Origin of the sequence: Teichococcus aerophilus, assembly GCF_014490485.1 — a bacterium.
In the GTDB taxonomy this organism is placed as follows: domain Bacteria; phylum Pseudomonadota; class Alphaproteobacteria; order Acetobacterales; family Acetobacteraceae; genus Pseudoroseomonas; species Pseudoroseomonas aerophila.
On the sequence record NZ_JACTVA010000026.1, the window covers coordinates 1 to 56720 of the forward strand.

Genomic DNA, 56720 nt, shown 5'->3' on the forward strand with positions numbered 1-56720 from the left:
GCCGGGGCGCGGCTGCGGCAGGCGGGCGAGGGGCGGGAGGTCGCCATTGCCGCCTGGGCCCGCGCCGTGCCGCCCGGCTACCGCGAGGCCTGCGCCGCCGCCGGGCTGCGGCTGCTGACGGTGGAGGATGGCTTCGTCCGTTCCCGCGGCCTGGGCGCCCGCTTCCTGCCCGGTGCGTCCTACGCGGTGGATGGGGAGGGCATCTATTACGACCCCGCCACCCCCAGCGCGCTGGAGCGCATCCTGGCCGAGGCAGAGTTCCCGCCGGCTCTGCTGGCGCGCGCGGCGGCGCTGCGGCAGGCGATCGTCGGCCGGGGGGTGACCAAGTACAATTTGTCGGGCACCGCGCCGGTGATCCCTCCCACGCCGGGCCGGGCGCGGCTGCTGGTGCCGGGGCAGGTGGAGGACGATGCCTCCGTCCGGCTGGGCGGCGGCGCCATCCAGGGCAACCTGGCGCTGCTGCGCGCTGTGCGGGCGGCGCATCCCGACGCCTATATCCTCTACAAGCCGCACCCGGATCTGGAGGCGGGCTTCCGCAAGGGGCACGTGGCCGCCAGCGCCCTGGCGTCGGTGGCGGACCAGGTGGTGGCGCAGGCGCCGATCGCCGGGCTGCTGGGGCAGGTGGATGCGGTGCATACCCTGACCTCGCTGAGCGGCTTCGAGGCGTTGCTGCGCGGCATTCCGGTGGTGACCTGGGGCCGGCCCTTCTACGCCGGCTGGGGTCTGACGGAGGACCGCAACCCGCCGCCGCGCCGGGGCCGGCGGCTGGAGCTGGATGCGCTGGTGGCCGCCACGCTGATCCTGTTCCCCCGCCAGGTGGACCCGGTGACCGGGCTGCCCTGCCCGCCGGAGGTGATCCTGGAACGGCTGGGCGACCCGGCGGCCTGGCGGACGCCGCGCCGGTCGCTCTACCGGGGCGCGGAGGGGTGGGTGCGCAGCCAGGTGGCGCGGGTGCGGGACTGGGTGGGCTGAACGGGCGTGGCAGGGAGGCCGGGGGCGGAATGTCCCGGGCTTCCTGCTCTGTCTTTGCGGGTTCGGCGCGGCGAGCCGCGAGGGCTTTATGAGGCGATGGGAAGGGGGCCGGATGATCCTTTCCGGCGGATATCTTTTTCTCCAGGTGGCGCTTTCACGCTCCGGAAGAGGGCCCGGAACGGCGAAACGCCGCCCGGGGTCTCCCCCGGACGGCGTCTCCTTCCCGTACAGGAGGAAGGTCGCTTACTTCTTCACGGCGTCGCGCACGTCGTCCTTGGCCTTGCCGACGGCGCTCTGCGCCTTGCCGGCATTCTTCTCCGCCATGCCTTCGGCCTGGGTGGAGGTGCTGCCGGTCACCTTGCCGGCCACTTCCTTCACCGCGCCCTTGACCTGCTTGGCGGCGCCTTCGATGCGATCTTTGTCCATAAGGGTATCCTCCATATTGTGCGTGAGCGGCCAGGCCGATCACGGCCGGTGGCGGATGCCCCGGTCTGCCGATAAAACGACCAGCCTTAGCCAGGGTTGCGGGCACCGGCCGGCTTTTCCTTGACCCTTTCCCCCCGTCTGGGCTAAACGCTGCGGCCTTATCCGGACTCGTCCGGGTTGGCTTGTTGGTTGGTGTGGTCCATGAGACGCCCGGCTCCGTCGCTCCGCGAAGACTCGCGCAGCGGCGCGTTTTGTTTTGGGCGGATGCCATCGCATCCGCGGCATGAGGGGTAACGGCGTCCGTGTTCGAGGCTTTGTCGGGCAAGCTGAACGGGGTTTTTGATCGGCTGCGCCGCCGTGGCGCGCTGACCGAAGCCGACGTGGCCGAGGCGTCGCGGGAAGTCCGCATCGCCCTGCTCGAAGCCGACGTGGCGCTGCCGGTGGTCAAGGACATCGTCTCCAAGGTGCGCGAGCGCGCCGTGGGGGCCAATGTCATCAAGTCGGTCTCGCCGGCCCAGCAGGTCATCAAGATCGTCAATGACTGCCTGGTGGAAGCACTGGGCGGTGGCGAGGGCGTGGAGCAGGCGCCGCCGGGCATCAGCCTGCAGGCCGCCTCGCCCGTGCCGATCCTGATGATCGGCCTGCAGGGCTCGGGCAAGACCACCACCTCCGGCAAGATCGCGCTGCGGCTGCGCACGCGCGACAAGAAGAAGGTGCTGCTGGCGTCGCTGGACGTGCACCGCCCGGCGGCCCAGCTTCAGCTGGAGACCCTCGCAAAGCAGGCGGGCGTCGCCAGCCTGCCGATCGTCGCCGGCCAGACGCCGCTGCAGATCGCGGCGCGCGCCATGGAAGTGGCGCGGGGCGAGCTTTACGACGTCGTCATCCTCGATACCGCCGGCCGCCTGTCGATCGACGAGGCGCTGATGGACGAGGTCGCCGCCGTGAAGGCCGCGACCCGCCCGCATGAAAGCCTGCTGGTCGTCGATGCGATGACCGGCCAGGACGCGGTGCAGACCGCGCGGGCCTTCAACGAGCGGGTCGGCATTACCGGCATCGTCATGACGCGCGTCGATGGCGATGCGCGCGGCGGTGCGGCGCTCTCGATGCGGGCCGTGACCGGCGCGCCGATCAAGCTGCTGGGCGCGGGCGAGAAGCTCGAGGCCCTGGAAGACTTCCACCCGGACCGGATCGCCAGCCGTATTCTCGGCATGGGCGATATCGTCTCCCTGGTGGAGAAGGCGGCGGAGACCATCGACCGCGCCGAGGCCGAGAAGATGGCCGCGAAGATGCAGAAGGGTCAGTTCGACCTGGAAGACTATGCTTCGCAGCTCAAGCAGATCGGCAAGATGGGTTCTCTCTCCGGCATCCTCGGCATGCTGCCCGGCATCGGCAAGATGAAGGCGCAGCTGGAGAACGCCAATCTCGACAACACGCTGCTCAAGCGCCAGGCCGCCATCATCGGCAGCATGACGCCCAAGGAGCGGCGGAACCCCGACATCCTGAAGGCCTCCCGCAAGAAGCGCATCGCCGCTGGCGCGGGGGCGACCGTTCAGGACGTGAACCGGCTGCTGAAGCAGTTCGACGATATGTCCGCGATGATGAAGCGGATGAGCAAGCTCGGCCAGAAAGGGCTGATGCGCGGCGGTTTGGGCGCGCTTCTTCCCGGGGCCGGGGGCAAGCGCCCCTTCTAGTTTTCATAGACCAACACAGGAACTGATCCTTATGGGCCTGAAGATCCGCCTCGCGCGCGCCGGTGCCAAGAAGCGCCCCTACTACCACATCGTGGTGGCCGACAGCCGTTCGCCCCGCGACGGCCGCTTCATTGAGAAGGTTGGCAGCTACAACCCGATGCTGCCGGCCGACCATGCCGAGCGCATCCGCCTGTTCGACGAGCGCATCAAGCACTGGCTGCAGCACGGCGCCGTTGCCACCGACCGCGTCGCCAAGTTCCTCGGCAAGGCCGAGCTGGCGCCGATGCCGGTGTTCCGCGAGCAGCCGAAGCAGTCGCTGCCGAAGAAGAAGGCGCAGGAGCGCGCCGCCGCCGCCGCCGCGGCCGGCTGAAGACAGACGGACGCAGGGTAGCAGCCAGACGCCATGGCCACGCAACGCATCCTGGTGGGGGAGATCGGACGGCCGCACGGTGTGCGGGGGCTCGTCCGTGTCCAGTCCTTCACCGCGCAGCCGGCGGATATCGCCGGCTATGGCCCGCTCTCGGATGAGAGCGGGGGGACGGTGTTCGTGCTGCACTGGCTGGCCGATGGCCTGGCCCGCATCGATGGCGTCGCCGACCGCGACGCCGCCGCGAAGCTGACCGGGACCCGCCTGTATGTGGACCGCGACAGCCTGCCGCCGCCGGATGACGACGAGTTCTACCTCTCCGACCTGATCGGCCTGGCCGCCCGCGATGCGGACGGGCAGGAGATCGGCCAGGTGCGGGCGGTGGAGGATTTCGGCGCCGGTGCCTTCCTCACCATCCTCAACGAGGCTGGCAAGGAAGTGCTGCTTCCCTTCACCAAGGCCGCCGTGCCCGAGGTGAAGGTGGCGGAAGGCTGGCTGGTGGTGCTGCTGCCGGTGGATGGCGCGCTGCCCGAGGGTGCGACGCAGGAAGACCCGGGGCCGCAGGGCGCCATGTCGTCCGGGGAGGCGCCGAACGCGCTGCCCCGCCGGCAGGACGTCGCGCGCCGGGGCAACCCGCGGCCGCCACGCGGGGGCGTCGTCGGATGAGCTGGCACGCCACGGCGCTGACGCTGTTTCCAGAGATGTTCCCGGGCACGCTCGGGCACTCGCTGGCCGGCCGCGCGCTGCGCGAGGAGAAGTGGAGGCTGGACACGCTCCAGATCCGCGACTTCGCGACGGACAAGCACCGCACCGTGGACGATACCCCCTGTGGGGGTGGCGCCGGCATGGTGATGCGGCCGGACGTGGTGGATGCGGCCTGTACCGCCGCGCAACAGATGTCCGCCCTGGCCGATGGCCAGGAGCGCCCGCTGGTCTACCTGACCCCCCGTGGCCGCCTGCTGGACCAGCAGGTGGTGCGGGAGCTGGTGGCCGGCCCGGGCGTCATCCTGGTCTGCGGCCGCTATGAGGGGCTGGACCAGCGGGTGATCGAGAAGCGCGGCATGCGCGAGATCTCGGTCGGAGACTATGTGCTGAGCGGAGGCGAGCCTGCGGCCCTGGTGCTGCTGGATGCCTGCGTGAGGCTGCTGCCGGGTGTCATGGGCGGGGCGACGAGCGCGGAGGAGGAGAGCTTCTCCGAAGCCGGGGCGCCGCTGCTGGAATATCCGCATTATACGCGGCCGGTGGAATGGGAAGGTCGGGTCGTGCCCGATGTCCTGCTCTCCGGCCACCACGCCGAGGTGGCGCGCTGGCGCCGTGGCATGGCGGAGGCGGCGACGCGCGAGCGGCGGCCGGATCTCTGGTCGCGCCGCACCCCGGCGGGGGCTTTTTCACATTGAACGCCTTTATTTTCGAAGGACTGAACCGATGAACCTGCTGCAGCAGTTCGACGCCGAGCAGAAGGACCGTCTGCTCTCCGCCCGCGCCGTGCCGGAATTCGCCGCTGGCGACACCGTCCGCGTGATGGTGAAGGTCGTGGAAGGTGAGCGCACCCGCACCCAGGCTTACGAGGGCGTCGTGATCGCGCGCTCCAACAAGGGCCTGCACAGCAACTTCACCGTCCGCAAGCTGTCCTACGGCGAGGGCGTGGAGCGCGTGTTCCCGCTGTACTCCCCGAACATCGCCGAGATCGCCGTGCTGCGCCGCGGTAAGGTTCGCCGCGCGAAGCTGTACTACCTGCGTGGCCGTACGGGTAAGTCCGCCCGCATCGCCGAGAAGGCCGCGCCGCGCGGTGAGAAGGCCGGCGCCTGATTGCGGCACCGCCCGGGGTTTCCCGGGTGGCCGTCCTTCGGGATTGAGAAGCAGACGCCGCCCCATTGTGGGCGGCGTTTGTCGTTTGGGGGGAAGGCCGGGGAAGGAATTCCCCAGACCCCTTCTTTTCTTTTTCGAGTTTGGCGTGGTGCTTCAGGGCTGAGAGCGGACGCTGCTGGATGATTCTAATCATGGGCCACAAGGGCTGAACCGTCAGTCGCCGGAGGTCTAAGACCTCCGGCGCACCCAGCCGTCTCTTAGGCTCAACCCATCAACAGCCACGCCCAAAACTTGAAGAAAGAAAAGAAGGGGTCTGGGGAATTCATTCCCCAGCCTTCCCCTCCCCGTCTCGATTCGCCGTAAGCTGCCGGCGGCAGGGAGAGGGAGCGGCGAGGCGATGGCGCAGAACATCTATGATGAGCCCGGGTTCTTTGCCGGCTACAGCCAGCTTGGCCGTTCCGTGCAGGGGCTGGAGGGGGCGGCGGAGTGGCCGGCGGTGCGGGCGATGTTGCCGGACATGCACGGGCTGCGGGTGGTGGATCTGGGCTGTGGCTTCGGCTGGTTCTGCCGGTGGGCGGCGGGGCAGGGTGCGGCGTCCGTGCTGGGGCTGGACCTGTCCGAGAAGATGCTGGCACGGGCGCGGGCGAGCACTACCGAGGCGGGCGTGGCCTATGAGCGGGCGGACCTGGAGCAGCTGGAGCTGCAGGAGGGTGCGTACGACCTCGCCTATAGTTCGCTGGCTTTGCACTATGTGGAGGATGCGGGGCGGTTGTTCGGCACGGTGCACCGGGCGTTGGCGCCGGGTGGGCGGTTCGTGTTCTCGACCGAGCATCCGATCTACATGGCGCCGGACCGGCCGGGCTGGGAACTGGATGGGGAGGGCCGCAAGGTCTGGCCGCTGAACCGGTATCTGGTGGAGGGGCAGCGGCGGACGGACTGGCTGGCGCCAGGGGTGGTGAAGTACCACCGGATGCTGGGCACGACGCTGAACCTGCTGATCGAGGCCGGCTTCGGGCTGCGGCGGGTGGAGGAATTCTGCCCCAGCCCGGCCCAGCTGGAGGCCCACCCGGAATGGGCGGAGGAGCTGGAGCGGCCGATGTTCCTGCTGGTTTCGGCGACGCGTGGCTGAGGCGGGGTGTTCTTTCGGCTCCTTGCCTCGAAGGGCTGATCCACGAAAGATTAAGACCCTTTTCAGCCGCGTTCGCGACAGTTATGTGCTGGGAAGGGGGGAGGATCGCGTCTGCCACGGTGGCGGGCGGCCTGACCCGGTGCTTCAATAGGGCAGGTGGTGGCGCCATATGTGTCGCTTCTGCCCCCGCGCCACCTGCCCGTGGCGTCCTGTTGTGTCTTTTGCCCTGAGGTAAACGCCGATGTCGGCCACGAAGCCGCGTACGCTCTACGACAAGATCTTCGACGCCCACCTGGTCGAGACCCTTCCGGACGGCACCGCGCTTCTCTACATCGACCGCCACCTCGTGCATGAGGTGACCAGCCCGCAGGCCTTCGAGGGGCTGCGCATGGCGGGCCGCCCGGTGCGCCGGCGCGAGGGCACGATGGCGGTGATCGACCACAACATCGCCACCGATGAGAGCCGCTACACCGGCCGCATCGAGGACCCCGAGAGCCGCCTGCAGGTCGAGACGCTGGAGAAGAACGTCGCCGAGTTCGACGTGCCCTATATCCCGCTGACCGACGCCCGCCAGGGCATCGTGCACGTGGTGGGGCCGGAGCAGGGGCTTTCCCTGCCGGGCATGACCATCGTCTGCGGCGACAGCCATACCTCTACCCACGGCGCCATGGGCGCGCTGGCTTTCGGCATCGGTACCTCCGAGGTCGAGCACGTGCTGGCGACGCAGACGCTGCTGCAGAAGCGCGCCAAGAACATGCGCGTGACGGTGGATGGCGTGCTGCCGAAGGGCTGCACGGCGAAGGACATCGTGCTGGCCATCATCGGCAAGATCGGCACGGCCGGTGGCACTGGGCATGTGATCGAGTTCGCCGGTTCCGCCATCCGGGCGCTGGACATGGCCGGGCGCTTCACGGTCTGCAACATGTCGATCGAGGGCGGGGCGCGCGCCGGCATGATCGCGCCGGACGAGACCACCTTCGAGTATGTGAAGGGGCGGCCCTTCGCGCCGCAGGGCGAGGCGCTGGAGCGGGCGATCGCGTGGTGGAAGTCGCTGCCTTCGGATGAAGGTGCGCATTTCGATACCGAGGTGGTGCTGGACGCCGCCGAGATCGTGCCGATGGTGAGCTGGGGCACCAGCCCCGAGGACGTGCTGCCGATCACCGCCGTGGTGCCGGACCCGGCCAGCGCCAAGGACGAGGCGCGGCGGGACCAGCTGCAGCGCATGGTCGAGTATATGGGCCTGACGCCGGGTCAGAAGCTCTCCGACCTTAAGGTGGATGTCGTGTTCATCGGCAGCTGCACCAACAGCCGGATCGAGGACATCCGGGCGGCCGCGGATATCGTGCGCGGCAAGGCGGTGGCGCCGGGCGTGCGCGCCATGGTGGTGCCGGGCTCCGGCCTGGTGAAGAAGGCGGCGGAGGCCGAGGGGCTGGACGCGGTGTTCAAGAATGCCGGCTTCGAGTGGCGGGAGGCCGGGTGCAGCATGTGCCTGGGCATGAACCCGGACAAGCTGACGCCGGGCCAGCGCTGCGCCAGCACCAGCAACCGCAATTTCGAGGGCCGCCAGGGCCCCGGCGGCCGCACCCACCTGCTGAGCCCCGCGATGGCGGCCGCCGCCGCCATCACCGGGCACCTGACCGACGTGCGGGAGATGGCCTGAACCATGGACGCCTTCACCACCCTGACGGGCATCGCCGCGCCGCTGCCGATGGCCAATGTCGATACCGACAAGATCATCCCGGCGCGCTTCCTCAAGACCATCCAGCGCACCGGCCTGGGCAAGGCCGCCTTCGCCAACCTGCGCTACAACGAGGATGGCAGCGAGAACCCGGATTTCGTGCTGAACAAGGAGCCGTACCGGAAGGCGGAGATCCTGATCGCGCATGAGAATTTCGGCTGCGGTTCCTCCCGCGAGCATGCGCCGTGGGCGTTGCTGGATTTCGGCATACGCTGCGTCATCGCGCCGGACTTCGCCGACATCTTCCACAACAACAGCTTCAAGAACGGCATCCTGCCGATCAAGCTGCCGCGCGAGATCTGCGACCAGCTGATGGAGGATGCGCGCATGGGCGAGAATGCGCGCATCAGCATCGACCTGGAGCGCCAGGTGGTGGTGCGGCCGAACGGGGACGAGATTCCGTTCGAGATCGACCCGCTGCGTCGGCACCTGCTGCTCAATGGCCTGGACGATATCGGGCAGACGATGCAGCGCGGTACTGCGATCGACAGCTTCGAGGCCAGGCAGCAGGCGGCGCAGCCCTGGCTTTATGGGTGAGGGATGAGGCAGGCTGGGGGAAGGAATTCCCCCAGACCCCCATCTTTTTTCTGCGGGTTTTTGGTTGCGGCTCAAGGCCTGTGGCTGGGGCCTGGTGGCGAAGGCTGATTGAATAAAAGGCCGCGCGGGCTGAGGCGTCAGTCTCCAGAGACGGGGATTCTGTTGCGGCAAGACGGGAGACTTCTGCGGCTTCAGCGCCCGCGAAGACCCGCAAAAAGAAAAGAAGGGGTCCGGGGAATTCTTTCCCCGGGCTTTTTTGCAAGCACCTTGACCCAATCCGGTGATTCCGCCTGATTGGGGCTGTTCCACACGTCAGGAAAGAGACACCCACAAGCATGTCCGCGAACAAGAAGCTGCTGGTCCTCCCCGGCGACGGCATTGGCCCTGAGGTGATGCACGAGGTCCGCCGCGTCATCGACTGGATGGACCGCCGGCGGCATGTGAGCTTCGGCATCGAGGAAGGCCTGGTGGGCGGCGCGGCGCTGGAGGCCGAGGGTTCCCCGTGCCCCGACCGCACCGTGGAGCGGGCGCTGGCGGCCGATGCGGTGCTGTTCGGCTCCGTCGGCGGGCCGCGCTGGGACAGCCTGCCCTTCGACAAGCGGCCGGAGCTGGGCATCCTGCGCCTGCGCAAGGAGTTGGGGCTGTTCGCCAACCTGCGCCCCGCCATCGTGCTGGACCCGTTGGTCGATGCCTCCAGCCTCAAGCCTGACATCGTGCGCGGGCTGGACCTGATGATCGTGCGCGAGACGACGGGCGGCATCTATTTCGGCGAGCCGCGCGGCGTGGAGACCATGGCCAATGGCAAGCGCCGCGGCGTCGACACCGAGGTGTACACCGAGGACGAGATTGCCCGCGTGGCGCGCGTGGCCTTCGATCTGGCGGGCAAGCGCACGGGCCGCCTGACCAGCGTCGAGAAGGCGAATGTCATGCAGTCCGGCCGCCTGTGGCGCGCCGTGGTCAGCGAGATCGGCCGCGACGAGTTCCCGAATGTCGAGCTGAGCCACATGTATGCCGACAACTGCGCCATGCAGCTGGCCAACCGGCCGAAGCAGTTCGACGTGATCCTGGCCGGCAACCTGTTCGGCGACGTGCTGTCCGACCTGGCGGCGGCGCTGACCGGTTCGCTCGGCATGCTGCCCTCGGCGACGCTGGGAGCGCCGGATTCCTCCGGCCGCCGCAATGCGCTGTATGAGCCGATCCATGGCTCGGCGCCGGACATCGCGGGCAAGGGCATCGCCAATCCCTGCGCGCAGATGCTCTCCTTCGCCATGCTGCTGCGCTGGTCCTTCGGCATGGAGGAAGACGCGAAGATGATCGAGACGGCGGTGGAGAAGGTGCTGGCGGGTGGCCTGCGCACGGCCGACATCATGGGGCCGGGCACCGCGCGCGTCGGCACCAGCGTGATGGGCGATGCGGTGCTGCGGGAGTTGGACAAGCTCTCCGCCTGACGCATTGGTCTGACGGCCGCATGCGTGGCGCGAAACCCGGCCTGGTGCCGGGTTTCGTCGTTTTTGTGCCCTTGGTGGCGTGGGAGGGCAAAAAAAGATGCCGAACCCTGTTGCGCTCGGCGCCGCCGATGGGTATTCCCCGCCCACTGGTCGGCGCCCGTAGCTCAGCTGGATAGAGCACCAGACTACGAATCTGGGGGTCAGGAGTTCGAATCTCTTCGGGCGCGCCAGTCTTTCCTGAAAGTCATCAGGACGCGATCGAAAAGCCCGGCACGTGTGCCGGGCTTTTCGCGTTCCTGGGCATGGAGCCGGGTCAGCAAGGTCTCCTGGTCCGGTTGCCGCATCGGCGCGATCTTGCGCTGGCATGGGGCGAGGCGCCGGCATGCCTGAAGTGGTGTTGTGCCCGTGCGATGGGCTGGCTTCCGCGCGTGTCACTCGATGCCGTGCAGCGGTCATGCTACCGCCCGATCTCCTCGGCTGGCAGGCCGAATGCCGCGACGCCCTCTGCCAGGTAGTCGCCGAACAGTTCCATGTCGCCCAGATAGGTGGCGGCGGAGGCGTCCTGGTTGCGCTCCCTCGCCAGGCGCAGGGCCTCGTCCCATTGCGACACGTCGTAGTCGCCGCGGCCGATCCAGGTCAGGGCGATCAACGCCGCCTGCTCGTCCTCGTTCAGCTCGTTGATCAGGCCCTTCAGCGAGCCGGCCAGGGCGTCCGGGTCGTTCTCGTCGGGCACCTCCTCATCCTGCACGTCCTCGTTCGCCGCTTCCTCCTGCAACTCACCGGACGCGCGCGCGGCGTCGATGATGCTGGCGATGGTGGCGAGGCTGACGATCAGGTCCGTGTCGTCGTCCGGATCGGTGCGGTCGCTCATGCCTGTCCCCTGTCTTCCTGGTGCTATCGGCCCCTTGTCAGGGCCGTTCGTTCATCCGGCGGCCGCGGATCGGCGATATGTCGACCGGTCCGCCCAGCGCCTGGGCCAGTTCCGACGGGTCGCCGGCCTGGAACTCACCGGGAGCCACCGGCTCGGCGGCGGTTCCGGCGGCCGGGTCGTCGCCCCGCTCGCCCGCCATCTGCCCATGCGCCTGGCGCCGGGCCTGGGGATTGTCCTGAATGGGGTTCGCATCCGGTGCCGGTGCATCGTCCGGCCTGTCGTCATTCATGGTCCATTCTCCATGGCCTGAGGAAAACACAGGGTGCTTCCGGCGGCCGTCGCCGGCCGCCGGGCGCGGTCAGCGCCCGGGTTGCTCCGGGCCCTCCGTCTCGGCCTGCCCCTGCGGCTCGGCCGGCCGGGGGTGGCTGCCGGGAAGCTGCTCCAGCCGCTGCTTGACCGCCTTGTCCTCCGGCGTCAGCGGCGCCGGTCGCTGCACGGCCACGCCAGGGGGCACGGCGTCGCCGGGGTCTCGCTCGCCAGTTTCGGGAACCATGCTGCTCTCCATTGCACCGGCCGATCGGCCAGGGGTCATGAGGACTTGGCGGCCGCCACGCGGACCTTGGTGGCCGTCGGCCCGGCGCTGCCTTCTTCCTCCACGTAGTGCACCAGGTCGCCCTGCCGCAGGCTCGCGAAGTCGCCATCGGTGACGCTGTCGCGGTGGAAGTAGAGCTGCGTCCCGGTGTTGGTCAGCAGGAAGCCGTGGTCCTGGCCGGGCTCGATCAGCGCGATTTGCCCGGCCACGGCGGAGGCGCCGGGCTTCGAGGTATCCTGGCGCTGCTTGCCCTTATGCGCCTCCAGCTGCCGTTCCGCGGCCTTGAAGGCGTCGCGTACCGAGGTGCGGATATCCGGCCTGGCGTAGCGCTCCTTCGCCTTCTGCGGCTCACGCGAGACGGCGAGGTCGCGCCCGGGGACCGATAGCGTCACATGCACCTCGGGGACATTGCCGGTCTGGTGCTGCTGGTGCAGCGCCTCGACCGATACGCGGCAGGCGATGAGTTCGCTGTGGCGCGCGGCCAGCTTGTCGACATGCTGGCGGATCAGCGCCTCGATGTCGGCGGATGGCGGCAGGTTGTGGAATGCGATGTCGAGGGGGCGATCCATGTCTGCTCCTCAGTAACGGAGGGTGGCGGCGGCCGGCGAGGCGCGGGGGATGCGGGCACGCGGCACGGCATAGGCGCGGCCGCCATTGCGCAGCGTGACCGCGGCAACCTGGTTTAGCAGGTCCTCGTCCCGGCTATTCGGCCGGCCATGCGCGACCAGCGTGCTGCCCGGTTCGAACCGGCCCCACAGCGCCTCGTCGCCGGCGACGAGCAGGGCATCCACGCGGCCTTCCTCGGCGGCGGCCAGGATTTCCTCCAGCCGGATGGCGACGTTCGACGCGGCGTCGCCCAGCCGGGCCTCGACCTGCTGCAGCACGTCATCGACCGAGGCGTCCAGCGCCGGCTGCATCAGGTCCAGCGCCCGGCGCTGCAGCTCGGCCGGATGGAAGGCGTGCGGGTTCAGGATCAGGGATTCTTCGAGCAATTGCGGCAGGTTGGCCGCCTTGCGGAAATGCCCGCCGATCTTCGGCTCGGCGGCCAGGACGATCGGTGCCGTGTCGCTGCCGAGCCTGGTTTCCAGTGCGTGCAGCAGGTCCTTGAGGTCCATGGAAAGCGTGTCCGCGGTCTGCTGCGCGACGCCGTCTTCAGCGCCATGTTCCGCCGGTGGCATCGCGTCGGCGGCCGGGGGCGCGAGGTTCAGGTCCACCTCCTCGCTCTGGAAGGGCGTCATGCTGAACAGGCGGGCGCGGCCTTCCGAGAGGGCCAGCAGCCAGAAGCGGTGATTGCGGGCCACCAGCGGCAGTATCGGCTTGATGTTGAAATAGTGCCCGACGGTCAGGCTGCGCGGCATCTCCTCCGGCAGCGAGACCACCTCCCGCACATCGGTGCCGACGAAGAAGGCCAGGCAGGGGCTGCGGTGGGTGGCGAGGTCGAGGCCCTCCAGCTTCTCCCGCAGGAAGCCTGACACTGCCGATTGCGCCTCGGCGTCGAGGCCATGTTGCCCGAGCTTCTGCTCCAGCTCATCCAGCGTTTGGCGGATCTCGGCGGATTGCTGCCGGATGTCGCGCTGTGCAGGGCTCAACGGCAGATAGAGCGAGACGGCGGTGTCATGCCGCCCCGAGAGGCTGGTGATGGCGTTTTTGCCGAGCATGATCGCTCCTGCGTTGTGGCAAAAATTATGAAATCATACGAAAGTACTTATTGAATATTCTATGGATTAATTGGGGGTGTGGTGGAATTTCAGGATGAAAATAGAGTAAAATGGCGCTCGGAGGGATCCATGAGGGCCGGTGATAGAGTCGATGTCGATGCCAGAGCTGTGCTTTATCGGTCTTGAACCGTACATAAGGCCATCTCCTCTACAGATAGATCATCACACCAACCAGAAATACTCCAATGGGTTGCGTGGCCTGACGATCGAAACGCCGCGCCTGCGCGCGTTCGCATGGGCCGCGCTCGTGAGCCAGGCGGTGTTTCGGTTTGGGGCACAAGGAAGGCCGAGGAAGGAATTCCCCGGACCCCATCTTTTTTCTGCGAGTCTTTGGGGTGGATGACGGCGTCAGCTTTTCCGGGGCCAGCCCAGGGTGACGCCAGAAGCTGCCGGTTCAGTCCAGACGGCCTGTGACCTTTGTCGGGGCCGCACCTGCCGGTCCTGAGTCCAACGTGAACTGACAGGAAAAGATGGCGTAAACGTATACATCTACGCAGGGGAATTCCTTCCCCTGACCTTTCCTTCCACACTGAACCGAATGTCGATCAGCCCTAACGGTCTAGGAGGTCAGGAAGTCGGACCGTCTCGGCGGGCCAGCCTTCCTGACAGGGATCAGGAAGCTTTCGCAAAGCCTGGCGCCCATGCAGGGCTTTTCGCGTTTGGCGCGTCGCGCTTGGTTGTGGATCCGTGGTGGTGGGCGTGCGCTGGCTCACCGGCTTCCGTTTGCCCGGCCTGCCGCCACGTATGCGGCTGGGGTTTTTCCGGAGCTTCCTGTCAGAGGCGGGCGCGGGCCGGGGCGGTTGGGGCGCATGGCGACCTCCCGCGATGCCGCTGCTTGGCATCGCGGGAGGCCGGCCGCCTGCGCGGGATGAAGCCGGGCGCTCAGGCGGCTGCGGTGAGCGCCTTCAGCAGCAGCTCGGCCGCCGCCTGCGACGAACCGGGGTTCTGGCCGGTGATGAGCAGGCCGTCCTGGACCACGTAGGAGCCCCAGTCCGGGCCGCGCGAGAAGTGGCCGCCCTTGGCCACCAGTTCGTCCTCGACCAGGAACGGCACCACGTCGCTCAGCCCGACGGCGGCTTCCTCCGTGTTGGTGAAGCCGGTGACCTTCTTGCCCTCGACGAGCGGCCGGCCCTCGGGGGTCTGCACATGGCGCAGGACGCCGGGGGCGTGGCAGACCAGTGCGACGGGCTTGCCGGCACGCAGGAAGCTCTCGATCAGCCCGATGGAGGTCCGATCCTCCGCCAGGTCCCACAGGGGGCCGTGGCCGCCCGGGTAGAAGACCGTGTCGAACTGATCGTCCGAGACGTCCGATAGCGTCACGGTGTTGGCCAGTGCCGCCATGGCCGTGGCGTCCGCCTCGAAGCGGCGGGTGGCGTCGGTCTGGAAGTCGGGTTCGTTGCTCTTGGGGTCGAGCGGCGGACGGCCGCCCTTTGGCGAGGCGAGGGTGATCTCGGCGCCCGCTTTCAGGAGGGTGTAGTAGGGGGCAGCGAGTTCCTCGATCCAGAAGCCGGTCTTGCGGCCGGTGTCGCCAAGCTGGTCGTGCGATGTGAGGACGATCAGGGCCTTCATCGTAAATTCCTTCCATGTGCGGCGGGACCGGAGAGGCCCGCCAGGTGATGTGCCGCCAATTAAGTAGACCGGTCGTCTTGATAGCGAGCGCGGATGCGCTTCCTGGCTGGCTGGTCCAAAGCCCTGGCTGAGCTGATGGGACGGACAGTAAAGCCGATTAGACCGGTCGTCTAGTGGTTTTTGTGGCTAGCTTCGCGTTTGGATGGGGCGGCTGCCTGTCTGTCGAGGATGCGCCTGGCCTTGCTGTCCCGCCGGGAATGCGTATCAAGGCAATAGACGACTGGTCTAATCTATTGCAGAATGGCGTCATGTCACTCGCCACCCAAGAACACGGCGCCCGGACCACGATCCTCGGCACGGGCCAGAAGCTCATGGGCCGGAAGGGCTTCTCCGCCGTCGGCCTGACTGAGATCCTGAAGGATGCGGGCGTGCCCAAGGGCTCGTTTTACCATTACTTCGCCTCCAAGGACGCCTTTGGCGAGGCGATGCTCGTAGCCTATTTCGAAGCCTACCACGCGGAGATGGACGAGGTGCTCTCCCGCCCCGGCCTGACCGTGGCCGAGCGGCTGATGACGTATTGGGCCAACTGGCGCGAGAACCAGGGCGCCGATGACTGCCAGGGGCGCTGCCTCGCGGTGAAGCTCGGCGCCGAGGTGGCGGATCTCTCGGAGCCGATGCGCCTGGCCTTGAAGGCGGGGACGGACGGCATCATCGCGCGCCTGACGCGGGCGATCGGGGCCGGCGTCGAGGAAGGCTCGCTGGCGGTGAGGGAGCCCGCGGCGGATATCGCTGCCTCGCTCTACTCGCTCTGGCTGGGCGCCAGCGTCATGGCCAAGATCAGCCGCGTGCCCACGCCGTTCGACACGGCCCTGCGGACGACGCGGCGCGTGCTGGGTATCGGCGGCCGCTGAGCGTTCCGCTGTCCAGGCGCCGCCGCCGGTTCCAGGGCGAGGCCTTTCGACGCGGGGTGTTCAAGCCGCGCCGGAGGCAAGGACTGACCTGTCGGGCGGTGGCCGATGCGGGACCGGCGCGGCGTGAACCACAGGGCTGCATCTTGCCGGATCTTTGCGCCCTCAGGGCGGATGCGTCCGGGCTGCGGGTCGGCTAGGCTGCCGGCATGGCGGATATGAATCAGGCGTCGGACGGGGCCGCGGTCATCCTCGCCGTGGCGGCGGGGGAGGAGGGTGCGCTGCACCAGCTCTACCAGGCCCAGGCATCCCGTCTGTTCGGCATCGCCATGGGCATCCTGCGCGACCGCGATGCGGCGGCGGATGCGTTGCACGATACCATGCTCAAGGTCTCCGCCCGCGCTGCCCAGTTCGACCCGACGCGCGGCGAGGCCGGGGCCTGGCTGACCGGCATCATCCGCCATGCGGCGCTGGACCTGGCCCGGGCGCGCGGGCGGGAGGTACCGACCGACAACCCGATGCTGGGCGACAGCCTGGTCCACCCCGAGGCCCTGGAGCGGATCGCGGCCGCCCAGCAATCCGCCCGCCTGCGGGACTGCCTGGCGGCGCTGGAGACGCGCAACCGGGAGGGCATCGTGCTGGCCTTCGTGCACGGCTTCTCCCACGCGCAGATCGCCGCGCGGCTGGAATTGCCGCTCGGCACCGTCAAGGCATGGATCCGTCGTGGCCTGATCCGCTTGAAGGGATGCCTGTCATGATCCCGTCCGATCCCGAGGAGCTGGACCTGCTGGCGGCCGAGCATGTGCTCGGCACGCTGGATGCGCGCCAGACCGAGGAGGTGCGGCGGGCGCTGCCGGTCAACGCGGTTCTCCGCGCGGCGGTCGAGGCGTGGGAGGCCCGGCTGGTGCCCATGGCGGGGCTGGCGCTGCCCGAGGCGCCGCCGCCGGAGCTTTGGGGGCGGATCGAGACCTCGCTGGCGGCACGCGTGCCGGCCGCCGTCCGGCCGCTGCGCCGGGAGCGTTTCTGGAAGATCTGGTCGGTCGGCGCGACGGTGGTGGCGGCCGGGCTGGCGGCCTTCCTGGTGTTCCGGCCGGCCGAGCCGCCCCGCATGATGACGGTGCTGCTGACGGGCAGCGAGCAGCCGGCCTGGCTGGTGGAGGCGGAGGGCGGCGGGCTGCGCCTGGCGAGCCTGAATGCCCGCCCCGTCGAGGCCGGGAGGGTGCAGCAACTCTGGGCGCTGCCGCCGGGGGCGACGGCGCCGGTCTCGCTCGGGCTGATTCCGGCCGGGGCCAGCCGCGCCAACGTGGCGCCAGGGCTGGTGCAGCCGCAGGCGGGCATGCTGATCGAGATCACGCTGGAGCCGCCCGGCGGCTCGCCCACCGGGCGGCCGACCGGCCCGATCCTGTTCATCGGCCGGCTGGCGCGGGCCGGGCAGTCCTGACGGCCGCGCGGCGAATCTTTTTTCCTCCGGGCTGCATCCAGCGGGCGTCGCGCCCCGTAGCACTGGGCGGGGCATGAGGCGTCCCGCGATTTCGGAGAGCCCCTCATGACCCGTTCCATCCGCCGCCTGGCCCTGGCCGGCGCCGCGCTTATCGGCTTCACCGGCATGGCCCAGGCCGCCACCCTGGTGGGCCTGACCGCCGAGGGGCAGCTGGTCCGCATCGATACGGAGACGCGCCGCGCCATGGCGCCGGTGCGCGTGCAGGGTGCCACGGGCCGCCTGCTGGGCATCGATGTCCGCCCGGCCGACAACAAGCTGTATGGCGTGACCGAGAGCGGGGAGATCGTGACGATCGACCCGATGACGGGCGCTGCCACGAAGGTCATCCAGCTCAACGAACGTTTCGAATCCGGCGGCCGCGCCGTGGTCGACTTCAACCCGGTGGCGGACCGCCTGCGCCTGATGGGCATGGGAGGCGTGAACTTCCGCGTGAATGTCGAGACCGGCCAGGTGGTGCGGGATGGTGAGCTGAAGTACCAGCCGGGCACGCCGCTGGCCGGGACCATGCCGCGCATCACCGCCGGCGCCTACACGAACAGCATGCAGGGCGCGACAGCGACGATGCTGCTGACGATCGACGGCGTGCTGTCCCAGCTGAACCTGCAGGCGCCGCCGAATGACGGCGTGCAGCAGGTGCGGGGCGCCATCGGCCACGGCGTCGGCGCCAGTGCCGCTTTCGATATCCTGTCGGTGGGCACGACGAACACCGCCTACCTGCTGTCGGGCGGCGTGCTGCATACCGTGAACCTGGAGAATGGCACGCCGGCGGTGCTGGGGCCGGTTGCGGGGTCCACGGATGTCATCGACATCGCTGTCATGCCGTAAGGCGGGCCGGCGCGGCGGCGTCCTTCCGCGAACGGATGCGGTGGCGCCGGATTCTTTGGCGTAGGGCGCCCCCGGTTTGTGATCCCTGCTGCTGTGCAGAGGATGATCCACCGGGGCGCGCTGCCCCTGCCAGGATCGGCGGGCTTCGGATCACGCCTGGCGCGCCGATGCCGGGCGGTGGCGCGACGGCGGTCGGGTAGCGGTGACGTGGGCGGGTAAGGGAGAGCGGGCCGGTGCCTTACGCCCGCTCGGCCACCTTCAGCGCTTCCAGCGATGCGGCGAGGCCGCGGAGCGAGATGGGGATGGAGAGGGCAGTGCCGTCGGCGGCGCGGTAGTCGAGGCGCGCGGCCTCGGCGCGCTGGGCGAAGCCGATGGCGTTGCTGTCCGGCACTTGCAGCTCGGCGAAGCAGCCGCGTGGCAGGCAGCGCCGGAAGGCCAGGTTCAGCGCGGCCTGTTCGTCGGCGATGATGCGGATGGGTTCCGGGATGGCGATGTTGGTGCCGACCTGCACGGTGAGCAGCAGCGGCCCGCCCGGCGCGGCGCGGCGCGCGGTGACCTGGGCCAGCACGGCGCCCTGGGTGTCCTGGATGGTCTGCGCCACTTCGCAGAAACGTTCGCCCCCGGCTTTCAGGTCGCAGCGCAGCACCCAGTCGCCGTAGGAGGCCGTGGTGCGGTCCGGCTGCGGCAGCGTGGTGGCTGGCGCGGCTTGGGCGGCGGCGGGGCCGGTGGCATGCAGGGTGGCGAGCAGGACGAGGAAGAAGGCGGGAAGCAGCTTCGCGGGCATCGTATGGTGCGCTCCTGCGCTACAGCGGATCTGCATCAGGTGGAGTCACCTGGTGGGGTGAAGATGCTCTTCAAACAACAAGCCAGAGCATCTGAAGTGGGCCTGCACGAACGGACCATGCTGCGGGCGGACTGGAAGCCTGGCGGGTAACGCCGGGCTGTTCGCGCCGGCTGGGCCGGTGGCGCGCGGAGGCCCGGCCGCAGCCATTGCCACCGGAGTGTGCCGGCAGCCTGTCAGAACCGGTAGGCCAGCCGGCCGATCCCGGCGTGGGAGACATAGCCGTCGCCGGCATCCAGCCTGTACTGGACACCGAAATCCCAGTTGGCGCCACTCAGCAGGTCCGCGCCCAGGGTGAAGCGGGCGAGCACGTCCGGGATGGGCGTGGTGGCGCGGAAGCCGCTGCTGCCCGGCTGGCCGGCGAAGCGCGCCCGGGTGGCCCAGTCGTCATGCGCCATGGCGGCCACGCCGGCGCTGACATAGGGACGCAGCACCGCCGCCTCGTTCCGGCGGATGCGGCCGCCGAGCTCGATGGCCGGCACGGCGGAGAACAGGGTCGAGCCCTCGGCATCGACCGAGAGATTAAAGGGCGCGGCACCGGTTTCCGTGTAGCTGCCGCTGCGCACATAGGTCAGGTGCAGGTCCAGGCGCGGCTGCAGGTACCAGCCGTCGAACGGGATCTGGTAGGCGATGCGGGAATGCGCGCCGGCATGCCAGGCGGTGGGCGAGGCCTGCGCGGTGGCGGCGAAGCTGCCGGCGGCGATCATGCGCTTGCTGTCGTACCAGCCATAGCCGAGATCGACGCCGCCGGAGAGCTGCCACGGCCCCCGCTGGAAGCGGAGCGAAGCGCCGGCGAGCAGGCTCTCGCCCGAGACCCGGGAGCTGCCTTCGTCGCCACGGAACTGGCTGCTCTCATAGGCCAGGGAGGCGCCGACGAACCAGTCCTGCGCCACCCGCCGCTGCGCGCCGGTCTGGAAGGTCCAGCTACGGGCCTGGTAGCCCAGGCTGTCCCCGGTGCCGTCCTGGTTGGTGTAGCTGCCGAAGGCGCGGCCCCAGACGCAATGGTCCTGCTGCGGCAGGGAAGCGTCCTCGAAGGTCGGGCATTCGTTCAGCATGTTGGCGACGAAGCCGTGGCTGGTGCTGTAGCGGAAGGCGGCGATGGCGCCGACCGTCTGGCCGGAGAGGCTGTTCAGCGCGCGGTTGTAGGCGTTGCCGTCCGGCGTGGCGGCCAGGGCGGTGAAGCCGGCATCCAGGCTGGCGCCGCTATCCCACAATTCCTGCAGGTGGGCCGCCACGCGTTGCTGGTTGGCGCCGAGCGAGGCCGCCGCGAGGGTGAATTCCGCGACCGGCTGGATCTGCAGGCTGTTGCCGCCGCTTTGCGCGGCATCGAAGCGGAACAGGTGGGTGCGGGTGGTGGCGAGGCCGGGGTCGGTCGTCAGCCCGTCCGTGGCGCTGAGGATTGTCACGGCGCGGTTGGCCAGCACGACCGGATGCACCTCCACCGTGCCGGCGAGGGTGGCGCGGCCGGCGACCAGCAACTGGTCCGTCGCGCCGCCGCTGTGGTTGGTCTCCACCACCAGGCGGCCGGAGGCGCCCTGGACCAGCTGGCCGGTGAGGAGGGTGCGGCCGGCTGTGCCGGCACCGCCGACGAACAGCGTGCCGTCGTTGCGCAGGGTGCCGCCGCCGAGCTGGATGGCGCCGGGTGCCGAGAGGGCGCCGCCTGGGCGGTTGTCGAAGGTGCCGCCGGCGCCGCCGCTGAGGATGACGTCGCCCAGGACCCGGCCGGTATTGGTGACGGTGGTGTTGCCGGACGGGGTGTTGGCCAGGATGGCGATGCCGGTGGAATCGGCGCGGCCGATCACGCCGGCATTGTCGATGCGGTTGGCCACGCCGCCGAGCAGCCGCACCGCCGCCGCGTCCTGCAGGCTGGGGTCCTGGCGGGCGGAGGAGTCGGGCAGGCCGCCGGAGACGCTGGAGGCCTGGTCGAGCGAGATGAGGATCTGCCCGGCGGAGGTGCCGTCGCTCTGCGCCAGGATGCCGGTGGAGCCGAGGCCGGCGGCCACGACCAGGCTGTCGACGAGCGAGACGGTGACGGCCCCGCCCGCGCCGCTGCCGCCGGCGGTGCCGCGCGCCTGCACGTTCGTCACCGTGGAGTCGGTGGTGTTGATGTTCACCAGGCCGCCGCCGCCGCCGATGCTCTGGGCGAAGAGGGCGGGGGCGAAATTGCCGGTGGTGGTGATCCGCGCCTGGGTGGCGGCGATGCCGACGGCGCCGCCGTTGCCGGTGCTGGCCTTCACCGCATCGGTGGTGCCCAGCTGGTAGCGGCTGACGGCGGAGAAATCGCCGCCCGCGCCGCCGCCGCCGCCGATGCTCTGCGCCAGCACGCCGAAGGCGCCGTCGCCGCTGGTGCGCAGCACGGTGCCGGAGGCCAGGTTGACGGTGACGCTGCCGCCATCGCCGCTGGCGCCACCCTGGCCGCCGGTGCCGCCCGGCGGCACGATGGCGCGGCCGCCGACGACCATGCCGCCGCCGCCGCCGATGGATTGCGCCACGATGCCGTGCGCATCCAGCCCCAGGGTGGTCAGCGCGGCGTGGGTTGTCACCACCACCGGGCCGCCCTGGCCGGCGGCGCCGGCCTTCCCGCCGAAATCCAGGACCAGGCCGTGCAGGTCGCCGATGCGGCCCTGCGGGTTGCTGGCGATCTTGGCGGGGTCGAAGGTCTGGTCCGTCGTCATCGTCCGCACCAGGCCGCCGCCGCCGCCGACGCTCTGCGCCAGGATGCCGATGCCGTGCTTGCCGCTGGTGGTCAGGCTGCTGCCGGGCGCGGCGGTCACGCTGACGGCGCCGCCATTGCCGCCGCCGCCGCCATTGCCGCCAACGCCGACGGAGAGGCTCTTGAAGGAGCCGCTGACGGTGCCGGCGAGCGAGCCCTCCCCACCGCCGCCGCCGACGCTCTGCGCGAAGATGCCGAAGGCGGCGACGCCCTGGGTCACGATATTTCCGCCCGCGCCGTTGACGACGGTGACGGTGCCGCCGTTGCCGCCGCCGCCGGCATTGCCGCCGACGCCGATGGCGGTCTGCACCGGCGTGTCGTCGCTGGCCGCGCTGGTGGAGCTGGCGCCGCCGCCGCTGCCGCCGCCGCCGCCGACGCTCTGGGCATAGATGCCGTCCGACTGCGCGCCGAAGGTCTCGATGCTGCCGGTGTTGGTCGCGCTGACGGCGCCGCCATCACCGGCCGCGCCGCCGCGGCCGCCAACGGAGACGCTGACATTGATGTTCACGCTGGTGCCGGATTCGGGGTCGCCGGCCTGGGGCTGCTCGAGGATGCCGCGCAGCTCGTCGATCGTGGCCTGGATGTTCTCGCCGATCTGGCCGATCTGCAGGATGCCATCGGTGATCTTGGTGACCGTCTGGTTGAAGCCGAGGCCGGCCGCCAGCGTGTCGTACAGCGCCTGGGCGTTGGAGAGGGGGGTGACGCCGCCTGCCGTCGCGCCGCCCTTGCCGGCCTTGCCGCCGCCGCCGCCGATGCTCTGCACCGAGAGGCCGATGGCATCAGTGCCGCGGGTGACGATGCTGCCGCTATTCGCCACGGTCGCGGCGTTGCCGTGGCCGCCCGCGCCGCCCTGGCCGCCGACGCCGACGGCGATGCTCAGATTGCCGCCGCTGGCCGTGGCGGTGCCGCCGCCGGCCGCGCCGCCGCCGCCGCCGATGCTCTGCGCGAACACCGCGTCCGCGCCATCGCCCCTTGTGGTGATGGCACCGCTGTTGGTCAGGCTCACCGTGCCGGCATCGCCGCCCGTGCCGCCCTGGCCGCCGATGGCGACGGAGGTGGAGAAGCTGAACTTGGCGTTGGAGGAGGAGGCAGTGGCATCGCCACCGCCACCCGCGCCGCCGCCGCCGCCGATGCTCTGGGCGAAGACGCCATAGGCGTCCTGCCCCATCGTGGCCACCAGCCCCTGATTGATGACGAGCACGTTGCCGCCGGTACCGCCCGTGCCGCCCTTGCCGCCCACCGCCACGGCGACCGTGATGGAGACGCCGCCCTGGCCGCCGGAGGCATAGGCGGCGGCGGTGCTGTCGCCGCCCGCGCCGCCGCCGCCGCCGATGCTCTGCACGATCACGCCCATGGCGGCGTCGCCCGCCGTGGTGATCAGCCCGGTATTGGTGATGCCGGCCGCGCCGCCGGTATTGCCCGCGCCGCCCTGGCCGCCCATGGCGAGGGAGAAGGAGATGGCGGGGACGTATTTGCTCGGCGAGACATCCACCGAGCGCGCCGCCGCGGCGCCGCCGCTGCCGCCGCCGCCGCCGATGCTCTGGATGATCACGCCGGCCGCGTTGGGGCCGTAGGTGGTGATCTGCCCGCCATTGGTGACGAAGGCGCGGTCCGCCGGCCCGCCGCTGCCGCCGCGCCCGCCGATGGACACCGCGGCCAGCGGCAGCGCGCCCGCGATGAAGGAGAAGGCCGAGCCACCCTTACCACCGCCGCCGCCGATGCTCTGCACCTGGAAGCCCGCCGCGTGGTCCCCGTAGGTGGTGATCAGGCCGCCATTGACCACGCTGACCTGGCCGCCCCGGCCGCCGCCGCCGGCATCGCCGCCGATGGCCATGGAAATCAGCCCGACGCCTTTGGAGGAGGCGCTGCCGCCGACGCCGCCGGAGCCGCCGATGCTCTGCGCCAGCAGGCCGCCGCCGCCGAGCGGGTTGGTGGCGGCGAACACGCCCGGCCCCAGGTTGATTTGCAGGGCACCGCCATCGCCGCCCAGGCCGCCATTGCCGCCGATGGCGATCTGCGCGCCGATATTGATGTCGTTGGTATCGCCGCCCGCGCCGCCGCCGCCGCCGATGCTCTGCGCGATCAGCGCGCTGCTGTTCCTGCCGGTGGCGATGACCAGGGCGTTCGGTGCGTCGATGCCGACCGGGCCGCCATTGCCGCCGGCCGCCCCGGCGCCGCCATCGGCGTTGAAGCGGGCCTGGCCGCCATTGCCGCCGCCGCCGCCGACGCTCTGCACCAGGGCGCCATGGGCGTAGTTGCCACTGGTGCGGATGGTGGCGGCGGCGGTGGCGCTGCCCAGGGCCAGGCTGGCGCTGCCGCCGGCGCCGGCGAAGCCGCCGCCACCCGCCTGGCCGACGACGCCGGTGGCGTTGGAGCCCCGCCCGCCGCCGCCGCCGTTGCTCTGCAACAGGACGCCCTGGCCGCTGACCACGGCCGGCAGATCGATGCCATTGAAGGCGATGGTGCCCAGGATGGTGGCGCTGGCGGCGCCGCCCGCGCCACCGGTGCCGCCGCGCCCGCCCGTCGCGCTGATGCCGAAGCCGATGACGCCGCCATCGCCGCCCGTGCCGCCATTGGCCTGGACATGGACGCCGCCGCCACCGGAGAAATAGGGCGCGAGGTCGACGGCGATGGTGCCGCCACCGAGGGAGACGCTGGCCGTGCCGCCGCTGCCGCCGGCGCCGCCATTGCCGCCCGTGGTGCTTTCCGCCCAGCCGGCCGCCCCGCCCGTGCCGCCGGCCCCACCGGTGGAGATGGCCAGCAGGCCGATGTGGGAGGCGGTCACGCTGCCGCTGCGCCATTGCAGGGCGGCGGGGCCCGCCGCGCCGCCACCGCCGGCATCGCCGCCCTGGGTGGTGTCCAGCTTGTCGACCGTCGCGGCATCGCCGCCATTGCCGCCATTGCCGCCGAAGGAGCGGACCACCACGCCCGTGTCGCCGGCCAGGACCGAACCACTGGCGACCAGCGTGGCCGCGCCGCCGGCAGCGCCGCCGCCGCCTGGTGAGCCGATCTTGTAATAGATGCCGGCGGTGCCGGAATCGCCGCCACGCCCGCCGAAGCCGCCGCCGGACACCACGTTGATGCCGAAGCTGGCCGGGCCGCTGGTGGGGGAGGCGACGAAGGTGCCGTCGAAGCTGACGGTGACGACGCCGCCGGCACCGCCGCTGGCGCCCGTCGCGCTGCCATCCTCGGAATTCTCCTGGCCGCCCTGGCCGCCGGCGCCGCCGATGCTGGTGATGGGCGCGCCGAAGGTCTGCAGCCCGGAATCGGGGTTGCCGCCGCCGATGATGGTCAGCGCGGTGTTGGTGCTGGTGATCTGCGCGCCGGGCTGGCCGGGGCTGCCGCTTTGCGGCGTGTTGCCGCCGCCATCGACGCCGGCGCAGCCCACGGTGCCGCGCGAGACGACGGCATAGGGCGGCTGCGGCGGCGCCGTGCCGAAGGTCTGGTTGGAAAAATCGGCCTGCACGGGAGAGGGCGGGGCCGGGTTGGCGCCGGTGCTGCACTGGGCCTGGGCGGCCCCGGGCAGCAATACCGATCCGGCCGCCCAGGCGCCGAGCGCGAGGGTGGAGCGCCAGGGCAGCGGGATGCACGGCCCGGCGAGGTCCGCGCGCGGCGCCGACCCGGCCGTTCCGTTCCGGTTTCCCCTGGACACTTGGCGCCCCTCCAACTCTTCTCGCGCCAATTTTGCCAATCCGAAACGTTCTGTCTACGGTCCAATCAGCGGGGCGGGCCGTTTGCGGCGGAATCGCGCAGCCACGGGTACGGTGCCATTCCTGTCGCGGTGGCGCTGAAGCTGTGCAAGCGTGCCGGAACCTTCGCTGAACAGCGCGCGGCGGCCACGCGGCGGCGCGCATTGCCGGGAGAAGCCATCCGTGAGCGTCCCTGTCCCCTTTCGCCGCCTGCCGGCGGTGGCGGTGTGCTGCATCCTCGGCCTGGCCGGGGCGGCGCTGGCGCAGCCGGCCGAGGTCCAGCTGGGTGCCGCGCCGCCCGAGGATGCGGTGCGCCTGGCGCCGGGCGGGCTGGAGCGGGCACTGGCCAGCCTGCCGGAGACGGTGACCGGCATCCTGCGCCGCAGCGGCGTGCCCGGCGCGGCGGTGGCCGTGGTGCAGGGCGGGCGGACGGTGTTCTCGGCCGGGTATGGCGTCCGGGAACTGGGCAAGGCGGCGGCGGTGGAGCCGGGGACGGTGTTCCAGGTCGCCTCGCTCTCCAAGCCCATCACGGCGACGATCGTGGCGGCGCAGGTGGCGGCCGGGGTGGTGTCCTGGGACGACCTGGCGGCGCGCTACCTCAGCGGGCTGCGGTTGAGCGACCCTTATGTCACCGCCCATGCGACCATCGGCGACTTCCTGGCGCACCGGAGCGGCCTGCCGGCCACCATCGGGGACGAGCTGGAGGATCTGGGCTACGGGCGGGGCGATATCATCGCGCGGCTGGCGCTGGTGCCGCTCGGCCCGTTCCGCCGTTCCTACCACTACGCCAATTTCGGCTTCACGATCGGGGCGGAGGCGGTGGCCGCGGCGTCCGGCATGGGGTGGGACGCGCTGGCGGAGCAGGTGCTGTTCCGGCCGCTGGGCATGCGCGCGACCAGCACGCGCCACGCGGACTTCCTGGCGCGGGAGAACCGGGCGGTGCTGCATGTGTGGCAGGACGGGCGCTTCCAGCCGCTATACGACCGTGACCCCGACGCGCAGGCCCCGGCGGGGGGCGTCTCCTCCACCGTGGTGGATCTGGCGGAGTGGGTGAAGCTGCTGCTGCGACGGGACCGCGAGGGGCAGCAGCCCCGGCTGACGGAGGCGGCGCTGCTGCCCGCGTTGCAACCGCAGGCTTCCAACTCACCGCCGCATTCGCCGGCGGCGCGGCCGGGCTTCTATGGCTACGGCTTCAATGTCGGCGTACGGGCTGGCGGGCGGACGGCGATGGGCCATTCCGGCGCCTTCCTGGTCGGCGCCGGGACCAGCTTCCAGATGGTGCCCTCGGCCGATCTCGGCATTGTCGTGCTGACCAATGGCGGGCCGGTCGGGGCGGCGGAGGCGGTGACGGCGACGTTCCTGGACATGGTGGAGTTCGGCGCGCCGGTTCGCGACTGGTTCGTCGCCTATCACGGGGTGATGGGCAGTATGTACGACGCTGTCGGCGACCTGGCGGGCGCCACGCCGCCGGCGGCGCCGCAGCCCGCGCCGCCGGCGGAGTCCCTCGCCGGGCGCTACGACAATGCCTATTTCGGCCGGGCGGAGATCGTGGCGGCGGAGGCGGGCGTGACGCTCGTGCTCGGGCCGCGCGGGATGCGGTTTCCGCTGGCCCATTGGGATGGCGATGTCTTCGCGCTGGCCGCCACTGGCGAGAATGCGCCGAAGGGCTCGCTCTCCTCCGTCCGCTTCGTGCGGGAGGGGGGGCGGGTGACGGGCTTCACCATCGAATTCTTCAACGAGCAGGGGATGGGCCGCTGGCGGCGCTGAGGCACGCCGGCCGGGATGCGCCCCGCATGCCCCAGGCCATCGCCCCGCCAGCCAGCGCGGCGGAGAGCGACAGCGCGGCCTGGGCGCCGGCCGCGCCCAGCACCGCGCCGAACAGCGGCGCGCCGACGGTCTGGCCGATGGCGACGGAGAGGAACGGGATGCCGAGCCCGAGATCCGGCCGCTGCGGCAGCAGCGCGGTGCCGCGAAGCAGCAGGACGCCGCTGGAGACGATATAGGCGGTGCCGAACAGCGCCATCGCCGCGAAGGCCAGAATCGGTGCCGCCGGGGCGGCCATGACCATGAGGTAGCACAGCACCATGCCGGACAGCGCCAGGCGGTGCAGCAGGCCCAGCCCGAGGCGCGCGGCGAATGCTCCCGTCAGGCCACCGGCGAGGCCGCCGAGGCCGAGCGCGACCCATGCAAGTGCGATGCGCGCTTCGGAAAACTGCAGCTCGCTGCGCAGGAGATCGGCACCGAAGGTCCAGATGGCGGTGCTGGATGCGCCCATCAGGAAGGCGGCGCCGCACAGCCCGGCGAGGCCCGGCTGGCGCAGCGGCTGGAACGGCGCGCGCGGCGCCTGCCGCGCCGGGCGGCCGGGCGGCAGGGCGAACCACAGCCAGATGCTGACCGCCACGCCGAGCAAAGCGAACAGCACGTAGAGCTGGCGCCACGCTGCCGCGAAGGAGAGCGCGGCGATGCCGGAGAGGACGATGCCCGCCGCCGTGCCGGCATTGATCAGGCCATTGGCGCGGGGGCGGGCGGGGGCATCGAACCGCCGCGCGACGGCGGAGGCCAGCGGCGGCGAGGTGAGGCCAGTGCTGAGCCCGGCCAGCGCCATGGCGCCGGCCAGCATCGGCGTGGCGGCGGCGAGGGCGACGAGGGCGAGGCCGGCGGTGGCGGCGAGGCCCGCCAGCACGGCCACCCGGCGTTCGCCCAGCCTGGAACTGGCGAAGGCGGCCAGGATGATGCCGGCGCAATAGGCGGCGAAGGCACTGCCGCCGATCCACCCGGCCGCCGCCGCGCTGAGCGAGAGCTCCGCGCGGATCTGCGGCAGCAGCAGGCCGTAGGCGAAGCGGGCCAGGCCGTAGGACAGCGCCGTCAGTGCGAAGGCGGCCAGGACCAGGTTGCGGCCGCCCCTCACAGCGTGCCCCGCGCGGCGGCGAGCAGGCTGGCGGCGGCGGCCTCCGCCGCATCCACCACCGTGAGGTCGGCGACGCTGGCGGCGGCGGTCGCGCCCTCGAACAACAGCCAGATCTGCGTCGCCAGCCGGTCGTCCTGCCGCCCGAGCGCGGTGGCGACGCGTTGGGCGATGGCGTGGCGGAACGCCTGCTTCTGCCGGTGGACGAGGGTGACGACGGCATCGCTGGCCGCCGCGTATTCGGCGCGGGCGCGCAGCAGCATGCAGCCGCGCGCGCCATGTTCCGCCAGCCATTGGCGCAGCGTGGCGAACAGGGCGGCCACCGCGTCCCCGCCGCCGGGCGCGGCGTCGAGCCGTGCCATGAAGCGCTGGTGCCGGTCCTCCAGCACCGCCAGGACGAGGCCGTCCTTGGAGCCGAAATGCTTGTAGAGCGTGCGGGTGGAGGCGCCGGAGGGGGCCAGCACCTGGTCGACGCCAAGGCCGCGGAAGCCCCCGGCCTCGAACGCCCCGGCGGCGCCCGTGACGATCTCCGCCCACTTGTCTGTGACTGTCATGTAAAGGGAGCGTTTTACATGGCGGGTGGTTGCAGCGGGGTGGTGGATTTCAATGGGGCGGGCGGTGCCTTGGCCGCCCGGCCCCGCCGTCAGGCCGCCCGGGTCATGCCGCCTTGGTCATGTCTGGGCCGGGGTGCCGATCCGGTCCAGCTGCGCCATCGTCTCCTCCGTCAGCTCCAGCGTGCCGGCGGCCAGATTCTCCCGCAGATGAACGACGGACGAGGTGCCGGGGATCAGCAGGATATTGGGCGAGCGGCGGAGCAGCCAGGCGAGCGCCACCTGCATCGGCGTGGCACCGATACGCGCGGCCACATCGGACAAGTCCGCTGATTGCAGCGGGCTGAAGCCGCCGAGCGGGAAGAACGGCACGTAGGGAATGCCGTCGCGGGCGAGAGCGTCGATCAGGCCGTTATCGCCGCGATGCACCAGGTTGTACTGGTTCTGCACGCAGGCGATCTCGCAGATGCCACGGCCCTGGGCGACTTGCGCCGGGGTGACGTTGCTGAGGCCGATATGGCGGACCAGCCCTTGGCGCTGCAACTCGGCCAGCGCGGTGAGCGGTGCCTCGATCGAGCCCTCGGCGGGGCCGTGCGCGCTGAACATGATGCGCAGGTTGACGACCTCCAGCACCTCCAGCCCCAGGTTGCGCAGGTTGTCGTGTACCGCCCGGGCCAGCTCCTCCGGCGAGAAGGCAGGGAGCCAGGAGGCATCCTCGCCACGTCGGGCGCCGATCTTGGTGACCAGGACCAGGTCGTCCGGATAGGGCGCCAGCGCCTCTCGGATGAGGCGGTTGGTGACGTGCGGGCCGTAGAAGTCGCTGGTGTCGATGTGGTTGACGCCCTGGGCGACGGCGTCGCGCAGCACGGCCAGCGCCGCGGCATGATCCTTCGGCGGGCCGAAGACGCCGGGGCCGGCAAGCTGCATGGCGCCGTAGCCGAGGCGCTTCACCATGCGGTCGCCGAGCTTGAAGGTGGCAGGTTGTGCGGTACTGACCATGGACGGTCCTCCTTGTACCAACCTGAGTTAGGGGCTCCGTCGCCGCGCGATAATGGGGGGCGGTCCGTACGGGCCGTGCGGCTGCGCGCACAGTGAAGGCCGCGTTTGGGCGGGGGTTCCCTGGGGTGCGGCGTTGCGGGGGGGGGGCTTTTCCGGCAGGGGACCGATGGTTTGGGGCGGGGAAGGTCAGGGAATGAATTCCCCTGAAACCCCTTCTTTTTTCTGCGGGTTTGGGGTGGGCTTGGCGGTGGAGCGGGCGCTGGGTGGGGGAGGTTGATGGGATTTTATAGTCCCGCGCGTTGCGTGCGGCGTCGCTGAGGTTATGGCGCTTTGACGCGATGCAGGCCTTGCGGTGAAAAGGCCGATGCCGGCAATGGCCAGCACGCAAGACCCGCAAAAAGAAGAAGGGGTCCGGGGAATTCCTTCCCCGGCCTTCTTAAGCGATGGCGTCTTTAGCCATCCTGGCGCGGCTGGGCCGCCAGGGCACAGAGCCGCTCGGTCAGGGTGTAGGAATCCACGAAGGAATTCACTGGCAGGAATTCGAAGCGCGAGTGGAAGTTGTGCGCGCCGGTGAAGTAGTTGGGCGTGGGCACGCCGCGGGCGGAAAGGGCGGAGCCGTCGGTGCCGCCGCGCATGGCGATGACCTTGGGGGCGATGTCCATCTCCCGCAGCGCCTGGAAGATCAGCTCGACGCAATGCCGGTCGTTGCCCAGCGCGGCGTCGATATTCTGGTAGCTGTCCTCGATCCGGCATTCGATGCGGGCCCGCGCGTGGCGGGCGCGGAGGGCTTCCACCGCCTCCGCCACGAAGGCCTTGCGCTGCGCGAAACGGGCGCCGTCATGGTCGCGGATGGAGATTTGCAATTGCGCGGCGCTTTGGTTGCCGGAGATGCCGTTGCACCACCAGTAGCCTTCGCGCCCCTCGGTCTGTTCCGGCGTCTGCATCGGGTCGAACTGCCGCACCAGCTCGGTCGCGACCAGGATGGGGTTCACCAGCACGCCCTTGGCCGCCATGGGGTGGGCGGTGACGCCGGTGATCTCCACGGTGACGTTGGCGGCGTTGAAGGTCTCGTAGACGACCTCGCCGCGCTCGCAGCAATCGATCGTGTAGGCGAAGGCGACGGGGAAGCGCGCCAGGTCCATCACCTTGGCGCCGCGCAGGCCGATCTCCTCATCCGGCACGAAGGCGACGATGATGTCGCCGCGCGGCGCGGTGCTGTGCCGCAGCCGGGCCATCAGCGTCATCACGACGGCGACGGCGGCCTTGTTGTCCGCGCCCAGCACGCTGGTGCCGTCGCCCACCAGGATCTCCTGTCCCTTATACGGCAGGATTTCCGGATGCTCGGCGACGCGGAGCCAGAGGTCTTCCGCCGCATTCAGCAGCAGGTCGCCGCCATCGAAGGCCAGGCGCTGGGGCCGGACATGCGGGGACAGGCCGACATCGACCGTGTCCAGATGCGTGACGAAGCCGATGCAGGCTGCGTCCGGCACCGTGCCCGGCAGCCGGGCGGTGAGGATGCTGTGCGCGTCCAGGTGGATGTCGGAGAGGCCCAGCGCCTCCAGCTCCGCCTTCAGCAGTTCCGCCAGCTGGCGCTGGCCGGGCGTGCTCGGCACGGTGGCGGCCTTCGCGTTGCTCTGGCTCTCGACCGCGAGGTAGCGAAAGAATCGCTCGATCAATTGCTCGGCGAGGGCTTCGGCCATGGGGGAAGGCTCCTGGATCAGGGCTGGCGGTGATGTTCCGCGCATCATCGCACCGCGCGGGCATGCGTCAAACGCGGTGCGGGCTGTGGGCCTGGAGGTTGGCGTGTGATCGACGCGGGTTGATCCGGTTGGACATGCGAATCGCGCGACCGAACCAAAGGTGGGGGCGTGGCTGCCGCATCCCGCTGTGGCGGGCATGTTCCAACGCCGATCGAGATGCAGGCGAAGGAGTAAAGGCCAGGGGAAGGAATTCCCCTGGACCCCATCTTTTTTCTGCGGTTTGGGTTTGTGCTGCAGGGTGGAGGGGTGGCGATTTGATGGGGCTGCGGGCTGGTCCGCCGGAGGCCATGCATCTTGGCCCCAAAGGACTGTCCCCGCCGCAAAACCCCCCGGAAGACTCGCAGAAAAAAGAAGGGGTCTGGGGAATTCCTTCCCCAGCCTTACCTTCAACCCGCCCGCCGATCCGCCTTGAGAAACGGATTGGACTGCCGTTCCTCGCCGAAGGTGGAGCCCGGGCCGTGGCCGCAGAGGAAGCGGATGTCGTCGCCCAGCGGCAGCAGCTTGTCCTGGATGGCGGCGATCAGCGCGGCGGTGTCGCCATAGGGGAAGTCGGTGCGCCCGACGGAGCCGCGGAAGAGGACGTCCCCCACCACCGCGACGCCGAGGGCGGTGGAGACGAAGGCGAGGTGGCCGGGCGTGTGGCCGGGGCAGTGCAGCACCGCGAAGTCCTGGCCGGCGATGGAGATGGTCTCGCCTTCCGCCAGCCAGCGGTCGGGGGTGACGTTTTCCAGCCCCTCGATGCCGAAGCGCGCGCCTTGTTCGGCCAGGCCTTCCAGCAGGAAGGCGTCGCGCTGGTCGGGGCCCTCGATCGGCACGGTCCCGCCCTGCCGGGCTTCCAGTTCGCGCTTCAGCGCGGCGGCGCCGCCGGCGTGGTCCAGGTGGCCGTGGGTGAGCAGGATACGGTCCACGGTGAACTTCGCCTGGTCCAGCGCCGCCAGGATGCGCGGCACGTCGCCGCCCGGGTCGATCACGGTGCCGCGCCCGGTCTCGGCATCCCAGATCAGGGCGCAGTTCTGCTGGAAGGGCGTGACCGGGATCTGGGCGGCGTTGAGCTGGTGCATGCGCCTTGCCTGCCATGGCGGGGCCGGAGGGGTCAACGGGGTGGCTTGGTTGGGAATGGCGGGGGCGTGGGCGGCGGGCCAGGGCGAAACGGGCGCGGAGGGCATCTGGTCCACGCGGCTCATCCGGTGGGGCGGGCCCACTCCGTGGCCTTGCCGCCGCCGTGCCTCTTTGCCTCGTGATGGGTACGGGGCGGGGGTAGAATGTTATGCCTGCGCTTTGGCGCATGAGGTTCGTGTTGGATCTGTCCGGTATCCTGGTCCTGCTGACGCTGCTGGTCACCTGCGGCCTGGGCGGGGTGGCGGTGGCGGTGGTGCTGGCCGCCATGGGCTGGGTCCGGTGGCGGCATGGCCGGTGGTCCGGCCGGGCGCTGCGGCAATTGCCTGGCGCGCTGGCGGCCACGGCGCTGTCCCTGTTTGCCCTGGGCGTGATGGCGCTGGTGACCGATAGCGGCACCCCGCCGGATGTCCGCGCCGTCCTGCGCGCGCTGGAGGATGCCTGGCCGCTGGGCCTGCTGGCCTGGCTGCTGTTGCTGGCGCTGGCATGGTGGGCGGGCTGGCGCGCTTGCGTGGCCCGATGGCCGCGTCGCGGCGATGCGGCGCGGCTTGGCCGATAGGGTAGGGCCCGCCGCGTGGGTGCTGCCGGGGAGCGTCTTGTCCCTGGCCCTCGGTCGGCTTGGCCGCGTGGAGCGGGATCTGTTCATGTGCGTTCGTCGGGCACGCTTCGGGGCTTTGTCAGGCCGTGTGATTCACGCCTCCGGCTGGCACAACTTGCGGAAATCATGGCCCTGCGGCCAGACGGGGGATGAGGCAGCAGGCAGCGAAACGGATTTTCCGGGCCCATCTTTTTTCTGCGATTCTCGCGGTTGTGCTGTGGAAATCTCAGTCTTTTTTAACTGGCGGACGCCGGAGATCAGGACCGCTGCGGCGGGCGGTTCAGCCTTAGTGACCCATTTTTAATGGCCAGAAGCGTCCACCCCCAGTCTGGGGCGTGACGCCACCCAACAGAAAAAAAGATGGGGTTTCAGGGGAATTCATTCCCCTGACCGTCCCTTCCTGTTTCAGCCCCGAATGTCGATCGGCGGGTATGTCGCGCCGCCCAGTCGCTACGCTGTCATCGAAGTGTCATAATCCGCCGCCTTGGCGTGCTGGCCGCGTCGCCAGTCCGGAGAGCGTTCGACCATGTCCTTTGTCATTGCCCTGATTGGCCTGGCCGGTTCCATCGCCCTGCTGCTGTGGGGGACGCGGATGGTGCAGACCGGGGTGCAGCGCGCCTTCGGCCCCCGGCTGCGGGTGCTGCTGGGCCAGGCGCTGAGCAACCGGGTGAAGGCCTTCCTGGCTGGCATGGGCGTGACGGCGGCGTTGCAGAGCAGCACGGCCACCGGGCTGATGGTGGCGGGCTTCGCCGGGCGCGGGCTGGTGGGGCTGGTGCCGGCGCTGGCGGTGATGCTGGGGGCCAATGTCGGCACCACGCTGATCGTGCAGGTGCTGTCCTTCGACATCGCCTTCGTCTCGCCGCTGCTGGTGCTGGTGGGGTTCGTGCTGTTCCGCCGCCCGCCGGGCTCCACGGCGCATGATCTGGGGCGGGCGGTGATCGGGCTGGGGTTGATGCTGCTGGCGCTGCGGCAGTTGCTGGAGCTGATGGCGCCGCTGGAGAGCTCCTCCACCCTGCGGGAGTTGCTGCGGCTGGTCTCGGTCGTGCCGCTGGTGGATGTGCTGCTGGCGGCGGTGCTCACCTGGGCAATGCATTCCTCGGTGGCGGTGGTGCTGCTGGTGATGTCCCTGGCCAGCCATGGCATCGTGACGCAGGAGGCCGCCTTCGCGCTGGTGCTGGGGGCCAATCTGGGCAGTGCCGCCAACCCGCTGCTGGAAGGCGGCGGGCGGGAGGACCCGGCGGCGCGCCGGATGCCGCTGGGCAACCTGCTGAACCGGGTGGCCGGGCTGGTGGTGGCGCTGCCGCTGCTGCCCTGGCTCTCCGGCTGGATGGAGGCCACGATGGGGGACCCCGCCCGCGCCGTGGCGCTGTTCCATACCGGCTTCAACCTGCTGTTGGCCGCTGCCTTCCTGCCGCTGCTGGCGCCCTACGCCACCCTGTTGCGGCGCTGGTTGCCGGACCGCGCGGCGGCGGCCGACCCCGCCCGGCCGCTCTACCTGGACCCGGTGGCGCGGGAGGTGCCGGTGGTGGCGCTGGGCAGCGCGGCGCGGGAGGCGCTGCGCATGGCCGATGTGCTGGAGGAGCTGCTGGCCGGCGCGAAGGAGGCGCTGGGCGCCCGCCGCCCGCCCCAGGGCACCAAGGAGCTGGACGACGTGCTGAGCCGGCTGGCCATCGCCATCCGCAGCTACCTGGCGGCGCTGGACACGGAGTCGCTGAGCGAGGCGGACCACCGCCGGCTGCAGGAGATCGTCACCTTCGTCACGCAGATGGACCAGGCCGGCAGCGTCGCCCGGCGCATCCTGCTGCCGCATGCCGGGGAGCTGTGGAAGCAGGGCCAGCCGGTGCCGGAGGGTAGCCTGGAGGAGGTGCGGCGGCTGCTGGACCGGCTGACCGCCAATCTGCGCCTTGCCGCCTCCCTGTTCATGACGGAGGACCCGCGCGCCGCCCGGCTGCTGGCTGAGGAGAAGGCGGTGTTCCGGGAGGTGGAGGGCGAGGCGACCCGCAGCCATCTGGCGCGGTTGCGCTCCGGCCAGCCGGACTCGGTGGGGGCCAGTGCGCTGCATTTGGATTTGTTCAGGGATATCAAGCAGATCAACAGCCACGTGGTGGCCGCCGCCGCCTACCCGGTGCTGGAACGGCATGGCGAGCTGCTGCCGAGCCGGGTGTTGCCCGGCGGCATGAGTGAAGAAAAAGTTGCAGCCCCCTGAGCGGGGCACAGGCCTGTGGACAGGTGCTGAAAAGCGGCCAGTAGCAGCCACTTCCCGCCTGTGGGTGAAAGCGGCTTATCGCAAGAAGTGGGGGTTCGGGTGCATCCCGGGCCTAAATCTGGTGTTGATGGCGTGACGGCCACGGTGCAAATCTGCGGCCTGCCGGCCCCGCCGGTTCTCTACATTCAGACTTCGAGGATTACCCGCCGTGTTCGATGCCGTTCAGCTCGAAGGCCACAGCCAGGTTCGCCTGGACCGTTCCCGCGATGCGCTGCTGACGGATTTCGGCAAGGCGACCCTCGACGACCGCTACCTGCTGCCGGGCGAGTCCTACCAGGACCTGTTCGCCCGCGTCGCCAGCGCCTATGGCGACGATACGGCGCATGCGCAGCGCATCTACGACTACATCAGCAAGCTGTGGTTCATGCCGGCGACGCCCGTGCTCTCCAACGGCGGCACCACGCGTGGCCTGCCGATCAGCTGCTTCCTGAACGAGGCCAATGACAGCCTGGATGGCATCGTCGGCCTGTGGAACGAGAATGTCTGGCTGGCCAGCAAGGGCGGCGGCATCGGCTCCTACTGGGGCAACCTCCGCTCGATCGGCGAGAAGGTCGGCCAGAACGGCAAGACCAGCGGCATCATCCCCTTCATCCGGGTGATGGACAGCCTGACGCTGGCGATCAGCCAGGGTTCCCTGCGCCGTGGCTCGGCGGCGGTGTACCTGCCGGTCTCCCACCCCGAGATCGAGGAATTCATCGACCTGCGGCGCCCGACCGGCGGCGACCCCAACCGCAAGGCGCTGAACCTGCACCACGGCGTGCTGGTGCCGGACGCCTTCATGCGCGCGGTGGAAGCCGACGAGGAATGGGCGCTGACCTCGCCCAAGGATGGCGCCATCGTCCGCAAGATCTCGGCCCGCGGGCTGTGGATCCGCATCCTGATGGCGCGGATCGAGACCGGCGAGCCGTACATCATCAATTCCGACCACGCGAACAACGCGCGGCCCGAGCACCAGAAGCTGGCCGGGCTGGAGATCAAGACCTCCAACCTCTGCGCCGAGATCATGCTGCCGACCGGGCGCGACCAACATGGCGAGGACCGCACCGCCGTCTGCTGCCTGTCCTCCCTGAACCTCGAGACCTGGGCGGAGTGGAAGGACGACAAGGACTTCATCCCCGACGTCATGCGGTTCCTGGACAATGTCCTGCAGAACTTCATCGACACGGCGCCGGACAGCATGGCGCGCGCCAAGTACAGCGCGATGCGCGAGCGCTCCGTCGGCCTCGGCGTGATGGGGTTCCACTCCTTCCTGCAGGCGCAGAACGTGCCGTTCGAGAGCGTGATCGCGAAGGTGTGGAACACGCGGATGTTCAAGCACATCCGCGCCCAGGCCGACGTCGCCAGCAAGGTGCTGGCCGATGAGCGCGGGCCGTGCCCGGACGCCGCCGAATACGGGTTCAACGAGCGTTTCTCGAACAAGATGGCGATCGCGCCGACGGCGTCGATCAGCATCATCTGCGGTGGCGCCTCGCCCGGCATCGAGCCGATCGCGGCCAATGTGTACAACCACAAGACGCTGTCCGGCAGCTTCATCGTGCGCAACCCGTCGCTGAAGAAGGTGCTGGCGAAGCACGGGCGTGATGACGAGGAGACCTGGACCTCCATCACCGTCAACAAGGGCAGCGTGCAGCACCTGGATTTCCTGGACGAGCAGGAGAAGGCGGTGTTCAAGACCGCGTTCGAGCTGGACCAGCGCTGGGTGGTGGAGCACGCGGCCGACCGCACGCCCTATATCTGCCAGAGCCAGTCGGTGAACCTGTTCCTGCCTGCGGACGTGCATAAGCGCGACCTGCACCAGATTCACTTCCAGGCGTGGAAGAAGGGCGTGAAGTCGCTCTACTACTGCCGCAGTCTGTCCATCCAGCGCGCCGACGCGATCAGCGAGAAGGTGGCGGTGCAGCCGAAGCTGGGGCTGGCCGAGAGCCTGGAAGCGGTGCTGCCGCTGACCACCGCCGTGGCGCCGCCGGCGGAGAGCACGGATTACGAGGAATGCCTGGCCTGCCAGTGAGGCTGTTGCTGGCCCCGAGGCTTCGGTGACGACAAAGCCCCGCCTTCCGGCGGGGCTTTTTTGTGTGCGGGGTGGCGAAGGGGAGGGAAGGTCAGGGGAAGGAATTCCCTGCGTAAACGTATACGTTTACGCCATCTTTTTTCTGTCCGTTGGCGGTGGGCTTGAGGACGGGCTGCGGAGCCCTACGACGCTGGCAGGCGCGCGTGTTTGAAAGCATCTCTATCAGCGGAATCGCCTGATGGAGTGGATGTTTTTCAAAACAACGATCCGGAGCATCTGATTGAGCGGGTGCGAACGGAAAGTGCTCTGGCGCGGCCCTGGTTGGGATCGGGAAGGCTGACGCTGCCGCAGCATGCGGGAAGACCCGCCAGCAGGAGCTGCAGGATCAAATCAGGAGGTTTTGTGCAGGGTTCTTTCCCTGGCGTGGCTGCCCGGGGTTGAAGCCTGCTCCATCCTGGACGGCGTCGTCCAGCCGCTCGATCAGCGCGCCGGGCGCGGCGTGCCCGGGTTCGACGATGCGCGCCGTCATGCCGCCCTGGCCGCGCATGGCGTTGTAGCCGCCCGGGCCCAGCACCTCCTCCATGCGGGAGCAGGGTTGGCATTCCCCGGTGATCTCCAGGATGGCGGTGCCGAGGCGGATGCGCCGCCCCTTCAGCGCCAGCAGGTTGATGCCGCGTACCAGGATGTTCCGCCGTAGCAGCGCTGGGTCCAGTCCGTCCCGTCCCAGGTAGCTGGCGATGGCGGCGAGGTTCTCCGCGCCGATCAGCGTCACCTGGCGGGAGCGGCTGGTGCGGCTGCTGTAGCGGTCCCCGGCCAGGCCGGTGGTGGGCGCCAGGGTGGCCTCGGCCAAAGGCTGCATCGCCTGCCGCCGCTCCGGCCTGACGCCGATCCAGACGATCTCGCCAGGGCGCGGCGGGGCGGCCATCAGGCGGGCCAGGGGCGATGCGGGGTTCAGCATGTGATGGCTCCTGCCATGCGGTGCCTGCGCGGTCGGCGTCGGGACTTGTGAGGAAAGCAGGACCGGGGGGCGGGAGTTCCGGGGGGCGCGGGATTTTTCGGGATAAGCGGAGCGTGATCGCCGCGGCTGGAGCGACCTGGGGAAGGTCAGGGGAAGGAATTCCCCTGAAACCCCTTCTTTTTTCTGCGAGTTGCGAAGCGCCTTGGTGCCGGGGCGTCGGGTGGGTTGGCGAAGCCTAAGTAGGAATCCCATGGCACTATCTGCTGTCGCTGCAGACCACAAACGTTCATGCGGCGTAGACCTGACATCAAGAAGGCAGACACCGACAGCGTCGATCCCAAAAGACTCGCAAAAAAAAGAAGGGGTCCGGGGAATTCCTTCCCCGGCCTTCCTGCTGAATCGCGGTAAGGCATGCCGGGCAGGCGTTCCCGGCCCGGGCTCTACGCGGCCCCGCCGGCCAGGATGTCCGCCCAGCTCAGTTCCTGCCAGGCCTCGATGGCCGCGGGGCGATCGGTGGCCAGGGCGAGGCAGCCTTCCGGGCGGGCCAGGGCCCGGGTTTCCCAGTGGCGGGCGCCGGGGAAGTGGCCCTCGCCGATGGCGCGGATGGCGGCGTCCGGCAGGATGAAGCCGGTGCCATCGGCCTTCAGCACGGCTTCCCGCAGGCACCAGGCCAGCAGCAGCGCCGAGGCTGGGTCCGGCTCCGTGGCGATGCGGGCTTGTTCCGCCGGGGTCAGGATATGGGCGAAGTCCTTTAGCGCGACGGGGCGCCGTTCCTCCAGGTCCAGCCCGACGCGCAACTGCTGGCCGATGGCGAGGCCGACCCAGCGGCCGGAATGGCTGATGGAGAAATCCACCGGACGGCCTTCCAGGTAGGGGCGGCCGCCGGGGTCGTTCCGCCAGCCGTCCAACGACGCCGCGCCGTGGTGGCCGAGGCGGCGCAGCATGGCGCGCAGCATCAGGCGGGCGGCGGCGCGGGCCAGGCGGTCCTCCACCCGGCGGTAGCGCTGGATGCCGGGCAACAGGGCCGGCGGCAGGTGCTTCTGCGCGTGGTCCAGGCCCTGGGCGGCGTCATCCGGCAGGGTGCACAGGGCGACGGTCAGTCGGGGTTCGGCCGTCTGGCTGGGGAATGGCGCGTCAGTGCTCAATGGCCTTGCCTGCCTTTGCCCAGTTGCTGCTCCCGCAGGAAGATGAACAGCCCGGCGCCCATGATGATGGCCGCACCGGCCATGGTCAGGCCGTCGATCATCTCGCCGAAGAAGACGTAGCCGAACAGCATGCCCCACAGGATCAGCGTATACTGGTAGGGCACCACCACCGAGGCCGGGGCCAGCCACAGCGCGCGGTTGACGCAGAGATTGCCGCCAAGCGAGCCGACGCCGAGGAACAGCATCAGCAGCAGGTCGATCCACCCGGGCTGGGTCCAGCCCTGGATCAGCACCATGGTGAGGCCGAACAGCAGGGCGGCGACCAGCTGCGCCGTCATCAGCACCGTGCCGGGCGTGCCGGCCAGCTTACGTGTCACCACCATGAAGCAGGCGTAGCAGAAGCTGCCGGCCAGGGCGCAGACGGCGCCGAGCGAGAGCGAATCCGGCGAGGGGTGCAGCGCCAGCACCACGCCGCCGAAGCCCACGGCCACCGCGCTCCACCGCCGCCAGCCGACATGCTCGCCCAGCAGGAAGGGGGAGAGCGCGGTGACGTAGATGGGGCCGGCCATGTAGTAGGTCATCACCTCCGCCAGCGGCAGCGCGGTGAGTGCCCAGAAGAACAGCGCGGATTCCAGGGTGGAGAAGCCCACCCGCAGCAATTGCAGCCAGGGGCGGGAGGTGCCGAGGAAGGCGTGCTGCCCGGCGCGGTGGATGAAGGGCGCCATGACGCACAGCCCGGCGATGCTGCGCACCAGCAGCAGCTGGCCGACCGTGTAGGCGCCGACCAGCCACTTCCCCAGCGTGTCGTTGACGGCGAAGAGCATGACGCCGGCCAGCATCATGGCGATGCCGGCGGCATTGCCGCCCTGGCTGAGGAAACGGCTGCTCAGGAACGGCATGGCACGGCTGGCGGACGACGCCATGCGGCCCGGCCGGCGCCAGGCGCCGCCGGGGGCGGGGTGGTAGGAATGGGTTTGACCCTTTGTTCGTGCTGGCGCCGCGAGGCCACCGTGTGTGGCCACCATTGTTTCCCGGCGCCCGCGCGGCGGCAAGGCCGGTGCGTGCCGGGGCTGGGTGGAGCGAGCGGCGCCATTGGCTTCGACCAGGGAGGGGAGAGGTAGGTCAGGGGAAGGAATTCCCCTGAAACCCCTTCTTTTTTCTGCGAGTTTGGCGTTGGGCTTCAGGGTATCGGGGGAGCCGCGTGGAAAATCTTGGCCCATCTCGGCCGAACCGCCTTTACCGAAGGCGATGGATGGAGGCGTAGCCCCGGCCAGGGTTTGAACAGCCTGACGCGCCCACAGCCACACCCCAAAAACACCGCAGAAAAAAGAAGGGGTCCGGGGAATTCCTTCCCCGGCTTTCCCTGCCTCACGCTGAGATGCCAATCCCCAAAGGGTCCGTTCTGGCGCATGGAGGCTGGCTTTCCCGGCCACGAAGTGCAGGATCATTCCCATGATGGCAGGAGACGCCACGATGCAGTTCCAGGGGCTCTCGGCCTTCCCGATCACTCCGGCGGACCCGCAGGGCCATGTCGATACCGCTGCCCTGCGCCGGTTGCTGCGCCGCCTGGCGGATGCGGAGGTGGATTCCATCGGCCTGCTGGGCAGCACCGGCACCTATGCCTACCTGAACCGGGCCGAGCGCCGCCGTGCCGTGGAAGCGGCGGTGGCCGAGCTGGGCGGGGCGGTGCCGCTGCTGGTGGGCATCGGCGCGCTGCGGACGGACGATGCGGTGCGCCATGGCCAGGATGCCAAGGCGGCGGGCGCGGATGCGGTGCTGCTGGCCCCCGTCTCCTACACCCCGCTGACGGAGGCGGAGGTGTTCGAGCATTTCGCCACCGTGGCCCGCGCGGTGGACCTGCCGGTGGTGATCTACAACAACCCGGGCACCACGCATTTCACCTTCAGCAACGAGCTGATCGTGCGGCTGAGCCAGGTGCCGGGCGTCGTCGCCGTCAAGAACCCGGCGCCGGACGCGGCGGCGGTGAAGGCGGAGCTGGCGGCGTTACGGGCGGGGGTGAAGCCCGGCTTCTCCATCGGCTATAGCGGCGACTGGAAGGCCACCGAGGCGCTGCTGGCCGGCGGCGAGGCCTGGTACAGCGTGGTCGGCGGCCTGTTCCCGGCGCCGCTGATGCAGCTGGTGCGCGCCGCCCGCGCCGGTGACGCGGCGGAGGCACGCCGGTTGAACGCCGCCCTGCAGCCCTTGTGGGACCTGTTCATCGCCCATAGCAGCCTGCGCGTGGTGTATGCCGCCGCCAACCTGCTGGGGCTGACCGATGCCGCGCCGCCGCGCCCCATCCTGCCCCTGGACGAGCCGGTGAAGCGGCAGGTGGCCGAGGTGATGCGGGCGCTGGGGCTACGCTGAGGGACGAGGTGGGATCGAGGGGGCGCTGCCCCCTCGAGCTCCCCTGGCAGGGGATGCGATCCCCTGCACCCGCGATTTGTTTGGGATCATGCCCTGCTGGTAGGGGGGGCGTTCTTCCAATGGAAAAATTATTAAAAATCAGTTCTTTAAGGCTGATTCACCTGTAGTTGGACCCCCCACAGACGGGTTCCCAAAGGCCTCAGGCCTTTGGCGGGGAGAGTTTGAGAGGGGCAGCGCCCCTCTCAAGAACCAGCCCGGCAAGGGACGCGCGCAACCCCGGAATGCGACTCGGCGGAGGCATCCAAGCTGGGCCGCCGCCGTATATCCGGCGTGGAATCAGCGGCTTGCCCAAAGGCCTTTCGCCGGCCCTGCGGCACCGTTAAGACGGCGGCATCGCCGCCCGCCGGCCGCGGTCGTGGGGCTGCCCGCGGCCCGCCGGCGGGGGCCATTGCCGGAGACTTCGCCGATGTCCGCCACCCCGGATGCCCCCACCAAGTTCGACCTGCTGACGGCCAACCCCGTCTACAAGCCGTTCCGCTACCCCTGGGCCTACGATGCCTGGATGACGCAGCAACGCGTCCACTGGCTGCCGGAAGAAGTTCCGATGGCCGACGACGTGAAGGACTGGCAGAAGAACCTGACGGCCAGCGAGCAGAACCTCGTCACGCAGATTTTTCGCTTCTTCACGCAGTCCGACGTGGAAGTGAACAACTGCTACATGAAGCATTACAGCCAGGTCTTCAAACCGACCGAAGTGCTGATGATGCTCTCCGCTTTCTCGAACATCGAGACGGTGCATATCGCGGCCTACGCGCACCTGCTCGACACCATCGGGATGCCGGAAGTCGAGTACACGGCCTTCCTCAAGTACAAGGAGATGAAGGACAAGTACGACTACATGCAGTCCTTCAGCATGGACAGCAAGCACGAGATCGCCAAGACGCTGGCGGCCTTTGGCGCGTTCACCGAAGGCCTGCAGCTGTTCGCGTCCTTCGCCATCCTGCTGAACTTCCCGCGCTTCAACAAGATGAAGGGCATGGGGCAGATCGTCACGTGGTCCGTGCGCGACGAGACGCTGCACTGCCTCTCGGTCATCCGGCTGTTCCGCACCTTCGTGCAGGAGAACCCGGAGATCTGGACGCCGCAGCTGCGCCAGGAGCTGCAGGACATCTGCTCCACCATCGTGCACCACGAGGACGCCTTCATCGACCTGGCGTTCGAGATGGGCAGCGTGGAGGGCCTGACGGCCGCCGAGGTGAAGCAGTATATCCGCTTCATTGCCGACCGCCGCCTGCAGCAGCTGGGGCTGGAGCCGCTGTACAACATCGAGAAGAACCCGCTGACCTGGCTGGATGATATCCTGAACGCGGTCGAGCACATGAACTTCTTCGAAGGCCGCGCCACGGAGTATTCCAAGGCGAGCACCAGCGGCACGTGGGAGGAAGCCTTCGCGGAAGGCGTGTTCACCGACAAGCAGCCGGAAGGCAAAGTGCTGCCGCAGGGCTGAGGGCTTTTCTGGGTGGGGAAGGCCGGGGGAAGGAATTCCCCCGGACCCCCATCTTTTTTCTGCGAGTCTGGTGTGGGTCTTCAGAGCGTGGGCTGCGAAAGCTGATGAATAAGATGGCCGTGCGGGGCTGAACCCTCAGTCGCCGGAGGTCCTGGACCTCCGGCGCGCCAGCCGGGCTTCAAGAGCCAAGCTTCCAACAGCCGGAATGGCGGAACTCGAAAGAAGGGGCCCCGGGAATTCTTTCCCCGGCCTTTCTATGCCGCCCGAACGTCAGTTGAAGGCGAGCGGAAACATCAGCCCGCCATCGCGCGCCAGCCGGTTGTGGCCGCGCACCAGTTTCAGGGGGCTGCCGGCGCCGACATTGCGTTCGAACACCTCCGCGTAGTTGCCGAGCTGCTTGACGATGGTGTAGGCCCAGCGCTCATCCAGACCCAGCGCGGCGCCGTTGCCGCGATCGACGCCCAGGAAGCGGCGGATGGTGGGGTCGGTGGAGGCCAGCATGGTCTCCACGTTCGCCTGGGTGATGCCGAGTTGCTCCGCCACCACCAGGGCCTGGAACGACCATTTCACGATGTCGAACCACCGGTCGTCGCCATGGCGGACGGAGGGGGCGAGGGCTTCCAGCTTGTCGTTGATCGGGAAGATCACGTAGTCGTCCGGGTTGCTGGCCAGGGTGGCGCGGATGGAGGCCAGCGCGGCGGCGTCCGTCACCAGCGCATCGCAGCGGCCCTGGAAGAAGGCCTGGCGGGTGGCTTCCGTATGGTCGTAGACCACGGGCCGCAATTCCAGCGCATGGACGCGGGAGGCATCGGCCACGGTGATCTCGGTGGTCGAGCCGCTCTGCACGCAGACGGAGGCGCCCTTCATGCCGGTGACCTCGGTGACGCCGGTATCCCGCCGCATCAGCACGCCGGTGAATTCGTAGTAGTTGGCGCCGGTGAAGTTCACGCCGTTGGCGTCCCGCTGCAGGGTCCAGGTGGTGGTGCGGGGCAGCACGTCCACCTCGCCCGATTGCAGCGCGATCAGCCGCTGCTGGCCGGAGAGGGGGATGAAGCGGGCGCGGCGCCCATCGCCCAGCACGGCGGCGGCGACGGCACGGCAGGTATCCACGTCCAGCCCCTGCCATTCGCCGCGCGTATCGACGGCGCCGAAGCCGACGGTGCCCTGGCTGCCGCCGCACAGCACATGGCCGCGCGCGCGCACCACGTCCACCGTCGATTGCGCCATGGCAGCGGCGGGCAGCGTGGCGAGGCCGAGCAGGGCGAGGGCCAGCAGGCGCATCCGGGACATTGCCATCTCGTGCTCCTCAGCGCGCTTCGAGCGCGCGCAGCAGGGTGGAAAGGTCGTCCCAAAGTTCGTTGGTATCCTCAAGGCCGATGCTGACGCGCAGGATCAGCCCGGTTTCCGTCCAGGGCACGGCCACGCGGTCCGTCCGCACCGGCATCGGCACCAGCAGGCTGCGGGTGCCGCCCCAGGAGGCGCCGATGCCGAAGCGCGTCATGGCCGAGAGCGCGCCATCCAGGCGCGGCGTCGTCTCCGGCTTCAGAACCAGGCTGAAGACGCCGCTGGCGCCGGCGAAGTCACGCTTCCAGAACTCGTGCCCGGGGCAGGAGGGCAGGGCGGGGTGCAGCACGCGCTCCACCGCGCCGAAGGAAGCGGCGCGGCTGGCGAAATCCAGCGCCACGCGGCCGACATGCGCCAGGCGGACGCCCATCGTCTCGATGCCCCGCAGCGCCAGCGCCGCTTCGTCCGGGCCGATGCCGATGCCCAGCATCCGCATCGTGTCCTTCAGCCGGCGGTGCAGCGTGATGTCCCGCACCGTGACGGAGCCGAGCAGGAGATCCGAGTGGCCGCCGACATACTTGGTCAGCGCCTCCATCACGAAGTCCACGCCGTGGTCGAGCGGCTTGAACAGCAGCGGCGTCGCCCATGTGTTGTCGCAGCCGACCAGCGCGCCCGCCGCGTGCGCGGCGGCGGCGATGGCGGGGATGTCCTGCACCTCCATGGTGGTGGAGCCGGGGGATTCCAGCCAGACCAGCTTCGTCTCCGGCCGGATCAGCGCGGCGATGCCGGCGCCCAGCATGGGGTCGTACACGGTGTGGGCGATGCCGCGCGGTTCGAGGTAGTTCACGCAGAAGCCACGCACCGGCGGGTAGGCGGTATCCGGGATCAGCACATGCTCACCCGGCAGCAGGGCGGTGAGCAGGGTGATGGCGATGGCGGACTGGCCGGAGGGCAGCAGCACCGTACGCTCCCCCCGGTGCAGCGCCGTCAGCTGCGCTTCCAGGGTGCGCGTCGTCGGCGTGCCGTGCAGGCCATAGGTGTAGCCGTCCGGGCCGCGCTGCTGCCGCTGCGCGTAGTCCGCCGCCGTGTCGAAGACGATGGTGGAGGCACGGTAGGTCGGCACCGCCAGGCTGGCGAAGCCATCATGCGAGACGGCGGGATGGCGCACGCACTGGGTGAGGTCGTGCATCGGCGTCGGGTCGGGCATGGCTCGCGGCCTCCTGGTGGCGGAGGCAGGGTGCGGGCAGCGTTGCCATGCCTACAATTGACCGGGCGCTATGGCTCCATGCATGAATGTTATGGGCTGGGCGTGGCCCAACGGGGGCCGCGATGAACTTCCGCCAGCTGGAAATCTACCAGGCCATCATGCTGAGCCAGTCGGCCTCCCGCGCCGCGGAGCTGCTCGGCATCACCCAGCCTGCCGTCAGCCGTGCCCTGGCGGAGCTGGAGCACGGGCTGGGCTTCCTGTTGTTCGAGCGGGTGCGGGGCCGGCTGCGGCCGACGCCGGAAGGGCAGCTATTCTACCACGACGTCGCCGCTAGCTTCACCGGGCTGGACCGGCTGCGCATGGCGGCGGCGCGCATCCGCGATTTCGGCTCCGGCAGCCTGCGCGTGGCCAGCCTGGCGGCCTATGGCTCCACCGTGGTGCCAAGGGCGCTGCGGGGCTTCCGCCGGCTGCACCCGGGCACCGTCGTCACCCTGCAGGTCATGTCCTCCCCCCTGGTGCGGGAGGTGGTGGCGTCAGGCCAGTTCGACCTGGGCATCGCGGCGGACGAGGTGGACCTGGCCGGCATCCCGTACCGTGCCTGCCCGGAGGAGCAGGCGGTCTGCGCCATGCCCGCCGGCCACGCCCTGGCGGCGCTGGCTGAGATCGGCCCCGCCGACCTGCACGGCCAGGCCTTCATCGCCCTGGCGCCGGAGGACCGGGCCCGGCAGCGGCTGGAGCAGTTGTTGGATGCCGCTGGCAGCCGCCCGCAGGTGGTGGTGGAGACCCCGGCCTCCATGACCGTCTGCGCCCTGGCGTTGCAGGGCGTCGGCGTCGGCGTGGTCAACCCGGCGGCGGCGGAGGGCTTCATCGAGCGCGGGCTGGTGCTGCGGCCGTTCCGCCCGGCCGTGGCCTTCAAGGCCTTCCTGCTGTTCCGGCCGGACATCCAGCGCTCCCGCCAGGTCAAGGCCCTGGCGCGGCTGCTGCTGCAGGAAGCCCGGCTGGGCTAGGGGCGGGCGGCGCGGCCCGCCCGCAGTGCAATCAGGGGGCTTCCTCAGGCGTCCTTCTTGCGGGCACGGGGCTTCGGGACCGCCGCAGCCTCCGGCTTGGCCTTGGCGGCGGGCTTGGCTGCCGCTTCGGCCGGCTTCTTCGCCGCCGGCTTCCGGGCGGGTGCCTTCTGCGCCTTCGCCTCCTTCGGCCAGTCCACCTCGGCCGCGTGCGGCTGCGTCGCGCTGGGCGGGTCGCTGGCGGGGAAGGTGTCCTCCAACTGGTCGTCCAGACTGCCGGGCGCCTCGTCCCCCTGCTGCGTCATCTCGCGATGCGCGCGGTACCAGTACTCATCCGGGGTTCCGTCCGGCTGCCCGTCCGCGTCCCACAAGGCATAGGCCCGTTCGCGAATCCGTTGCTCCAGCGCGTCTTTGTCGTGGCTCATCCCGCATCTCCATCGGCTGTGTCCAAGAAACTCGTGACACGCCCCAGTGTATCATCCGGGGCAAAGGTTTTTTAGCCGGGTGGCGCAACCGGATCGTAAATCGGTGCCACGCAATGTGGGGTGCGGTGGGTTTCTACCTGAGGCTTGTTGGGTGGCGCGGGCGGGGAAGGAAGGCCGGGGAAAGAATTCCCCGGACCCCTTCTTTTCTTTCTTCGAGTTTTTTTGGCGTGGCTGTTGAGGGGCTGGCATGAGAAACGGCTGGGTGCGCCGGAGGTCCTGGACCTCCGGCGACTGACGGTTCAGCCCGCACGGCCCCTTATAAATATCATCAAACAGCGTCCGCTCTCTATCTTGAAGCGCCTCGCCAAACTCGCAGAAAAAAGAAGGGGTCTGGGGCATTCATTCCCCAGCCTTCCCCTTCATCTTCCCCCACCACCCATCAATCCGCCAGCACGGCGTGGATCTGTTCCAGCGCCCAGTCGACTTCGGCGCGGGTGATCACCAGGGGTGGGGCGAAGCGGATAGTGTGTTCGTGGGTGTCCTTGGCCAGCAGGCCGCGGTGGCGCAGGGCTTCCACGTAGCGGCGGGCACCGCCGGCTTCGGGGTGGAACTGCATGGCCAGCATCAGGCCGCGCCCACGGATCTCCTGGATGACGTTGCTGCGGATGCCGCGCAGCTGTTCCAGGAAATACTCGCCGAGCGCGGCGGAGTTCTCGATCAGGTTTTCCTCCACCAGCACTTTCAGGGCTTCCCGCGCCACGGCGCAGGCCAGTGGGTTGCCGCCGAAGGTGCTGCCGTGCTGGCCGGGCTTGAGCACGCCCAGGACCTCGGTGTTGGAGAGCACGGCGGAGACCGGATAGAAGCCGCCGCCGAGCGCCTTGCCGATGAGGGTGACGTCGGCCTCGATGCCTTCATGCTCTTCTGCCAGCAGGCGGCCGGTGCGGCCGAGGCCGGTCTGGATCTCGTCCAGGATCAGGGTGACGTTGCGGCGGGTGCAGATCTCCCGTACCTGGCGGAAATAGCCGGGGGGCGGGATGATGACGCCGGCCTCGCCCTGGATAGGCTCGACCAGGAAGGCCACGGTGTTGTCGGTGATGGCGGCTTCCAGCGCCGCCGCGTCGCCGAAGGGCACCACGCGGAAGCCGGGGGCGAAGGGGCCGAAATTGCCGCGCGCGTCCTCGTCGGTGGAGAAGGAGATGACGCCGAGGGTGCGGCCGTGGAAGTTGTCGGCGCAGACGACGATCTCGGCCTGGCCGGCCGGCACGCCCTTCACCTCGTAGCCCCATTTCCGCACGGCCTTGATGGCGGTTTCCACCGCCTCGGCGCCGCTGTTCATCGGCAGCACTTTGTGGGAGCCGGTGAGGACCGCCAGCTCCTCGTAGAACAGCGCCAGCTGGTCGTTGCGGAAGGCGCGGGAGGTGAGCGTCAGCCGGCTGGCCTGGTCCGTCAGCGCCTTCAGGATGCGCGGGTGGCAGTGGCCCTGGTTGACGGCGGAATAGGCGGCCAGGCAATCCAGGTAGCGGCGGCCGTCGATATCCTCCACCCACACGCCCTGGCCACGCGTCAGCACCACGTCCAGCGGCTTGTAGTTATGCGCGCCGAGGCGGCGTTCGATCTCGATGAAATCCGTGGGCTGTGACATGGCGCTTCTCGTTTCTTGCTGTTTCTTTGACGGGTTTACGGGTCAGTGATGGGGAGGGCGGGAAGAAGCAAGGTCAGGGGAAAGAATTCCCCTGAGACCCCATCTTTTTTCTGTCAGTTGGCGTTGAGCTCAGGGCTTGCGAGTGAAGCCTTTGGAGTGTGAAAGGCCGCGCGGGCTGAGCCCTTGGCCGACGGAGGTCATGGACTTTCCGCTCGACCCAGGCGGGGTTTAAAAAGATAGCCATTCGCACAGCCACCTCCGAAAACTGGCAAAAGAAAGAAGGGGTCCGGGGAATTCCTTCCCCGGCCTTACTCTCACCAGGCCGGATCTCGATCCGTCCTGGAGCGTGGCGTGTTCACATGCGTTTCACAGAGCACACTCGAGGCCTATGTTTGATCGTGTGATTCACGCCTTTTGGTGATTCCACCTCAGGCGATCATGCTTCAGAAGGCGCGGATGCGGGACGGGCGGCGGTCCAGCACCGTGCGGCCGAACAGGCTGGCCACCAGTTCCACCAGCACGCGCGCGCTCTTGCCGCGCTCATCGAGGAACGGGTTCAGTTCCACGATGTCGAGCGAGCCGAGCAGGCCGCTGTCGCACAGCATCTCCATCATCAGATGCGCCTCCCGGTAGGTGGCGCCGCCGGGCACGGTGGTGCCGACGCCGGGGGCGATGGAGGGGTCCAGCACATCGACATCCAGGCTGACATGCAGGTGCACGTCGCGCTCCCGCCATTCCTCGATCAGCGCGCCCAGCAGCGCCGCCACGCCATGCTCGTCGATCGCACGCATGTCGGTGCAGCCGAGGCCGAGCTCGCGGATCCGCCGCCGCTCCGCCAGGTCGATCGAGCGGGCGCCGAAGACCTGGATGTTGCCGCAGGACAGCGGCGCCAGCGGACGGCCGCCGAGCAGCGGCCGCAACCGTGGCTCCCCGGTCAGGAAGGAGAGCGGCATGCCGTGCATGTTGCGCGACGGCGTCGTCTCCGGCGTGTTGAAATCGGCATGCGCGTCGATCCACAGCACCGCCAGCTCACGCCCCTGTTCCTGGCAATGGCGGGCGACGCCGCTGATGCTGCCCATGGAGAGCGCGTGGTCGCCGCCCAGGAAGATGGGCAGCCGGCCACGGGCGGAGAGGTCGTAGGCATGGTCATGGATCAGCCGCGTCCAGGCCGTCACCTCCTCCAGGTGCAGGCAGCCGGCCGCGTCCTCCGGCGCCAGGCCGGATTCCTTGGGGTGCGGGGGCGCGAGGTCGCCGGCATCCTCCACCGTGCAGCCCAGTTGCTGCAGCAGCGGCGCCAGGCCGGCGATGCGCAGGGCCGCCGGGCCCATGCGCGCGCCGGGGGTGTGGGAGCCGAGGTCGAGCGGGATGCCCAGCAGGGTCGTCACCCGGCTCGCCATGGCAGCCGGGGCGGCGCCGAGGGTGTCCAGCATGTCCATTCCGTTCTCCATCCAGCAAGAGCGTCGAGAAGGCCGGCAGAGTGCTCGGGGCGGGCGCTTACGGAAAGACAGAAGATTGCTGCATTTTGGTGTCAAGACTGGCAATCTGCCAGCCGGCGCTGACGGAATGACGCATGGACCGCCTGGATGACCTGGACCACAAGCTGCTGACCCTGTTGCGGGAGAACAGCCGGCTGCCGACGGCCTCGCTCGCCGCGCATCTCGGCACCTCCCGCGGCACTGTGCAGAACCGTATCCAGCGGCTGATGCAGGCGGGCATCCTGGCCGGCTTCACCATCCGCCTGCGTGGCGACGCCGGGCTGGGGCAGGTGCGGGCCATCACCTCGCTCGAAGTCCGCTCCGCCGACGGGCGCGCGGTCATCGCAGCCCTGCGTCGGCTGCCGGATGTCGGGCGCGTCTATTCCACCAACGGGCGCTGGGACCTGGTGGCGGAAATCAACACCGCCACCCTGGCCTCGCTGGATCACGTCCTCGCCGAAATCCGCGCCCTGCCGGCGGTGACGCATTCCGAGACGAGCATCCTGCTGTCGGAATTGAAGTGAGGGTTTCGGATAGGGAGGGGGGAAGGCCGGGGAAAGAATTCCCCGGACCCCTTCTTTCATTTTTTCGAGTTTTTCGGGCGTGGCTGCTGATGGGTGAGTCTCGAGAGACGGCTGGGTGCGCCGGAGGTCCTAGACCTCCGGCGACTAACGGTTCAGCCCTTGTGGCCCATTATTAAAATCATCCAGCAGCGCCCGCTCTCAGTCCTGAAGCGCAACGCCAAACTCGCAGAAAAAAGAAGGGGGTCCGGGGAATTCTTTCCCCGGCCTTCCTTGTCCCCCTGAATTCGACCCTGCCACCCGCCTCATCCTCTGCTCTGCGGTAGAGACGGCTTCACCTTGGCCGCAGCGGACGTGCCCATACTGATGGCGGGCATGGTCCATATGGGGCGAAAGGCCGCCGGAATCCGGATGGAGGCTCCCTTTCGGAATGGTCACGAAAAGCGCCGTTGAGGTCCACCTCACGACGGCGCTATCATACTTGTCCGACAACTATAAGAATATGAGGACGTCCATGGATTCGAACGCTTCGCGCCCGGGTGTTGGCCTATCGGGACTCGGCCGCCGCAGCCTGATGGCGCTCGGCCTGGGTGCTGCCGCCGGTGCCACGATCGCGCCGGGTGCCTTTGCTCAGGGAACTGCGCCGGCGCTGTCCGGCAAGCCGGTGACGTTGGGGGTCATCGATGCGGCCGGTAATCTGGCGCTGACGCAGAAGGTGTTCGATGCCTATGGCAGCGCGCATGCCGACCGTGTCTCCCGCTTCGCCATGTCCCGCGCCCCGGCGCCGGAAGTGGCGGGCAAGATCCGCGCCATGCAGCGGGCCAACCGCATCGACGTCGACATCGTCATCGTCGGCAATGACGCGCTCTCCGCCGGGCTGGAGCTGGATCTCTGGCAGAATATCGGCGGCTTCAACGACCCGGCGCTGAATCCGGACATGCTGTTCGATGCCGGTGCCCGCAAGCAGTCGGACCTGGCGCGCGGCTTCGGCCAGTTGATCAGCTACACGCCGCAGGGGCCGTTCATCCAGTACGCGCCGGCGCGGGTGGCCAATCCGCCGCGCTCGCTGCAGCAGCTGCTGGATTACGCGAAGGCGAACCCCAACCGCGTGCTGTACCCGCGCCCGGCCAATTCCGGCATCGGCCGCACCTTCATGATGGCCGTGCCCTACATCCTGGGCGATTCCGACCCGAAGGACCCGGAGAAGGGCTGGACCAAGACCTGGGCCTATCTGGAAGAGCTGAACAAGTACATCGAGTACTACCCGGGCGGCACGGCGGCGATGATGCGCGAGTTCGCCCAGGGCACCCGCGACGTCATGCCCTCCACCATGGGGTGGGACATCAACCCGCGCGTGCTGGGCATCGTGCCCAAGGATGCCGAGGTGGTGCCGATCGAGAATTTCCGCTTCGTCTCGGACGGCCACTACATCTGCATCCCGAAGGGCCTGCCGCAGGACCGCCTGGCGGCGGCGATCGACTTCATCCGCTTCCTGATGACGCCGGAGCAGCAGGCCGTCACGTATGACGACGGCTATTTCTACCCCGGCCCGGCGCGCAAGGGCGTGACGCTGGACATGGCGCCCGAGTCCAGCCAGCGCGCCATGCGTGAGTTCGGCCGGCCGATCTACGACCAGCTGATGCAGACCACGCCGGTCGAGGCCCCGCTGGAGCCGCGTCCGATGGTCGCTGCCTTCCGCATCTGGGACGAGAAGGTCGGTTCCCAGAAGACGCGCTGAGCACACTTGCTGAGTGAAACACGCTGATCGGCGCCGCCGATCGGACATGCTGACCGGACGCGCCCTTTCGGCGCGTCCGTACCCTTTTCAGGCCGAGGCACCCATGCAGGCTTTCCAGGAACTGCGGCTCGACCACATCAGCCGCCATTTTGCCAACCACGCCGCGCTGCGCGAGCTGGATCTGACGATCCGCGCCGGCGAGTTCATCTCCCTGCTGGGGCCTTCTGGCTGCGGCAAGTCCACCGCGCTGAACTGCATCGCCGGCCTGCTCTCCCTGACCAGCGGCCAGATCCGCCTGGACAACAAGCGGATCGACGTGCTGCCGCCGGAGCAGCGCGGCTTCGGCATGGTGTTCCAGAACTACGCGCTGTTCCCGCATATGAGCGTGCGCAAGAACATCGCCTTCGGGCTGGAGATGCGCGGCGTCGGCCGTGCCGAGGTCGCCGCCCGCGTCGAGAAGGCGCTGAAGCTGGTGCGGCTGGACAATCTGGGCGAGCGCTTGCCCGGCCAGCTTTCCGGCGGCCAGCAGCAGCGCGTCGCCATCGCCCGCGCCGCGGTGATCGAGCCGCCGCTGGTGCTGATGGATGAGCCGCTCTCCAACCTCGATGCCAAGCTGCGCATCGAGATGCGGCACGAGATCCGCCGGCTGCACAACGAGCTGGGGCTGACCACGATCTACGTGACGCACGACCAGGACGAGGCGCTCTCCCTCTCCGACCGCATCGTGGTGATGCGCGATGGGGTGAAGCGCCAGGAAGGCACGCCGGAGGAGTTGTACGCCCGGCCGCAGACGCTGGACGTGGCGCTGTTCATGGGCTTCCGCAACGTGCTGGAAGTGTCGGCCCACCCGGCCGGCCCCGGCCGCGTGCGGGCCGAGACGGCGGGCCTGCAGATGGAAGGCGTGGGGGAGGCGCCGGTGGGCCCCGCCGTCGCCGCCTTCCGCCCCGACGACGTGGTGCTGACCGATGGGGATGGCCTGCCCGCGCAGGTCGGCCAGGTGGAGTATTGCGGCCGGGACTGGCTGGCGGATCTCCGCCTGCCGGATGGCCGCGTGGTGCTGGCGCGCTCCCACCTCGCGCTCAACAGTGGGGAGGCGGTGCGCTTCACCGTGCCGGCGGACCGCGTCCGCGTCTTCTCCGGCGACGCGGCGGCGGCCTGAACCGATGAGCTCCACCTTTCCTCCCGCCGCGGCGGTCGCGCCGCCCCGGCCCAAGATCGCCCATGATGCCCGCGCCGCCGGGCGGGACCTGCGCCCGCTGCTGGTGCTGCCGGGGCTGGCCGTCGTGCTGGGGTTGTTCTGCTACCCCTTCATCTACGGCCTGATCCTGTCCTTCGAGCCGCTGGAAGGCGGCCCGTTCGCCAACTACATCGCGTTCTTCACCAATTCGCGGCTGTACGGCACCATCGGCACCACGCTGTGGCTGTCCTTGCCCATCACCATCGTCAATGTCGGGCTGGCGCTGCCGGTGGCCTATGCGCTGCGCAAGCCGTCCAGCAGCCAGCGCATCATCACCACCATCCTGGTGGTGCCGATCACGCTGGGCACGGTGCTGGCGGCGGAGGGCCTGCTCTCCTACCTCTCGCCCAATGGCTGGATGAACCGGGCGCTGCTGGATATCGGCCTGATCAGCGAGCCGATCCGGCTGCTGCACAAGCCGGCGGCGGTCATCATCTCGCTCGTCATCACCGGCTTTCCCTTCGCCTTCCTGATGATGCTCTCCTACGTCACCGGCATCGACCCGACGCTGGCACGCGCCGCCGCCACGCTGGGGGCGCCGCCGCACCGGCAGTTCATGCGGATCTACCTGCCGCTGCTGGCACCGGGCATCGCCATCACCTTCGCCCTGTGCTTCGTGCAGGCCTTCGCGGTGTTTCCATCGGCGGTGATGCTGGGGGCGCCGGCCGGGCCCACGCGCGTCATCTCGCTGGCGGCGTATGAAGCGGCGTTCGAGCAGTACGACTACTCGCTGGCCTCGGCCATCGCCATCATCATGGGCATCGTGCAGCTCGCCGTCGTCGGTGCTGTGCTGGGCCTGCGGAACTTCGCTTATCGCGGCCCCGCCGCATCCGGGAAGGGCTGAGACCATGCAAGGACTCTTCGCGTCCCCCGTCGCGCAGAAGGCGTGGAACACCACCCTGTTCGTGGTGATGCTGTTCTTCCTGCTGAACGTGCTGGCGGTCATCGCCGTCGTGGTGGTCAACTCGCTGGGCCAGCGCTGGTTCGGCGGCTGGTTGCCGGATGGCTTTACCCTTCGCTGGTACTCCACCGCCTGGGCGGAGTTCCAGTTGAGCGCCATCCTCGTCGTCACCGCGCAGGTGGCGGGGGCGGTGGTGTTCCTCTCGCTCCTCGTCGGCGTGCCGGCGGCTTATGTGATGGCGCGGCTGCGCTTCCGCGGGAAGGGGCTGGTGCTGCTGCTGTTCCTGCTGCCGCTGCTGGTGCCGCCGGTGACCTACGGCATCCCGCTGGCGACGGTGCTGTACCAGATGGGCCTGGGTGGCACGATCTGGGGCGTCATCCTCGCCAACCTCGTCCCCGCCGCGCCCTTCGTGGTGCTGGTGATGACGCCCTTCGTCGAGCAGATCGACGGCAAGCTGGAGGATGCCGCGCGCGTCTTCGGCGCGGGCACGCTGACCATCTTCCGCCGCATCCTGGTGCCATTGCTGCTGCCGGGCATGCTCTCCGCCGGCTTGCTGGTGCTGATGCGGACGCTGTCGATGTTCGAGCTGACCTTCCTGACGGCGGGTGCGGACAGCCAGACGCTGGTGGTGGCGCTGTATTACGCCGTCTTCGCCGCCGGCGTGCGCGCGCCGCAATCCACCGACGCCATGGCGGTGGTGTACATGGCGACGACGCTGATCTGGCTGCTGCTGGCGCTGCGCTTCGTCGACCCGACCCAGATGGTCGGCCGGGTGAAGGCGCAGCGTGCGTAACCCAGGCCTGGCCTGGCAGGGGATGGCCACGCTGGCCATCCCCCACGACGCGGGCAGCGCCCCCGCCACGCCGGCCGCCGGCATCGTTCCATGATCGTCACGCTGACATCGGGCAGCGCCATGCTGCGGCTGGCCCCGGCGCTGGGCGCCCGCATCACCCGTCTGGCCCTGCAACCGGCCGCCTACGCGGCGCCGCGCGAGGTGCTGTTCCCCTTCCCGGAAGACGCGGCGCCGGACGCGCTGCTGCATTGGCCCAAAGGCGGCCTCTACCCGCTGGTGCCCTACAGCAACCGCATCCGCGACGCGGCGCTCCGCATCGGTGGCACCCTGCACGCCTTGCCGCCGCACCCGGACGCCGCGCCGCACAGCCTGCACGGCCACGCGCACCGCGTGGCCTGGAGCGTGCTGGCCCAGGCGGCGGACAGCGTCGCGCTGGATGTCATCCACCCCGGCGGCGGCGAGTGGCCCTGGCGCTTCACCGCCGGCCTGCAGGTGCGCCTGGAACCCCAGGCCGCCATCATCGCCCTGGCCCTGACCAATGACGACGACAGCGCCATGCCCGCCGGGCTGGGCCTGCACCCTTACTTCCAGCACGATGCCACCGACCGGCTGGGTTTCCGCGCGCAGACCGACTGGCCGGTGACGCCCGACTTCCTCGCGGCACCGCCCGTGCCCGCGCCGGCGGATTACGACCCGCCATGCCCGTTGCCGCCCGGCGGCCTCTCCCTCTACCGCAGCGAGTGGGACGGCCACGGCACGCTGCGCCAGGCGGATGGAACCGTGCTCTCCCTCTCCGCCGAAAACCTGACCCACCTGGTGCTGCACCGGCCGGATGACGGCCGCTACCTGTGCCTGGAACCGACCAGCCATGCCCCGGACGGCTTCAACTTCGCCGAGCAAGGCATCCTGGGCAGCGGCCGGGTGATGCTGCCGCCGGGGCAGACCCTGACGGCCTTGGTGCGGATCGGCCTT

General features: G+C 69.5%; 48 protein-coding genes, 1 tRNA gene and 1 pseudogene (1 of these 50 running past the window's edge). 28 read left to right on the forward strand and 22 right to left on the reverse strand.

The window, feature by feature from the left end; genetic code table 11:
* On the forward strand, window positions 1-972 hold a 972-nt coding region (locus tag IBL26_RS14520), incomplete at its 5' end, for a capsular polysaccharide export protein, LipB/KpsS family (protein WP_456316408.1).
* A 243-nt stretch (window positions 973-1215) separates the two neighbouring features.
* Here IBL26_RS14520 and IBL26_RS14525 read toward each other — a convergent pair.
* The gene (locus IBL26_RS14525) at window positions 1216-1398 is read right to left on the reverse strand and encodes a CsbD family protein (protein ID WP_187785223.1); all 183 of its coding nucleotides are present in this window, start codon (window positions 1396-1398) and stop codon (window positions 1216-1218) included.
* Between the two features lie 302 nt (window positions 1399-1700).
* Between IBL26_RS14525 and ffh the strand changes: the two genes are divergently transcribed.
* The 10 genes and pseudogenes from ffh (at window position 1701) to IBL26_RS14575 (ending at window position 10347) form a co-directional block, all read left to right on the forward strand.
* Window positions 1701-3089, forward strand: a complete 1389-nt coding sequence (gene ffh / locus IBL26_RS14530) for a signal recognition particle protein (protein WP_187785224.1) — start codon at window positions 1701-1703, stop codon at window positions 3087-3089.
* A gap of 31 nt (window positions 3090-3120) precedes the next feature.
* A complete protein-coding gene (rpsP, locus tag IBL26_RS14535; RefSeq protein WP_187785225.1) occupies window positions 3121-3459 on the forward strand; it encodes a 30S ribosomal protein S16 in 339 nt (112 codons plus the stop codon).
* Between the two features lie 33 nt (window positions 3460-3492).
* Window positions 3493-3990 (forward strand): annotated as a pseudogene (rimM, locus tag IBL26_RS14540) (ribosome maturation factor RimM); the annotation flags it as partial.
* Window positions 3991-4118: 128 nt separating this feature from the next.
* Window positions 4119-4853: a tRNA (guanosine(37)-N1)-methyltransferase TrmD gene (trmD, locus tag IBL26_RS14545; protein ID WP_187785227.1), complete on the forward strand. Its 735-nt coding sequence runs from the start codon at window positions 4119-4121 to the stop codon at window positions 4851-4853.
* A gap of 28 nt (window positions 4854-4881) precedes the next feature.
* On the forward strand, window positions 4882-5265 hold the full coding sequence (gene rplS, locus IBL26_RS14550) for a 50S ribosomal protein L19 (RefSeq protein ID WP_187785228.1): 384 nt from the start codon (window positions 4882-4884) through the stop codon (window positions 5263-5265).
* A gap of 397 nt (window positions 5266-5662) precedes the next feature.
* On the forward strand, window positions 5663-6394 hold the full coding sequence (locus tag IBL26_RS14555; RefSeq protein ID WP_187785229.1) for a class I SAM-dependent methyltransferase: 732 nt from the start codon (window positions 5663-5665) through the stop codon (window positions 6392-6394).
* Between the two features lie 241 nt (window positions 6395-6635).
* Window positions 6636-8054 (forward strand): 3-isopropylmalate dehydratase large subunit, encoded by a 1419-nt coding sequence (gene leuC, locus IBL26_RS14560; protein WP_187785230.1) that lies wholly within the window; start codon window positions 6636-6638, stop codon window positions 8052-8054.
* 3 nt (window positions 8055-8057) lie between these two features.
* A complete protein-coding gene (gene leuD, locus IBL26_RS14565; protein WP_187785231.1) occupies window positions 8058-8669 on the forward strand; it encodes a 3-isopropylmalate dehydratase small subunit in 612 nt (203 codons plus the stop codon).
* A 335-nt stretch (window positions 8670-9004) separates the two neighbouring features.
* Complete coding sequence (gene leuB / locus IBL26_RS14570) at window positions 9005-10117, forward strand: 3-isopropylmalate dehydrogenase (RefSeq protein WP_187785232.1); 1113 nt, start codon at window positions 9005-9007, stop codon at window positions 10115-10117.
* A gap of 153 nt (window positions 10118-10270) precedes the next feature.
* Window positions 10271-10347 (forward strand) — tRNA-Arg (locus tag IBL26_RS14575).
* Between the two features lie 227 nt (window positions 10348-10574).
* Here the strand turns inward: IBL26_RS14575 and IBL26_RS14580 are convergent.
* The 6 genes from IBL26_RS14580 to IBL26_RS14605 all read right to left on the reverse strand — a co-directional run bounded on the left by IBL26_RS14580 (window position 10575) and on the right by IBL26_RS14605 (window position 14867).
* Window positions 10575-10988, reverse strand: a complete 414-nt coding sequence (locus IBL26_RS14580) for a DUF3775 domain-containing protein (protein ID WP_187785233.1) — start codon at window positions 10986-10988, stop codon at window positions 10575-10577.
* Between the two features lie 37 nt (window positions 10989-11025).
* Window positions 11026-11277 (reverse strand): hypothetical protein, encoded by a 252-nt coding sequence (locus IBL26_RS14585; protein ID WP_187785234.1) that lies wholly within the window; start codon window positions 11275-11277, stop codon window positions 11026-11028.
* A 69-nt stretch (window positions 11278-11346) separates the two neighbouring features.
* Entirely contained in the window at window positions 11347-11541 is a 195-nt protein-coding gene (locus IBL26_RS14590) for a hypothetical protein (RefSeq protein ID WP_187785235.1), read from the reverse strand.
* 35 nt (window positions 11542-11576) lie between these two features.
* Entirely contained in the window at window positions 11577-12149 is a 573-nt protein-coding gene (locus IBL26_RS14595; RefSeq protein WP_187785236.1) for an HPF/RaiA family ribosome-associated protein, read from the reverse strand.
* Window positions 12150-12158: 9 nt separating this feature from the next.
* On the reverse strand, window positions 12159-13238 hold the full coding sequence (locus IBL26_RS14600) for a baeRF3 domain-containing protein (protein ID WP_187785237.1): 1080 nt from the start codon (window positions 13236-13238) through the stop codon (window positions 12159-12161).
* Window positions 13239-14180: 942 nt separating this feature from the next.
* Entirely contained in the window at window positions 14181-14867 is a 687-nt protein-coding gene (locus IBL26_RS14605) for a type 1 glutamine amidotransferase domain-containing protein (RefSeq protein WP_187785238.1), read from the reverse strand.
* Window positions 14868-15175: 308 nt separating this feature from the next.
* On the opposite strand from IBL26_RS14605, the gene IBL26_RS14610 reads away from it, so the two are divergent.
* The 4 genes from IBL26_RS14610 (at window position 15176) to IBL26_RS14625 (ending at window position 18101) form a co-directional block, all read left to right on the forward strand.
* On the forward strand, window positions 15176-15778 hold the full coding sequence (locus IBL26_RS14610; RefSeq protein WP_187785239.1) for a TetR/AcrR family transcriptional regulator: 603 nt from the start codon (window positions 15176-15178) through the stop codon (window positions 15776-15778).
* Window positions 15779-15984: 206 nt separating this feature from the next.
* Window positions 15985-16533 carry a sigma-70 family RNA polymerase sigma factor gene (locus tag IBL26_RS14615; protein ID WP_187785240.1) on the forward strand — a complete coding sequence of 183 codons (549 nt, stop codon included), beginning with the start codon at window positions 15985-15987 and terminating at the stop codon, window positions 16531-16533.
* Window positions 16530-17216, forward strand: coding sequence for an anti-sigma factor (locus IBL26_RS14620; RefSeq protein WP_187785241.1), 687 nt, complete (start codon window positions 16530-16532; stop codon window positions 17214-17216). The genes IBL26_RS14615 and IBL26_RS14620 overlap by 4 nt, the downstream gene beginning before the upstream one ends.
* Window positions 17217-17321: 105 nt before the next feature.
* On the forward strand, window positions 17322-18101 hold the full coding sequence (locus IBL26_RS14625; protein WP_206684233.1) for a DUF4394 domain-containing protein: 780 nt from the start codon (window positions 17322-17324) through the stop codon (window positions 18099-18101).
* Window positions 18102-18339: 238 nt separating this feature from the next.
* Here IBL26_RS14625 and IBL26_RS14630 read toward each other — a convergent pair whose 3' ends face one another.
* Both IBL26_RS14630 and IBL26_RS14635 read right to left on the reverse strand, forming a co-directional pair.
* Window positions 18340-18885 carry an invasion associated locus B family protein gene (locus IBL26_RS14630; RefSeq protein ID WP_187785242.1) on the reverse strand — a complete coding sequence of 182 codons (546 nt, stop codon included), beginning with the start codon at window positions 18883-18885 and terminating at the stop codon, window positions 18340-18342.
* 233 nt (window positions 18886-19118) lie between these two features.
* The gene (locus tag IBL26_RS14635; RefSeq protein WP_187785243.1) at window positions 19119-25307 is read right to left on the reverse strand and encodes an autotransporter outer membrane beta-barrel domain-containing protein; all 6189 of its coding nucleotides are present in this window, start codon (window positions 25305-25307) and stop codon (window positions 19119-19121) included.
* A 220-nt stretch (window positions 25308-25527) separates the two neighbouring features.
* On the opposite strand from IBL26_RS14635, the gene IBL26_RS14640 reads away from it, so the two are divergent.
* Window positions 25528-27111, forward strand: coding sequence for a serine hydrolase (locus IBL26_RS14640; protein WP_206684234.1), 1584 nt, complete (start codon window positions 25528-25530; stop codon window positions 27109-27111).
* Here IBL26_RS14640 and IBL26_RS14645 read toward each other — a convergent pair.
* The 5 genes from IBL26_RS14645 to IBL26_RS14665 all read right to left on the reverse strand — a co-directional run bounded on the left by IBL26_RS14645 (window position 27077) and on the right by IBL26_RS14665 (window position 32620).
* On the reverse strand, window positions 27077-28252 hold the full coding sequence (locus IBL26_RS14645; RefSeq protein ID WP_187785244.1) for an MFS transporter: 1176 nt from the start codon (window positions 28250-28252) through the stop codon (window positions 27077-27079). The genes IBL26_RS14640 and IBL26_RS14645 overlap by 35 nt on opposite strands.
* Window positions 28249-28803, reverse strand: coding sequence for a TetR/AcrR family transcriptional regulator (locus tag IBL26_RS14650; protein WP_187785245.1), 555 nt, complete (start codon window positions 28801-28803; stop codon window positions 28249-28251). The genes IBL26_RS14645 and IBL26_RS14650 overlap by 4 nt, the downstream gene beginning before the upstream one ends.
* 117 nt (window positions 28804-28920) lie before the next feature.
* A complete protein-coding gene (locus IBL26_RS14655; protein ID WP_187785246.1) occupies window positions 28921-29799 on the reverse strand; it encodes an aldo/keto reductase family oxidoreductase in 879 nt (292 codons plus the stop codon).
* A gap of 452 nt (window positions 29800-30251) precedes the next feature.
* Complete coding sequence (gene pepT, locus IBL26_RS14660; RefSeq protein ID WP_187785247.1) at window positions 30252-31499, reverse strand: peptidase T; 1248 nt, start codon at window positions 31497-31499, stop codon at window positions 30252-30254.
* A gap of 446 nt (window positions 31500-31945) precedes the next feature.
* The gene (locus tag IBL26_RS14665; protein ID WP_187785248.1) at window positions 31946-32620 is read right to left on the reverse strand and encodes an MBL fold metallo-hydrolase; all 675 of its coding nucleotides are present in this window, start codon (window positions 32618-32620) and stop codon (window positions 31946-31948) included.
* A 224-nt stretch (window positions 32621-32844) separates the two neighbouring features.
* On the opposite strand from IBL26_RS14665, the gene IBL26_RS14670 reads away from it, so the two are divergent.
* The 3 genes from IBL26_RS14670 (at window position 32845) to IBL26_RS14680 (ending at window position 37547) form a co-directional block, all read left to right on the forward strand.
* Complete coding sequence (locus IBL26_RS14670; RefSeq protein WP_187785249.1) at window positions 32845-33234, forward strand: hypothetical protein; 390 nt, start codon at window positions 32845-32847, stop codon at window positions 33232-33234.
* Window positions 33235-33799: 565 nt separating this feature from the next.
* Window positions 33800-35479 carry a Na/Pi cotransporter family protein gene (locus IBL26_RS25935; protein ID WP_187785250.1) on the forward strand — a complete coding sequence of 560 codons (1680 nt, stop codon included), beginning with the start codon at window positions 33800-33802 and terminating at the stop codon, window positions 35477-35479.
* 208 nt (window positions 35480-35687) lie between these two features.
* Window positions 35688-37547, forward strand: coding sequence for a ribonucleoside-diphosphate reductase subunit alpha (locus IBL26_RS14680; protein WP_187785251.1), 1860 nt, complete (start codon window positions 35688-35690; stop codon window positions 37545-37547).
* A gap of 385 nt (window positions 37548-37932) precedes the next feature.
* Here the strand turns inward: IBL26_RS14680 and IBL26_RS14685 are convergent, their stop codons facing one another.
* The 3 genes from IBL26_RS14685 to IBL26_RS14695 form a co-directional block, all read right to left on the reverse strand.
* Window positions 37933-38505, reverse strand: a complete 573-nt coding sequence (locus tag IBL26_RS14685; protein WP_206684235.1) for an MOSC domain-containing protein — start codon at window positions 38503-38505, stop codon at window positions 37933-37935.
* A gap of 440 nt (window positions 38506-38945) precedes the next feature.
* On the reverse strand, window positions 38946-39650 hold the full coding sequence (locus tag IBL26_RS14690; RefSeq protein ID WP_187785252.1) for a 4'-phosphopantetheinyl transferase family protein: 705 nt from the start codon (window positions 39648-39650) through the stop codon (window positions 38946-38948).
* On the reverse strand, window positions 39647-40573 hold the full coding sequence (locus tag IBL26_RS14695) for a DMT family transporter (protein ID WP_241749388.1): 927 nt from the start codon (window positions 40571-40573) through the stop codon (window positions 39647-39649). Before IBL26_RS14695 ends, IBL26_RS14690 begins: the two co-directional genes overlap by 4 nt.
* Before the next feature lie 529 nt (window positions 40574-41102).
* Between IBL26_RS14695 and IBL26_RS14700 the strand changes: the two genes are divergently transcribed.
* Window positions 41103-42014, forward strand: coding sequence for a dihydrodipicolinate synthase family protein (locus tag IBL26_RS14700; protein WP_241749390.1), 912 nt, complete (start codon window positions 41103-41105; stop codon window positions 42012-42014).
* A 466-nt stretch (window positions 42015-42480) separates the two neighbouring features.
* Window positions 42481-43521 (forward strand): ribonucleotide-diphosphate reductase subunit beta, encoded by a 1041-nt coding sequence (locus tag IBL26_RS14705; RefSeq protein WP_187785253.1) that lies wholly within the window; start codon window positions 42481-42483, stop codon window positions 43519-43521.
* 270 nt (window positions 43522-43791) lie between these two features.
* Here the strand turns inward: IBL26_RS14705 and IBL26_RS14710 are convergent, their stop codons facing one another.
* Window positions 43792-44817 carry an amino acid ABC transporter substrate-binding protein gene (locus tag IBL26_RS14710; protein WP_241749392.1) on the reverse strand — a complete coding sequence of 342 codons (1026 nt, stop codon included), beginning with the start codon at window positions 44815-44817 and terminating at the stop codon, window positions 43792-43794.
* A gap of 10 nt (window positions 44818-44827) precedes the next feature.
* Window positions 44828-46012, reverse strand: coding sequence for a cystathionine beta-lyase (metC, locus tag IBL26_RS14715; RefSeq protein ID WP_241749393.1), 1185 nt, complete (start codon window positions 46010-46012; stop codon window positions 44828-44830).
* Window positions 46013-46134: 122 nt separating this feature from the next.
* On the opposite strand from metC, the gene IBL26_RS14720 reads away from it, so the two are divergent.
* The gene (locus IBL26_RS14720) at window positions 46135-47019 is read left to right on the forward strand and encodes a LysR substrate-binding domain-containing protein (RefSeq protein WP_187785254.1); all 885 of its coding nucleotides are present in this window, start codon (window positions 46135-46137) and stop codon (window positions 47017-47019) included.
* A gap of 44 nt (window positions 47020-47063) precedes the next feature.
* Here IBL26_RS14720 and IBL26_RS14725 read toward each other — a convergent pair whose 3' ends face one another.
* From IBL26_RS14725 to rocF, 3 genes are all read right to left on the reverse strand, one after another.
* The gene (locus tag IBL26_RS14725; RefSeq protein ID WP_187785255.1) at window positions 47064-47441 is read right to left on the reverse strand and encodes a DUF2934 domain-containing protein; all 378 of its coding nucleotides are present in this window, start codon (window positions 47439-47441) and stop codon (window positions 47064-47066) included.
* A gap of 439 nt (window positions 47442-47880) precedes the next feature.
* On the reverse strand, window positions 47881-49083 hold the full coding sequence (gene rocD, locus IBL26_RS14730) for an ornithine--oxo-acid transaminase (protein WP_187785256.1): 1203 nt from the start codon (window positions 49081-49083) through the stop codon (window positions 47881-47883).
* A 443-nt stretch (window positions 49084-49526) separates the two neighbouring features.
* Window positions 49527-50519: an arginase gene (gene rocF, locus IBL26_RS14735; RefSeq protein ID WP_187785257.1), complete on the reverse strand. Its 993-nt coding sequence runs from the start codon at window positions 50517-50519 to the stop codon at window positions 49527-49529.
* Between the two features lie 134 nt (window positions 50520-50653).
* On the opposite strand from rocF, the gene IBL26_RS14740 reads away from it, so the two are divergent.
* From IBL26_RS14740 to IBL26_RS14765, 6 genes are all read left to right on the forward strand, one after another.
* The gene (locus IBL26_RS14740; RefSeq protein WP_187785258.1) at window positions 50654-51082 is read left to right on the forward strand and encodes an Lrp/AsnC family transcriptional regulator; all 429 of its coding nucleotides are present in this window, start codon (window positions 50654-50656) and stop codon (window positions 51080-51082) included.
* Between the two features lie 511 nt (window positions 51083-51593).
* Complete coding sequence (locus tag IBL26_RS14745) at window positions 51594-52817, forward strand: extracellular solute-binding protein (protein WP_187785259.1); 1224 nt, start codon at window positions 51594-51596, stop codon at window positions 52815-52817.
* 103 nt (window positions 52818-52920) lie between these two features.
* On the forward strand, window positions 52921-53976 hold the full coding sequence (locus IBL26_RS14750; protein ID WP_187785260.1) for an ABC transporter ATP-binding protein: 1056 nt from the start codon (window positions 52921-52923) through the stop codon (window positions 53974-53976).
* A 4-nt stretch (window positions 53977-53980) separates the two neighbouring features.
* The gene (locus IBL26_RS14755; RefSeq protein WP_241749394.1) at window positions 53981-54898 is read left to right on the forward strand and encodes an ABC transporter permease; all 918 of its coding nucleotides are present in this window, start codon (window positions 53981-53983) and stop codon (window positions 54896-54898) included.
* Between the two features lie 4 nt (window positions 54899-54902).
* Window positions 54903-55748 carry an ABC transporter permease gene (locus tag IBL26_RS14760; RefSeq protein ID WP_187785261.1) on the forward strand — a complete coding sequence of 282 codons (846 nt, stop codon included), beginning with the start codon at window positions 54903-54905 and terminating at the stop codon, window positions 55746-55748.
* A gap of 90 nt (window positions 55749-55838) precedes the next feature.
* Window positions 55839-56720, forward strand: the 5' portion of a protein-coding gene (locus IBL26_RS14765) for an aldose epimerase family protein (protein WP_187785262.1). 15 nt of this gene lie beyond the right edge of the window; 882 of the gene's 897 nt are visible here — the first part of the coding sequence; it begins with the start codon at window positions 55839-55841; the stop codon falls past the right edge of the window.

Coding starts and splice junctions, on each gene's coding strand:
- IBL26_RS14525 (WP_187785223.1), bottom strand. CDS start 1,398: ATGGACAAAGATCGCATCGAAGGCGCCGCCAAGCAGGTCAAGGGCGCG.
- rpsP (WP_187785225.1), top strand. CDS start 3,121: ATGGGCCTGAAGATCCGCCTCGCGCGCGCCGGTGCCAAGAAGCGCCCC.
- trmD (WP_187785227.1), top strand. CDS start 4,119: ATGAGCTGGCACGCCACGGCGCTGACGCTGTTTCCAGAGATGTTCCCG.
- rplS (WP_187785228.1), top strand. CDS start 4,882: ATGAACCTGCTGCAGCAGTTCGACGCCGAGCAGAAGGACCGTCTGCTC.
- IBL26_RS14555 (WP_187785229.1), top strand. CDS start 5,663: ATGGCGCAGAACATCTATGATGAGCCCGGGTTCTTTGCCGGCTACAGC.
- leuC (WP_187785230.1), top strand. CDS start 6,636: ATGTCGGCCACGAAGCCGCGTACGCTCTACGACAAGATCTTCGACGCC.
- leuD (WP_187785231.1), top strand. CDS start 8,058: ATGGACGCCTTCACCACCCTGACGGGCATCGCCGCGCCGCTGCCGATG.
- leuB (WP_187785232.1), top strand. CDS start 9,005: ATGTCCGCGAACAAGAAGCTGCTGGTCCTCCCCGGCGACGGCATTGGC.
- IBL26_RS14580 (WP_187785233.1), bottom strand. CDS start 10,988: ATGAGCGACCGCACCGATCCGGACGACGACACGGACCTGATCGTCAGC.
- IBL26_RS14585 (WP_187785234.1), bottom strand. CDS start 11,277: ATGAATGACGACAGGCCGGACGATGCACCGGCACCGGATGCGAACCCC.
- IBL26_RS14590 (WP_187785235.1), bottom strand. CDS start 11,541: ATGGTTCCCGAAACTGGCGAGCGAGACCCCGGCGACGCCGTGCCCCCT.
- IBL26_RS14595 (WP_187785236.1), bottom strand. CDS start 12,149: ATGGATCGCCCCCTCGACATCGCATTCCACAACCTGCCGCCATCCGCC.
- IBL26_RS14600 (WP_187785237.1), bottom strand. CDS start 13,238: ATGCTCGGCAAAAACGCCATCACCAGCCTCTCGGGGCGGCATGACACC.
- IBL26_RS14605 (WP_187785238.1), bottom strand. CDS start 14,867: ATGAAGGCCCTGATCGTCCTCACATCGCACGACCAGCTTGGCGACACC.
- IBL26_RS14610 (WP_187785239.1), top strand. CDS start 15,176: ATGTCACTCGCCACCCAAGAACACGGCGCCCGGACCACGATCCTCGGC.
- IBL26_RS14615 (WP_187785240.1), top strand. CDS start 15,985: ATGGCGGATATGAATCAGGCGTCGGACGGGGCCGCGGTCATCCTCGCC.
- IBL26_RS14620 (WP_187785241.1), top strand. CDS start 16,530: ATGATCCCGTCCGATCCCGAGGAGCTGGACCTGCTGGCGGCCGAGCAT.
- IBL26_RS14625 (WP_206684233.1), top strand. CDS start 17,322: ATGACCCGTTCCATCCGCCGCCTGGCCCTGGCCGGCGCCGCGCTTATC.
- IBL26_RS14630 (WP_187785242.1), bottom strand. CDS start 18,885: ATGCCCGCGAAGCTGCTTCCCGCCTTCTTCCTCGTCCTGCTCGCCACC.
- IBL26_RS14650 (WP_187785245.1), bottom strand. CDS start 28,803: ATGACAGTCACAGACAAGTGGGCGGAGATCGTCACGGGCGCCGCCGGG.
- IBL26_RS14655 (WP_187785246.1), bottom strand. CDS start 29,799: ATGGTCAGTACCGCACAACCTGCCACCTTCAAGCTCGGCGACCGCATG.
- pepT (WP_187785247.1), bottom strand. CDS start 31,499: ATGGCCGAAGCCCTCGCCGAGCAATTGATCGAGCGATTCTTTCGCTAC.
- IBL26_RS14665 (WP_187785248.1), bottom strand. CDS start 32,620: ATGCACCAGCTCAACGCCGCCCAGATCCCGGTCACGCCCTTCCAGCAG.
- IBL26_RS14670 (WP_187785249.1), top strand. CDS start 32,845: ATGAGGTTCGTGTTGGATCTGTCCGGTATCCTGGTCCTGCTGACGCTG.
- IBL26_RS25935 (WP_187785250.1), top strand. CDS start 33,800: ATGTCCTTTGTCATTGCCCTGATTGGCCTGGCCGGTTCCATCGCCCTG.
- IBL26_RS14685 (WP_206684235.1), bottom strand. CDS start 38,505: ATGCTGAACCCCGCATCGCCCCTGGCCCGCCTGATGGCCGCCCCGCCG.
- IBL26_RS14695 (WP_241749388.1), bottom strand. CDS start 40,573: ATGGCGTCGTCCGCCAGCCGTGCCATGCCGTTCCTGAGCAGCCGTTTC.
- IBL26_RS14700 (WP_241749390.1), top strand. CDS start 41,103: ATGATGGCAGGAGACGCCACGATGCAGTTCCAGGGGCTCTCGGCCTTC.
- IBL26_RS14705 (WP_187785253.1), top strand. CDS start 42,481: ATGTCCGCCACCCCGGATGCCCCCACCAAGTTCGACCTGCTGACGGCC.
- IBL26_RS14710 (WP_241749392.1), bottom strand. CDS start 44,817: ATGGCAATGTCCCGGATGCGCCTGCTGGCCCTCGCCCTGCTCGGCCTC.
- metC (WP_241749393.1), bottom strand. CDS start 46,012: ATGCCCGACCCGACGCCGATGCACGACCTCACCCAGTGCGTGCGCCAT.
- IBL26_RS14720 (WP_187785254.1), top strand. CDS start 46,135: ATGAACTTCCGCCAGCTGGAAATCTACCAGGCCATCATGCTGAGCCAG.
- IBL26_RS14725 (WP_187785255.1), bottom strand. CDS start 47,441: ATGAGCCACGACAAAGACGCGCTGGAGCAACGGATTCGCGAACGGGCC.
- rocD (WP_187785256.1), bottom strand. CDS start 49,083: ATGTCACAGCCCACGGATTTCATCGAGATCGAACGCCGCCTCGGCGCG.
- rocF (WP_187785257.1), bottom strand. CDS start 50,519: ATGGACATGCTGGACACCCTCGGCGCCGCCCCGGCTGCCATGGCGAGC.
- IBL26_RS14740 (WP_187785258.1), top strand. CDS start 50,654: ATGGACCGCCTGGATGACCTGGACCACAAGCTGCTGACCCTGTTGCGG.
- IBL26_RS14745 (WP_187785259.1), top strand. CDS start 51,594: ATGGATTCGAACGCTTCGCGCCCGGGTGTTGGCCTATCGGGACTCGGC.
- IBL26_RS14750 (WP_187785260.1), top strand. CDS start 52,921: ATGCAGGCTTTCCAGGAACTGCGGCTCGACCACATCAGCCGCCATTTT.
- IBL26_RS14755 (WP_241749394.1), top strand. CDS start 53,981: ATGAGCTCCACCTTTCCTCCCGCCGCGGCGGTCGCGCCGCCCCGGCCC.
- IBL26_RS14760 (WP_187785261.1), top strand. CDS start 54,903: ATGCAAGGACTCTTCGCGTCCCCCGTCGCGCAGAAGGCGTGGAACACC.